Source organism: Kitasatospora sp. NPDC058478, from assembly GCF_042720345.1.
Classification (GTDB): domain Bacteria; phylum Actinomycetota; class Actinomycetes; order Streptomycetales; family Streptomycetaceae; genus Kitasatospora.
Window position 1 is genome coordinate 49,576 of sequence record NZ_JBHXML010000027.1, and the last position, 55,438, is coordinate 105,013.

A 55,438-nucleotide genomic window follows, 5' to 3' on the forward strand; every position below is an offset into this window, starting at 1 on the left:
CACCACCCCCCGGGCGGGGGCCGGCGGCTGCGCCCCCGCCCCCCCCCCCGGCCCCCCCCCCCGCCCGGTTCCCCCGCCCGGCCGCCGGGCCGACCCCAATTCCGTTCTCCGTACGCACGGACGGCCGGCCGCATTTCGGCGGGAATATGGCGGGGTCAAGTCGGAGTAGAGTGTGGCTCGGTTGGGAACAGGGCTTCCCCTCATCCTCACCCGCGAATCGCCGGACGGTCGTCCGGCCGCTGAGACCGGTCGGGTGCCTGGGCCGTGAAACATGTCAGGCAGATGTCAGAATTCCCGCGGGGATTTGTAGTAATCCGTCCGCTATGTCCGGCGTGAAATGCCGAATTCCTCCCGCTTTCGCCCGTCCTGCCCCTTGGCGCGGTGCCGGAATTCCCCGCAGCTGACCCTGTTGCAGAGGGCGTCGATCCGGATACATTCAGCCGCGGTCGACGTAATCACCCGCTCACAGGGCGCCGTCAGGCACCCCCGGCGGAGGACTGCGGCGTGCACGGCTGCGCCCAGGGGGGGTTCCCCGGGCCGGCCTTCAAACCAGACCCGGGCCCGCGACCTGCGGGCGCGTGAAGGGCCAGCACAGCACTAGGGGAGTTCGGAATGGCTCAGGGCACCGTCAAGTGGTTCAACGCGGAGAAGGGCTACGGCTTCATCGCGGTCGACGGTGGTGCGGACGTCTTCGTCCACTACAGCGCGATCCAGATGGACGGCTACCGCACCCTCGAGGAGGGCCAGCGGGTCGAGTTCGAGATCTCCCAGGGACAGAAGGGCCCGCAGGCGGACATGGTCCGCGCCGCGGTGTGACCCCCTTCCGACCCCAGGAGCTCGGCGCGGCCCACGGCTGGTGACCACTCGCTTCTCGACGGGCCCGTACGACACGCGTCGTGCGGGCCCGTCGGCGTTCCCCGGCGGGGAGTTGCGCGGGTCGGCGGGAGCGCCCCGGACGGCTCGCGGGATCGCGATTGGGCTTGCACTCGACCACCCGGAGTGCTAATCATTGGCGTTAGCACTCACAGCGTGAGAGTGACAGCGGACCGGGTCGGTGAGGCCCCCGGGAGCGGTAGGGGAAAGGACCCCCGCACACCAGGGCCGTCCGTCGCGGGCACCCCTTGGTCCGAGCAGTCGACCGTGTCCCGGAGGACCACTTCTGATGGCCAAGATCATCGCCTTTGATGAGGAAGCTCGCCGCGGCCTTGAGCGTGGCATGAACCAGCTCGCCGACGCAGTGAAGGTCACGCTCGGCCCCAAGGGTCGCAACGTCGTGCTGGAGAAGAAGTGGGGCGCCCCCACGATCACCAACGACGGTGTCTCCATCGCCAAGGAGATCGAGCTCGAGGACCCCTACGAGAAGATCGGCGCGGAGCTCGTCAAGGAGGTCGCCAAGAAGACCGACGACGTCGCGGGTGACGGCACCACCACCGCCACCGTGCTCGCCCAGGCCCTGGTTCGCGAGGGTCTGCGCAACGTCGCCGCCGGCGCCAACCCGATGGCCCTGAAGCGCGGCATCGAGAAGGCCGTCGCCGCCGTCTCCGACCAGCTGCTGGCCCAGGCCAAGGACGTGGAGACCAAGGAGCAGATCGCCTCCACCGCCTCCATCTCGGCCGCCGACACCCAGATCGGCGAGCTCATCGCCGAGGCCATGGACAAGGTCGGCAAGGAAGGCGTCATCACCGTCGAGGAGAGCAACACCTTCGGTCTGGAGCTTGAGCTCACCGAGGGCATGCGCTTCGACAAGGGCTACATCTCCGCCTACTTCGCGACCGACCTGGAGCGCATGGAGGCGACGTTCGAGGACCCGTACATCCTCATCGCCAACTCCAAGATCGGCTCGGTCAAGGACCTGCTGCCGCTGCTGGAGAAGGTCATGCAGAGCGGCAAGCCGCTCGTCATCATCGCCGAGGACGTCGAGGGCGAGGCCCTGTCGACCCTGGTCGTGAACAAGATCCGCGGCACCTTCAAGTCCGTCGCCGTCAAGGCCCCGGGCTTCGGCGACCGCCGCAAGGCCATGCTCGGCGACATCGCCATCCTCACCGGTGGCACCGTGATCTCCGAGGAGGTCGGCCTCAAGCTGGAGAACGCCGGCATCGACCTGCTGGGCACCGCCCGCAAGGTGGTCATCACCAAGGACGAGACCACCATCGTCGACGGTGGCGGTGACAGCGAGCAGGTCGCCGGCCGCGTGAACCAGATCCGCGCCGAGATCGAGAACAGCGACTCGGACTACGACCGCGAGAAGCTCCAGGAGCGCCTCGCCAAGCTGGCCGGCGGCGTGGCCGTCATCAAGGCCGGCGCGGCCACCGAGGTGGAGCTCAAGGAGCGCAAGCACCGCATCGAGGACGCCGTCCGCAACGCGAAGGCCGCCGTCGAGGAGGGCATCGTCGCCGGTGGTGGCGTCGCGCTGCTGCAGGCCTCGGTCGCCTTCGACAAGCTGGAGCTGGAGGGCGACGAGGCCACCGGTGCCAACATCGTCAAGGTCGCGCTGGAGGCCCCGATCAAGCAGATCGCGACCAACGCCGGCCTGGAGGGTGGCGTCGTGGTGGAGAAGGTGCGCAACCTCCCCGCCGGTCACGGCCTGAACGCGGCCACCAACACCTACGTCGACCTGATCGCCGAGGGCATCATCGACCCGGCCAAGGTGACCCGCTCGGCGCTGCAGAACGCCGCCTCCATCGCGGCGCTGTTCCTCACCACCGAGGCCGTCATCGCCGACAAGCCGGAGAAGGCCGCTGCGGCCGCCGGCGGCGGCATGCCGGGCGGTGACATGGACTTCTGATCCTGATCACACCGATCGGATCAGTTGGTTCCTGATCGTGTGGGCGGTCCCCTTCGGGGGGCCGCCCACACGGCGTTCTACCGGAGAATGGACAGATGGCTTCCGACGACATCGAGACCGCGCTGCACAACGCGCGGGCGCTGATCCTGGCCGACCTCACCGCGCGGGACGTGGCGGACGCCGCCGTCGTCTCCTTGGTGGAGCAGGCCGTGACGCACCGCCGCTGGTGGCTGGAGCAGTGGCCGGACGGCACCGAGTACGTGCTCGGACTGGTCGCCCAGGACGTCCAGGACGCGCTGCTGGAGGCGTACGGGCGCTGGCCGCTGTGCACCGCCTGCGCCGCCGACGGGGACCCGCACGCGCTCGGTGTGGAGCCGGAGCTGGGGCCGGAGCCGCACTGGGTGTGCGGCAAGCAGGGTGCGGTGGTCGCGCCGGTGGGGGAGCTCTCCTAGCCAGCTCCTGGCCCGCTCCCAGCCGGCTCGTGGTCCGCGTGGTGGACCGGTCGGCGGGAGTACTGGACCTATAGGTAGGTTGACGATATATGTAGTCGTATGACTGAACGCTCGATGCAGGAGCCGACGCTGCTGCTGCTCACCGCCCTGGCGGACGCCCCGAGACACGGCTACGCCCTCATCCAGGAGATCGCCGCGATCTCCGAGGGCCGGGTCAAGATGCGCACCGGCACCCTGTACGGCGCCCTCGACCGGCTGCTCCAGCAGGGGCTGATCGAGGTCGCCGCGGAGGAGGTCGTGGACGGGCGGGCGCGGCGCAGCTACGCGCTGACCAGCGTCGGCCGGGAGGCGCTGGCCTCCGAGGCGGAGCGGCTGCGGGCCGTCGCCACCGAGGCGGAGCGCCGTCTCGCGAACGTCCTGTCGGCGCTGCAGGGGAAGCCGGAGCCGGAGGGGAAGTCGATGATGAGGGGGTTCTTCGCATGACCACACCCATGACCACGCCGACGATGGGGGCGCCTTCGACCGCGCTGCGGGCGGCGCTGCAGTTCTACCCGCCGCGCTACCGCCTGGAGCGCGGCGAGGAGCTGGCCGCGGTGTTCGCCGACACCACGGCGGAGGCCGGCCGCTCGGCCGTCGCCCGCGAGGCGTTCGACCTGGCCGCGTACGGGCTGCGGGTGCGGCTCGGGCTGACCGGCTCCTCGCTGGCCGGGCGGGTGCTCGCGCTGGCCGCGCCGATGGTCGCCGGGGCGCTGGCCGGTGCGGCCCTGGTGCCGTGGGTGAGCGATGCGGAGCGGGCCGCCCATCGGCTGACCTGGGACGACTCGTACCTCACGTACGCCCTGACCATCGCGCCGCCGGTGATCGCGCTGCTGCTCGCGGTGGCCGTGGTGACGGGGCGCTGGACGGCGGTGCGGGTCATCTCGCTGGTCCAGGCCGTCTCCGCGCTGTTCGTGCTGGCGCAGGCCGTCGTGCTGCCGCCGGAGTTCGACCTCTGGGGGGTGGGGGACAGCAGCGTGGCCACCATGCCGTTCGTGCTGGGGGCGCTGCTGCTGGCCGCGGCGCCGACGGAGTTGCTGCCCAGGGCCTCCTGGCGTTCCGGCGGGCTGGCGCTGGCCTCGGTCCTCGGGGGCGGGCTGCTGGTGGCGCTCCAGCACTGGGGCGACTCGACCTTCCCGCTGGACATGCAGTGGTTCGCGGTGCTGCTGATCGGGCCGCTGCTGCTGACCTTCACCGCGCTGCGCGGCCGGGTGCTGCCGGCGGCCGTCGGGGTCGCGGTGCTGTCGCTGACGATGTTCGCGGGCCTGTTCAACATCTGGCGCGAGGGCCGCGGGTTCTGGCACGTGCTGCCGATGGCGGCGCCGGTGCTGCTGCTCCTGGTGGCGGCCGCGGTGGCGGTGCGCCGGATCGGGGCCGGCGACGGGCCCGGCGGGCGGTTCGGCGGATGGTTCGGCGGGGGCTCCGGGAAGGGGCGCAGCCTGGCGTGACCCGGGGGCTGGGGCGAAGTGCTCGCCGGGCCCGGCCGGATGTGGCAACCTACTGATATGTCTAGACCAATTTTCGAAGTCATCGCGCTGACGCCCCAGGACGCCCAGGCTGCCGAGTCGGGCGGCGCCGACCGGCTCGAACTGGTCACCGACATGGCCGCGGACGGGCTCACCCCGTCCGTCGAGGACTTCGCCCGGATCCGGGCCGCCGTCGACATCCCGCTGCGCGTCATGCTCCGGATCCAGGACGGCTTCGTGCCCGGCGGCCTGGACGAACTGGCCGCCCGGGCCGCCGCGTTGCGGGCCGAGGGCGCCGAGGAGTTCGTCTTCGGCTTCCTCCACGCCGACGGCGCCGTCGACCTGGCCGCCACCGCCGCCGTCGCCGAGGCGGTGGCCGGCTGCCGCTGGACCTTCCACCGGGCGATCGACCACAGCGCCGACCGGGCCGCCCTGCGGGCCGCCGTCGGCGCGCTGCCCGGGCTGGACACCTTCCTCACCTCGGGCGCGGCCGCCGGCGTCGACGCCGGGCACGAGGTGCTGCTGGCGGACCTGGCCCGCGCGGGCGAGCCCGGGTACGGGCAGCGGATCCTGATCGGCGGCGGCCTGCGGGCCGAACACCTGAAGGGCCTGCGGGCCGAGGGCTTCGACGGCTTCCACGTCGGCGGCGCGGTGCGGGCCGACGGCTGGCGGACGCCGGTGGACGCGGCCAAGGTCGCCGAGTGGCGGGCGCTGATCGACGCCTGAGCGCGCGCGGCGGGCGGGGGCCGGTCCCGGTGGGGCCGGCCCCCGCTGCCCGGTTCCTCAGTGCAGCTGCGCGGGCAGCGGCTCGCCGTGCAGCACCGTCAGGCCGGAGACGGCACGGGTGAGCGCCACGTACAGCCGCCGCAGGCCGGTCCGCTCGTCCGGCTCGCCCGCGACCACCGCGGCCGGCTCGTCCAGCACCACGTAGTCGTACTCCAGGCCCTTGGCCAGCGAGGCCGGGACGAGCGTCAGCCGGGCCTCGGCGCTGGTCTCGGCGCCGGGGGACAGGTACGGCAGGCCGGCCGCGGTCAGCGCCTCGGCGAGCGCCGGGATCCGGGCGTCGGCGGCGATCAGCCCGGTCGAGCCCTCGTGCTCCAGCGCCTCGCGGCAGGCCGCCAGGACGGCGGGCACGGCCTCCCCGTCCGGGCGGCGGCGGATCGTCAGCGAGCCGGGGGCGTCGCGCACGGAGGTCGCCGGGGCCAGGCCCGGGGCGATCGCCGGGAGCAGCCGGGAGGCGTACGCGATGACCTCCTCCGGCACCCGGAAGCCCTTGGTCAGCTCCTCGACGTGGGCGTCCGGCTTGCCCAGGTGGCGCAGCGCGTCCGGCCAGCTCGCCGTCGCCCACGGGGTGGTGCCCTGGGCGAGGTCGCCGAGGACGGTCGCCGAGCCGGTCGTGCAGCGGCGGCCGACCGCGCGGTACTGCATCGGGGAGAGGTCCTGCGCCTCGTCCAGCACCACGTGCCCGAGCGAGGGGGTGCGCTGCACCAGGTCCGTCGCCTCGTCGACCAGGACGGCGTCGGCCTGCGTCCAGCGGGCCGTCTTCACCGAGCGGCCCGGCTTGGGCCACAGCACCGCCTGCTGCTCCTCCGGGGTCAGCACGCCCTCCGCGCAGGCGGACAGGAACTCCGGGTCGGAGAGCAGCCGCAGCACCAGCTTCGCCGGGTCGACCGCCGGCCAGCACTCCTTGGCCACCGCCTTGACCGCGGGGTTGCGGGCCACCGCGTCCTGCACCCGGTCGTCGGGGGCCTCGCCGGACTGTTCCATCTTCAGCAGCACGGTGTGCGCGATCCGCTGCGGCAGGGCGTCCCTGGCGGCGCCGTAGCGCACCTCGCGGCCCTTCAACTCCTCGATGATCTCGGCGAGCTCGTGCACCTGGACGCGCCAGCGGCGGGAGCCGCGGACCACCACGCAGGGCTCGGTGGGCAGCGCGATGCCCGCGCGCACCGCCCGGCGCAGCACCTCGGCCATCCGGGCGTCGCCCTTCAGCCGGGCCGCCTGCGGGTCGTCCTCGCCGCGCACCTCGACGTGCCCGACCAGCTGCTGCACGGTCGCCTGGGCGACGTCCAGCTCGCCCAGGGCCGGGAGCACCTGCTCGATGTAGGAGAGGAAGGCGTTGTTCGGCCCGATCACCAGCGTGCCCGTCCGGGCGAGGCGCTCGCGGTGCGCGTACAGCAGGTACGCGACGCGGTGCAGGCCCACGGCCGTCTTCCCGGTGCCGGGGGCGCCCTGGACGCAGATGGTGCCCGTCACGTCGGAGCGGACGATCTCGTCCTGCTCGGGCTGGATGGTGGCGACGATGTCGCGCATCGGGCCGACGCGGGGCTTCTCGATCTCGGCGGCGAGCAGGGCGGAGGCGGTGTCCGCCTCCGCCGGGTCGCTCAGGTGCTCGTCCTCGTAGGCGGTGAGCTCGCCGGCGGTGTAGCCGAAGCGGCGGCGGCGTTCGACGTCCAGCGGCTCGGTGCGGGTGGCCCGGTAGAACGGCTGGGAGACCGGCGCGCGCCAGTCGATCACCATCGGGTCGCCGTCGGCGTCGTGGACGTGCCGGCGCCCGATGTAGAAGTTCTCGCCGCCTCCTCCTTCGCTCAGCTCCTCGCTGATCGCGTGCAGGTAGTCCAGGCGGCCGAAGAACAGCGGGGTGTGCGAGAGGTCGGCGAGGGCGGCGATCCGGGCCTCGATCTGGTTCTGGAGGACGGCGGCGGACACCCAGGTGCCGGTCACGTCGCGCAGGTCCAGCGACTGGACGTCCTCGCGCATCGCTCGCAGCGCGGACCGGGACGCGGCCAGGTGGTCGCGTTCGCGCTGGAGGGGGTCGGTGGTGGGGGTGGCGGGCACAGCGAACCTTCCCGGCTGCGCCGGAACCGGGCGCAGCGGATCGATGGAGCTCACGGTGGGTACGGCCGACCGGTTGCCGTGCGGTCGGCGCCTCCCCCGGCTGCCTGCGCGACTTCAGCAGGTACCACGGTTCGGGAGGGGGCAGACGGACGATCCTAGACCCGTGCGGCCCGGGGTTCCAGCCCCGCAGGTCCCGGGCCTGCAGGTCCCGGCCCCCGTACGACCCGGAGGACGCGCACCGCGGCGGCACCGCCCCGGGCACCGCCGCGCGCCTGCCGCACGCCCTACAGCACGTCGTCCGCGTCGATGATGCGGTACGCGTAGCCCTGCTCGGCCAGGAAGCGCTGCCGGTGGGCGGCGAAGTCCTGGTCCACGGTGTCCCGGGCGACCACCGAGTAGAAGTGCGCCGAGTGGCCGTCCGCCTTCGGGCGCAGGACGCGGCCCAGGCGCTGGGCCTCCTCCTGGCGGGAGCCGAACGTCCCGGAGACCTGGATGGCCACGGTGGCCTCGGGCAGGTCGATCGAGAAGTTCGCGACCTTGGAGACCACCAGGACGCCGATCTCCTTGTTGCGGAACGCCTCGAACAGCTTCTCGCGCTGGGCGTTGCTGGTCTCGCCCTTGATCACGGGCGCGTCCAGCACCTCGCCGAGCTCGTCCAGCTGGTCGATGTACTGGCCGATGACCAGCGTCTGGTCCTTCTCGTGCTTCTTCACCAGCGCCTCCACCACCCGCCGCTTGGTCGCCGTGGTGGCGCAGAAGCGGTAGCGCTCCTCGGGCTCGGCGGTGGCGTAGGACAGGCGCTCCGAGTCGGTCAGGGTGACCCGCACCTCGCAGCAGTCGGCGGGCGCGATGTAGCCCTGCGCCTCGATCTCCTTCCACGGCGCGTCGAAGCGCTTGGGCCCGATCAGGCTGAACACGTCGCCCTCGCGGCCGTCCTCGCGCACCAGCGTCGCGGTCAGGCCCAGGCGGCGGCGGGCCTGGAGGTCGGCGGTGAACTTGAACACCGGCGCGGGCAGCAGGTGCACCTCGTCGTAGACCACCAGGCCCCAGTTGCGGGCGTCGAACAGTTCCAGGTGCGCGTAGGCGCCCTTCCGCTTGGTGGTCATCACCTGGTAGGTGGCGATGGTGACCGGGCGGATCTCCTTGCGCGTCCCGCTGTACTCGCCGATCTCCTCCTCGGTGAGCGAGGTGCGCTTGACCAGCTCGTGCTTCCACTGGCGGGCCGAGACGGTGTTGGTGACCAGGATCAGCGTCGTCGACTTGGCGTGCGCCATCGCGGCCGCGCCGACCAGCGTCTTGCCGGCGCCGCAGGGCAGCACCACGACGCCCGAGCCGCCGTGCCAGAAGCCCTCGACGGCCTGTGCCTGGTACGGGCGCAGCCGCCAGCCGTCCTCGTCCAGCTCGATCGGGTGCGCCTCGCCGTCCACGTACCCGGCGAAGTCCTCGGCCGGCCAGCCGAGCTTGAGCAGCACCTGCTTGATCTGGCCGCGCTCGGAGGGGTGCACCACCACCGTGTCCGGGTCGACCCGGGCGCCGACCAGCGGGGCGATCTTCTTGGAGCGCAGCACCTCCTCCAGCACCGGCCGGTCGGTGGTGGCGAGCACCAGCCCGTGCGTCGGGTGCTTGAGCAGCTGGAGCCGCCCGTAGCGGCCCATGGTGTCCGCCACGTCCACCAGCAGTGCGTGCGGCACCGGGTAGCGCGAGTACGTCACCAGGGCGTCGACCACCTGCTCGGCGTCGTGCCCCGCCGCCCGCGCGTTCCACAGCCCGAGCGGCGTCACCCGGTACGTGTGCACGTGCTCGGGGGCGCGCTCCAACTCGGCGAACGGCGCGATGACGCGGCGGCACTCGGCGGCCTTGGGGTGATCGATCTCCAGGAGAAGAGTTTTGTCGCTCTGGACGATGAGCGGTCCGTCGTTCACGCGGGGAAGCCCTCCACTGGCTGACAGGCTGGATTGACGCAGACCCTCCAGTGTCGCGCATTGCGCGGCGAACGTGAGCGGGCCCCTTCCAAACGTGATCGGGCTTCTTCCATTCGTACGGGTGACCGCGCCCGCGACCGCGACCGCGCCGGTACCCGCGCCCCGGGCGACGGCTCCGGGTGACCACGGTGCGCATCGCTCGTTGAGCCGGTCATGAAGAAGTCGAAGCGCGTTCTCACCGCTCTCGCCCTGATGGGCACGGCCTTCGCGGCCACCGCCTCGTCCGTCGGCTCCGCGCACGCCCTCGCGGGGATCGGGGAGGGGCCCGGCGGGCTGCTCGCCGCGCCCGGATTCCTGATCGCCGACCAGGTCGGCGGCGGCTCGCTGCCGGTCGGGCAGGGGGAGATCGGCAGCCTGGCGGACAAGGCCGTCAAGGAGAAGATGAAGGAGTCGCAGGGGCACTGAGCCCGGCCCTGCCGCCGGGGTTACTCGTCGAGCTCCGCGACGCCGGTGATGCGGTGCAGGGCGAAGGTGCGGAGCTCGTCGGCGTGGTGGTCGAAGGCGGTGACGAAGCCGCCTTCGACCTTGACCGGGTCGATGATCCGCTGGCTGGCGATGCCCTCGGCGTTGAGGTAGCCGATCCACATCCGTTCGCCGAGCAGGACGGCGGTCTGCAGGGCCGCGAGGGTCTCGGCGGCGGCGGTGCGGGGCAGCTGGCGCGGGTCGGGGGTGGAGTCACGGCGGTTGACGGTGGCGGCGCGGTCGCCGGCCCGGATGGCCTTGATGGCGGCGGCGAGCAGGGTGTCGTCGGGGGTCGGCGGGCCGTCCGGGACGGGCGCGGGGGCGGTGCGGGGCGGGGTGCGGTGGCTGTCCTGGCGGGTGATCAGCACGTCGCCCTCGGCGGACTCGGCGGCCGGGGCGTAGCCCATCGTGCGCAGGGCGGCGAGCAGGACGTCCGGGGCGGCCTGGGCGGCGAGGACGGTGGGGGCGAGCAGCCGCAGCCGCAGGTCGGCGGAGCGGCGGTCGGCGAGGACCTCGTTCAGCAGCGACGGGTCGTCGCAGCGCAGGTAGGAGGAGGCGGCGCCGACCCGCAGGATGCCGTGCCGGCGGGCGACGTCGTCGATCAGGTAGCCGAGCGGCTGCGGGACGGGCGTCCGGGAGTGCTGCTCCAGGAAGGCCCGCAGGTCGGCGGCGGTGCGTCCGGCGTCGAGGGCGCGGCGCACGGACACCGGGGTGAAGCGGTAGACGGTGGCGCCGCCCTTGGACTCGATGTCGGCGCACAGCGCGAGGGCCTGGGCGAGCGGGGTGAGCAGCGGGCCGGGGGCGATCGCGGTGAGGTCCGGTTGCAGGATCACGTGGTCGAGCGGCTGCGGCAGCAGCGGGGCGAGCACCTCGGCCGGGTCGGATTCGGCGGTGAGCAGGGCGCGGGCGGGGGCGGCGAGGGCGCCGCGGCCGGTGACGCCGAGGAGTTCGGCCTCGGCGAGGGTCCAGGCGGTGAGGTCGTCGCGCAGCTCGTGGCCGTCCGGGCCGGTCGGGCCGCCGCGCAGCGGGCGCTGCCAGCGCAGGGTGGGCAGGAGTTCGGCGGCGGTGGCGGGGGTGCCGGGCGGGAGTTCGGCGAGCAGCGCGAGGGTGGCGCGGCGGACGGACGGGGCGAGGGTGCGGTCGAGCTCGGGCCCGAGGGCGGCGCGCGGCTTGCCCTTGCCGTCCGGAGTGCCGGTGAGGGCGGGGACGCGGGTGGCGGCGAGCCAGGCGGCGGCGAGGACGGACCAGCGTTCGGCGGTGTCCCGCTGGAGCCAGCCGTCGTAGGCCGGGGTCGGGGCCCAGCGCTCGTCGGCCTCGCCGTCGGGGGCCAGCAGCCCGGCGGCGTAGGCGAGTTCGAGCCAGAAGGCGGCCTGCTGCTCGGTGGTCTCCAGGGCCTGCGCGGTGCGCTTGAGGTCGCGGATGCCGAGGCCGCCGGCGCGCAGCGTGGGCGGCGGGGTGAGGCCCCAGGTGTCGAGGAGTTCCTCGACGGTCTTGACGGCGGTGTGGGCCTGGCCGGCCGCCGCGCCGTCCACAGCCTGTGGATCGCGCGGGGCGGAGGCCGGGGCGGGCTCGGGCTGGACCGGCTCGACGGCGCGGTGGGTGCGGCCGCCGCGCAGGTGCAGGGCCAGTTCGCGCGGTAGGACGACGCTGCCCGGCCCGCTGGGCAGCAGGAGCCCGCGGGCGAGCAGCCACTCGACGGGGCTCTGCGCGTCCTCGGCGGTGACCGGGCGGGTGGCGTCCGGGACGGTGCCGGTCGGCGGCCCCCAGACCAGCCGCTCCAGCAGCCGCAGCGCGGCCTCGGGGGCGGTGTCGAGCAGCGCCGCGCAGCGGGCGCGGTCGTTCAGCAGGGCGGCGAGCGCGTCGACGGCGGTGACCGGGTCCGGGGTGGCGGGCTGTCCGGCGGAGGCGAGCAGCTGCTGCAGCCGGGCCGGGGACATGCCGACGGTCGCGTCGGAGAGGGTCGGGCCGAGGCCGGTGCGGCCGGGGTTGGCGGCCGTCGGGGCGAGTGCCTCGCGGACGGCGAGGACCAGCCGCAGGCCGTTGTCCGGGCCCCAGAGCAGGGACCGGTCGCGCAGGGTGGCGATGGCCCGGGGGAGGGCGGCGGCGACGGCGGACCGGTCGGCGGGCGTCAGCGGGGTCGCGCCGGGGTGCGGCTTGACCTTGGCCGGGCCGGTCAGCAGGGTGCGGACGGTGGCCAGGCCGGTGCCGTCCGGGGCGGTGGCCAGGACCTCGGCGACCTGCAGGGTGAAGCGGTCCAGGCGCTCCAGGGCGCGCAGCGCCGAGGCGCGGGAGGAGAGCCGGGCGGACAGCTGGGTGAGGTCGCCGGGGACGGGGTTGAGCAGGTCGGGGCGGGAGCGGAGCAGGGCGGCGAGCGCGTCGTCGGGGCGGGCGCGCAACTCCTCGGCGAGGGTGCGGGGGCCGGCGGCGGACCTGCCCTGGCGTTGAGGGCCCTGCTGTGTGGTCATTCGACCTAGGTTAGTCGGGCGGGCGGACGGCGGGGTGTCCGTGCGGCGGCCCGTGGTGGACCGGCCCTCAGGACTCGCGTGGGCGGGGGCGGGGTGGGTAGCGTCACGGCCGAGGGTGGTTCGGTGGGCCGGGGTTCGGGCGCGAGGCGGGGTGTCGGTGATGACGGACGGCGAGTGGTGGCGCAGGAGCGGGCCGTGGAGCGGCCGTTCGGGGGGCGGGGCGGGGGCCTCCGGCGGGTCTGCCGGGGCCGGTGCTGCCGGTGACAGGGGCGGTTCGGGCGGTCCGGGTGCGTCGGGTGGGTCCGGGGCCTCCGGTCCGTCCGGCGCCTCCGACGGGGACAGCGTGTACGACACGGCGGCGCCGGGCGGCGGGATTCCGTCGGTGCCGCTGGATCCGCCCCGGACGCCGCGCGCCCCGGGGGCCGGGGCGCCGCCCGTACAGCTGGACAAGTCGCGTTTCGACGGGCCCGAGGACGATTCGGACTCCATCCCGCCGCCCCAGGTGTACAGCTCCGGCGCGAACGGCTGGGACCTGGTGCTGCTCAACTTCTCGGACTCGCCGCAGGCTCCGTCGAAGCCGATCCCCGAGCAGCGCGCCGGGGGCGGGGTGGGTGCGGCGGGCGCGCAGGCTGCCGATCCGGCGGGAGCTGCGGCGGGGGCGGCTGCGGCGGTTGCGGCGGCTTCGGGGAAGGGGAAGAAGCAGCGCAAGGCCAAGGGGAGGGCGGCCGCCGCGGGGAAGGCGAAGGCGCAGCCGGCCGCCCCCGCCGGCCAGGCCGGTGCCGATGCGGGCGCAAGTGCGGGTGCGGGCGCAAGTGCGGGTGCGGGCGTCGGGGCTCGGCGGCCGTCCCTGCTGGTGCTCCTCTCCTGCGGGCTGCTGATCGGCGGCGCCGCCATGAGCTTCTTCCCGGCGATGCTGGTGGGCTGGGCCCTCGGCTACCTGTCCCGCCAACTCTCCGATCTGATGCGCAAGTTCGTCATCCTCGGGATCCCGCTGATCACGATGAGCGCGGCCACCCTGCACGCCATGCAGGCCAAGCCGGGCGCCCAGGGCGGCGCGGGCGTGCAGGCCGGTGCGCAGTTCAGCCAGATCAGCTGGTCGGCGGCCCCGGGCGTGCTGCGCCTGTCGGCGGTGCTGTCGGCGGTGGTGCTGCTGCTGTTGAGCCTGCGCCGTCGCCCGCCGCAGCAGGGCTGAGGCCCGGGACGAGGGCGGCGAAGCCGGTGCAGAGCAGTCGGATGCTCTGGGTGAACTTCTCGTCCTGGCTGATCCGGGGGATCAACTCGCCCATGATCAGCGGGAACTGCGCGCACAGGTCGGCGTAGAGCTCGGCGCTGACGGGTGGTGGGGTCGGTGGCTGGTTCTGTTCCTGGAGGACGAAGCCGGTGACGTGGCTGAGCAGGATGTCGGCGGCGATGCCGCAGTGGACGGTGGGCAGGCCGGCGTCGAGGAGGGTGCGCAGCAGGCGTTCCATCAGGGAGAGGCCGCCGGAGCTGAGGACGCCGGGGCTCTCGGCGAGGAGCAGTGCGCCGCCGGGGTGTTGCCGGATGCTGCGGCGCAGGGTGGTGGCCTGGGCCTCGACCCGGTCCCGCCAGGTGGCGTCGGGGGGGAGGGCGGCGAGGGCTCCGGTGCCGGTGTCGTAGGCCTGTCGGCAGACGCGGTCGGCCATCAGGGTGAGCAACTCGTCCTTGCCGCGCACGTGGTAGTAGAGGCTGCCGGCGTGGGCGTCGAGGCGGTCGGCGACCTGGCGCATGGACAGGTTGTGGTAGCCGACCTCCGCGAAGACGGCCATGCCCGCATCGACGATGCGCTCCTTGGTGAGCTTCATCGCTCCACCGTACAACGTTTTCCAACACCGTTCGAAAGCTGTGCTAGCTTTGCCCTGCCCGGTTTTCGAACGGTGTTGGAATGCAATGGGGGAGGGGCAGTCATGGGGGCGATCCTGTTCAACGTGACCACGGCCGCGCTGATGGTCATGATGGTCAACTGCGGGCTCGGCGTGGTCGGCCGGGACACGCTGCGGGGGCGGCCGATCCCGTGGGCGGCAGTCGCCCTGACCACGCTCGCCGTCGGCGGCGTGCTGCTCCAGCTGCTCTGGTCCGGCGCCATGGACGCGCTCGACGCCGACCCCGCCAAGTCCGGCTGGTGGCGCGAGTTCACCTCGGTCTTCCTGCAGAACGGCGGCCTCGGCGGCGGCCTGTGGAACCTCGCCACCCTCGCCGCCGTCGCCGCGCTCGCCCAGTGGTACTGGGGCGGCCCGCTCACCCTCGCCTTCTTCCTCGCGGGCGTCCTGCTGCCCGGCCGGATCGACGACCTGCTCGGCTTCGGCGACGGCCCCAGCACCGACCCCCGCAACTTCGCCGGCAGCTCCGGCGCCACCTACTTCCTCGGCGCCACCCTGGCCCTCGCCTTCCTCGCCCGCACCCGCCTGCCCAAGGAACGCGCCCTGGCCGTCGGCGTCCCGGTGCTGGGCCTCGCCATGTGGCTCGCCCAGGACAACGGGCACGGCCTGGTGGCGGTCTACGGCTTCGCCCTCGGCGCGGCGGCCTGGGCGGTCCGCGGCCGGCTGGCGCGACGGTAGTCGGGGCCGCCGCGATCCGACCCGCAGGGCTGGGCGATCCGGCCCGGTGGGTCGGATCGCTTGGCCCTGCTTGGCCCGGCGGCGGATCGCCCAGCCCCTCAGTCCCTCAGTCCCTCAGCCCCTCAGTCCCTCAGTCCCTCAGTCCCTCGGTCCGGCGGCGCGGTGCGCCCCAGCCGCTCAGCGGGCGAAGCCCGCCAGCAGCTCCCGCGGGTCGAAGGTCACCCGGATCCGGGTGATCCGCCCGTTCTCCACGTGGCTCCAGTTCGCCGTCGGCGCCGGCGGTGCGACGCTCGTGTGCAGGTCGAACCAGGTGATCACGTCGTCCCCCTCGACCACCCGGGCGTGCACCTCGATCTTCTCCAGGACCTGCCCGAGCCCCTTCAGCCCGGCCAGGGCGTTCTCCACCCCCGACACCGTGGCCAGCGGCCCCACGAAGTCGACGTCCTCCGCCAGCAGCCCCCGCAGCGTCTCGAAGTCGCCCGCCTGCCAGGCCGCGAAGTAGGTCTCGGAAATCTCACGCGCAGTCTTCGTCGTCGTCATGCCTCCATCCTCCCGAGCACTCCGCCATCCGTCCAACAGATGGATCAGATCCCAGCTATCATCGTTGGTTATGGAGATGCACCAGCTGCGCTACTTCGCGGCCGTCGTCGACGAGGGCTCCTTCACCGCCGCCGCGACCCGCCTGCACGTGAGCCAGTCCGGCATCAGCACCCAGGTCGGCAAGCTGGAACGCGAGTTGGGCCAGCTGCTCCTCGACCGTTCCGGCCGCCGGGTCCGCCTCACCCCCGCCGGCGAGGCCGTCCTGCCGCTGGCCAAGGACGCCCTCGCCACGCTCGAAGCCATCCAGCACACCGCCGCCGAGTTCGCCGACGCCGTCCGCGGCCGTGTCCGGCTCGGGATGATCATGGGGTGCGCGATCCCGCCGTTCCTCGACGTCGTCGCCGACCTCGGCCGCACCCACCCCGGCATCGAACTGAGCCTGCACGAGGGCCACTCCGAGCTGCTCCAGGCGCAGGTCCTCTCCGGCGCCCTCGACCTGGCGCTGATCGGTTTCGCCAAGGAGGCCGCCCCCGGCCTGGACGTCACCGTCGTCGTCGACGAGCCGATCGCCGCCATCGTCCCCGCCGGCCACCGCCTGGACCGCCCCTCCCTCCGGCTCGCCGACCTCGCGTCCGAGAAGATCCTCTGCCTCTCCCCGGGCACCGGCATCCGCGCCGCCTACGAGCACTCCTGCCTGCAACTCGGCCTCGAACCGCGGGTGGACATCGACGCCAGCTCCCCGGCCACGCTGTTCCGGCTCGCCCAGCGCGGGGCCGGCGTCGCCGTCCTCAGCCCCTCCTCCGCCGCCGGCGAGGGCCTCCGGACCGTCCCCGTCGCCGATGCGCCGGTCCGGGCCCGCCTCGGCCTGGTCGCCCGACCCGGCCAGCACTCGCCGGCCGTGCGCCTGCTGCACGCCCGGCTCCGCGCGTCCCTGCGGGCGACGGGCTGAGGGCCTGACCGGCTGACCGGCTGACCGGCTAACCGGTTGAGCGCTCAGCCGCTCAGCCGCTCAGCCGCTCAGCCGCTCAGCCGCTCAGGCGTTCCAGCGCGGATCGCGCCCGGAGGCGGCCAGCGCGCGGTCCAGCGCCGGGGCGCCGTCCGGCACCGCCACCGGGGTGGCGAACCCGCCGTACTGGCGGTACAGCTCGGCGTTCTCCCCGACGACCTCCAGCACCAGCTGCGCGAGCTCCTCGTCGATCCCGATCCGACCGCCGGTCGCCCGGGCGACGTCCCAGCCGTGCAGGACGAGCTCCGCGATCAGCATCCGGGCGACGCCCTCCGCCGGTGCCGGGGAGCCGCCGAGGTCGACGTCCCCCTCCCAGGCGGCCGGGTCGGCCCAGGCCGCGACGGCGCGGTCCAGCTGGGCCGCGTAGGCGGCGGGCCAGCCGGGGTCGGCGGTGAAGTCGTGGTCGACCAGCGCCTTGGGCAGTTCGGTGCGGCGGGCCCGGTGCTCCAGGCCGTGCGAGGTGTAGAGCACCCAGTGGTTGACGAGCGCGCGGGTGTCGAAGTCCGTGCAGGGTGTCGGGCCGTCCAGCGGGTGGTCCGCCGGGACGCCGTCGGCGACGCGTGCGGCGGCCGCGGCGGCGCGGGCCAGCAGGGGGTGCAGGGGGTGCGGCGGGTGGGTGTCCGGGGTGGGGTGATCGTTCATGCCCCGATCCTGCGCCGGTCGGGGCTGCCGGGTCTTGAAGAAACGCGACGGTCGGCGCCCTGACCAGGAGCGTCGGGCCGGGGCTCGCGGCGGCCCGCCCCGACGACGGCGAACCCTTCAAAATAGGCAGGCAGACTGCTAATATTCAGCAGGCAGCCTGCTCATCTCCGCCGGGATCTCCCCAGCAGGCCCCGCCCCGTCGCAGAGGTCCCGGAGGAAGCGGAAGGAACCCGGCATGCCTCTCCCCGGCGACACCCGCACCCCGCGGCAGACGACCCCGGCGCCCGCCGGAAACCCCTTCGGCCCGCGCTTCGTGGTCCCGCTGTACCTGGGGGCCTCGCTCAACCCGGTCAACAGCTCGATCATCGCGACCGCGCTGGTGGCCATCGCGGCCGCCCTGCACCTCCCCGTCGGGGACACCGCGGTCCTGATCTCCTGCCTGTACCTCACCAGCGCGCTGGCCCAGCCCGCCGCCGGGCGGCTCGCCGAGGAGTTCGGGCCCCGGCGGATCTTCATCGCCGGCATCGTGCTCGTCTTCGCGGCCGGAATCGTCGGCACGCTGGCCCACTCGATGGCCGCCCTGATCGCGGCCCGGGTGCTGATCGGCGCGGGCACCTCGGCCGGCTACCCGGCCGCGATGCTGCTGATCCGCCGCCGCGCCGAACAGGCCGGCTACCAGGCCCCGCCGCGCGGGGTGCTCGGCGGCCTGGCGATCACCGGCGCCGCCACCGTCGCCGTCGGCCCCGCCCTCGGCGGGCTGCTGGTGGGCTGGTTCGGCTGGCAGACCGCCTTCTGGATCAACATTCCGGTCGCCGCCGTCGCCCTGGTCCTGGCGGTGGTCGGGATCGCGTCGGACCCCGACCCGGTGCGCCCCGGTTCACCCCGCGCCCTCGCCTCCCGCCTCGACCTGCCCGGCATGCTGGGCTTCGGTGGTTCGCTGACCGCCCTGATGGTCTTCCTCTCCGCCCTGCCGCGCCCGGACTGGCCCGCGCTCGCCGCCGCCCTCGTCCTCGCCGCCGTGCTGGTCGGCTGGGAACTGCGCGCCGCCCACCCGTTCCTCGACGTCCGGCTGCTCGCCTCCAACGGGGCCCTGACCCGCACCTACGTGCGCAACGGCCTGACGCTGATGGGGACGTACGTGATCCTCTACGGGCTCACCCAGTGGCTGGAAGCGGCCCGCGGGCTGTCCGCCTACCAGGCCGGCCTGGCGCTGATGCCGATGGGCGTCCTGAGCGCCGTGGCCGCCCGGGTGGTGGCACGACGGACGGGCGTGCGGTTGCCGTTGATCGTCTGCTCGGTGCTGCTGCTGTTCGGCGCCGTGGCCGTGCTGTTCGTGGGCGGCGGCACCCCGATGGCGGCGGTCGTCGCCGTCAGCGCGGTGTTCGGACTGACCTCCGGCGCCGGGACGGTCGCCAACCAGACCGTCCTCTACCAGGAGGCCCCCGCCGCCACGGTCGGCACCGCCTCCGGACTGCTGCGCACCTTCGGCTACCTCGGCTCCATCGCCTCGGCGGCGATCACCGGCACCGCCTTCCACGACCGGGTGGACGACGGCGGCCTGCACTCCATCGCCTGGGTGCTGGTCGCGATCTCCGCCCTCCTCCTCGTCCTGACCGTCTGCGACCGCCGACTCGCCGAGTCCTAGGACCGGACAGGACCTAGCCACCGCAGGCGAACCGGACAGGGGCTAGCTGTCCGCCAGGCGGTTCATGATCTCGGCGGCCCGGTCGAGCGTCTTGCGCTCGCCGGCCCGGAGGGTGGAGCCGATCACCTCGGCCAGCCACGCCTCCCGCGCCGCCGGGATCCGCTCGCACAGGTCGGCTCCGGCCGGGGTCGCGCTGAAGAGGGACTTGCGCCCGTCGTTCGGGTCCTTGGCGGCGCTGACCAGGCCGCCGGCCCGCAGCGCGGCCACGGTCTCCGCCATGGACTGGCGGCGCACGTGCTCGGCCTGGGCGAGTTCGGTCACGGTCGCCGGGCCCTGCTGCACGACGCGGTGCAGGGTGGTCAGGTGCGACCAGTTCCACGGCAGGTCGTCGATCGGGGCCTCGGTGCGCAGCCGTGCCCGCAGCCGCGTCATCGCGCGCATCAGCTCGACGGCGGTGTCCTCGGGCGGGGCCGGTTCGCTACTCACCGTGCCAGCTTATGGCAGGGTGCGGCCGCCCCGACCGGCGCCGGAACCCGGGCGTCGCGGGCCCGGAGAGTCCATACCGGACAAGGCCTAGCCTGGCGGGTATGGACTCTCCCGACCTCGGACGCGGCGTGCTCCACCCCGCCCGCGCGGCGGAGGCGATCAGGGTGGAGCGGCGCGCGCCCGCCCCCGCCGTGGCGCGCTTCGTCGAGTTCTACTGGCTGGTCCGCTGGGACCTGCGCGGCCGGCCCCCGTACGAGCAGAAGGTGCTCGCCCACCCGAACGTGCACCTGGTCTTCGAGGCCCCGAGGGCCCGCGTCTACGGGGTCGACCGGTCGCTCTTCGTCCGCCGCCTGGAGGGCGCCGGGCACGTGCTGGGAGTGAAGTTCCGGCCGGGCGCGTTCCGTTCGTTCGCCGGGCACCCGGTGGCCGGGCTCGCGGACCGGTCGGTGCCCGCGGCCGCCTACTTCGGCCCCGAGGCGGACCGGCTCAACGAGGACGTGCTCGGTGAACGGCCGCGGGACCAGGCCGCCCTCGCGGACGCCTTCCTGCTGCCCCGGCTGCCCGCGCCCGACCCGGTCGCGCAGGAGGTCGCCGCCATGGTGGAGCGGATCACCGGCACCCCCGACCTGTGCCGGGTCGACGACCTGGCGCGGGAGCTGGGCCTCACCGTCCGCCGGCTCCAGCGGCTGTTCGCCGAGTACGTCGGGGCCTCCCCGAAGTGGGTGCTGCGCCGCGCCCGCCTCCACGAGGCCGCCGAACGCGCCGACGCGGGCGGCGGGTTGGACCTGGCGGCGCTCGCGGCCGAACTCGGGTACGCGGATCAGGCCCATCTCACCCGCGACTTCACGGCCGCCGTCGGCACCTCCCCGGCCCGCTACGCCGACGCCGCGCGGTGGGTCACGCCTCCAGGAAGCGCTGCAGCTCGGCCAGCATGAAGTTGGCGCCGGTGTACCCGATCCCCTGGAACCACAGCTGGTCGTCCACCGGGAACGCCCGGTGCGCCTTGACCGCCCCCAGCGCCTGCCAGCCCGGGCTCTCCAGCGCGGCGTCGGTGCCGGCCAGGGCCGGGTCGCCGGAGGTGGCGTACAGCAGCAGGTCGCCGTCCGCCTTCGCGATCTGGTCCAGCGGGATCTCGACGTCGGACTGGTCGACGTTCTGTGCGTCCGGCCGCCCCACCTGGGCGTCCGACAGCACGATCCCGGGGAAGCTCTGCTTCCCGAACAGCCGGATCCCGCCGCCCTCCACGAACCGCACCAGGCTCACCTTCCGGCCGGACGCCTTCGCCGCCGACAGGGCCTGCACCACCTGGTTGGCGTGCCGCTGGTACGAGGAGACGAAGGCCGCCGCCGCGGCCTCCCGGCTCAACGCCTGGGCGTGCACCTGGAAGTCGGCCTTCCACGGCGCGCCGGTGGTCTGGGTGAGTACGGTCGGCGCGATCTCCCGCAGTTGGTCGTAGCGGTCGCCGTCGCGCGCCTGGTTGGAGAGGATCAGGTCCGGCCGCAGCGCCCGGATCGCGACCAGGTCCGGGGCGCCGGCCAGGCCGACCCGGTGGATCCCGGCGACCCGGGAGGCCGGCCAGTAGCCCGGGAACCGGATGTCGGCGGCCGGCAGCGCGGCGCCGACCGGGGTGATGCCGAGGGTCAGCGCCGAGTCCAGCACGTCCGTGTCGAGGACGACCACTCGCAGCGGCTCGCCCGGCACCAGCACCGGCCCGGTGGCCGTGTCCACCGTGACCGGCGGCACCGGGGTGGGCGAGGCGGCCGCGCCCAGGCCGTCGGCGGTCGGCGGCGCCGGCCGCCGGGTGGTGCAGGCCGCGAGCGCGGCACCGCCGAGACCGGCGAGGAACGAACGGCGGGCGATCCGGTGCATCGGCGGTCCTCAGGCGGTGAGGCTTCGGGGGCGCGCCGATTATGTCCGGTTTGGTGTGGAATTGCCGTCAGGCGTCCACGGCCGCCGCCCACGGGGCCCCCGGAACGACCAACGGCGTACCCGTCACCGGGTCCGGCACCACCACCGACTCCAGCCCGAACACCTCCCGCACCAGCTCCGCCGTCACCACCTCGGTCGGCGCGCCCTGCGCCACCACCCGGCCGTCCCGCATCGCCACCAGGTGGTCCGCGTACCGGGCCGCCTGGTTGAGGTCGTGCAGCACCGCCACCACCGTGCGGCCGCGCTCGACGTTCAGCCGGCGGACCAGGTCCAGCACCTCCACCTGGTGCGCGATGTCCAGGTAGGTGGTCGGTTCGTCCAGCAGCAGGATGTCCGTGCCCTGCGCCAGCGCCATCGCGATCCACGCCCGCTGCCGCTGGCCGCCGGACAGCTCGTCCATGCTGCGCTCGGCCAGCTCCGCCGTGGACGTCCGCTCCAGGGCCTCCGTCACCGCCGCCTCGTCCTCCGGCGACCACTGCTGCCACCAGCTCTGGTGCGGCTGGCGGCCCCGCGAGACCAGGTCCGCCACCGAGATGCCCTCCGGCGCCGTCGGCGACTGCGGCAGCAGCCCCAGCCGCTGGGCGATCCGCTTCGTCGGGATCCGCGCCAGCTCCTCGCCGTCCAGCAGCACCGCGCCCCGGACCGGCTTCAGCAGGCGCCCCAGGGCCCGCAGCAGCGTCGACTTGCCGCAGGCGTTCGGGCCGACGATCACCGTCACCCGCCCGTCCGGGATGCCGACGTCCAGGCCCTCGACGACCGTGCGCGCCTCGTAGGCCAGGGTGAGGCCCTGGGCCTCCAGTCGGTGAGCGGACATCAGGAACCTCCACGACGGATGGGGGTACCCCCGAACGGAGTTCGGGGGAGGATCAGCAGCCACATCAAGTACGGCGCGCCGACCATGCCGGTCACCACGCCCACCGGCAGTTCGGTCGGCGCCATCAGCCGCCGGGCGATCAGATCGGCCAGCACGACCACCAGCGCGCCCGTCAGCGCCGAGCAGAACAGCGGGACCTGCGCGGACCGGACCAGCCGCAGCGCGATCTGCGGCGCCATCAGCGCCACGAAGTCCACCGGCCCGGCGGCGCCCGCCGCGCACGAGGCCAGCACGATGCCCAGCAGCGCCATGCCGAGGCGGATCCGGTCCAGCCGCAGGCCCAGGCCGACGGCCGTCGCGTCGTCGAAGGAGATCGAGCGCTGCGCCCGCGCCGCCCACAAGGCGACGGGCACGGCGGCGAGCAGCACCCAGGCCAGCCAGCCGGCCTGGTTGTAGCCGGCGCCGTTCAGGCTGCCCGTCATCCAGACCTTCGCGGCCTGCGCCTGGAAGCCGTCGCCCTTGGTCAGGAACACGGAGGTCAGCGAGGACAGGGCCACGCTGATCCCGATCCCGATCAGCACGAAGCGCTGCGCGTGCAGGCCGCGCCGCCATGCCAGCGCGTACACCAGCAGCCCGGCCACCAGCCCGCCCGCGACCGCCGCGTACGGGGCCTGACCGGTCGAGCCGACCACGCCGTACGCCATCAGCCCGACGACGGTGGCGGTCGCGCCCCAGGTCACGCCCACCACGTCGGGGCTGGCCAGCGGATTGCGGGCGACGGTCTGGATCAGCGCCCCGGCCAGCCCCAGCGCCGTGCCGACCAGCAGGCCCACGACCACCCGGGGCAGCCGGAACTCGCCGACCACCAGCTCGTGCGGGCTCGGCTGCCCGAGCACCACCTTCACCACCTCGACCGGCGACACGGCCGACTCGCCCAGGCAGAGCGAGGCGACGACCGTCCCGGCCAGCGCGACCAGCAGGCCCAGCGCCACCACCGCCGACCGGCGGTGCAGCAGCACGGACGCCCGCCCGGCCCGCAGCACGGCGTACCCGCGCGGGGAGACGGCGCCGCGCCCGACGGTTCGCCCGCCCTGCGCGCTCATGACGCGACCACCTTCCGGCGGCGCACCAGCGCGACCAGGACCGGGACGCCGACGAGCGCCGTCATCACGCCCGCCGGGACCTCCGACGGCGGGAAGAGGACCCGCCCCAGGGTGTCGGCGAGCAGCAGCAGGGCCGGGCCGAGGACGGCGGAGAAGGCGAGCACCCAGCGGTGGTCCGCGCCGGCGACGGCCCGCGCCGTGTGCGGGACGGCGAGGCCGACGAAGGCGATCGGCCCGGCGGCCGCGACGGCCGAGCCGGTCAGCACCGTCGCGCCGAGCGCGCCGACCGCCCGGACCAGGCCGGTCTTGGCACCGAGGCCCTTGGCGGTGTCCTCGCCGAGCGCGAGCGCGTCCAGGCCGCGGGCCACCGCGACCACCAGCACCGTGCCGACGGCGAGGAACGGCAGCAGCTGCCAGGCCACGTCCGAGGTCCGCCCGGAGAGCGAGCCGACGTGCCAGAAGCGGAACTGGTCCATGGTGGCCGCGTCGGTCGTCAGCACCATGGTGTTGAGCGAGGCGATGAACGCGGACATCGCCGAGCCGGCCAGCGCCAGCTTGATCGGCGTGGCCCCGCCCCGGCCGCGCCCGGCCAGGCCGTACACGAGCACGGTGGCGATCACGGCGCCCGCGAAGCCGAACCAGACGTAGCCGGTGAGGGTGGAGACGCCGAAGCCGGAGATGGCGAGGACCACGCCGGCCGCCGCGCCCTGGGAGACGCCGAGGATGCCGGGGTCGGCGATCGGGTTGCGGGTGAGGCCCTGCATGACGGCCCCGGCGAGGCCGAGCGCCGCGCCGACGGCCAGCCCGACGACGGTGCGCGGCACCCGCAGCTCGCGGACGACGACGGCGTTGGCCGTGTCGCCGCCGTGCAGCAGGGCGTCGAGGGTGTCGCCGAAGGGGATGGTGCGGCTGCCGACCGCCAGGCTCAGCAGCACCGCGGCGGCCAGGACGGCCAGCGCGGCGGCGAGCCACAGTATTCGGCGGCGCGCTGTCCGTCGCGCGCCGGGTGGCGCGGTGGTGTCGGTCATGGGCCCTCTCCGCAGACAACTCAGGTAAACCTAAGTTCCCGTCGGAAGCCGGGGCAAATTGCCCCGGCTCCCCGAACCGCCCGTTGGATAGCCTGGCGGCATGCCCGAGACCCGCACCGCCCCGCTCACCGTCGGCTTCGACCTCGACATGACGCTGCTGGACACCCGGCCGGGGATCCACGCCACCTACCTGGCGCTCGCGGCCGAGACCGGCGCCCGCATCGACGCCGACCTGGTGGTCACCCGGCTCGGCCCGCCGCTGCTGGACGAGATCCGCAACTGGTTCCCGGAGGACGAGGTGGAGCGCGCCGCCACCCGCTACCGCGAGCTCTACCGCGACCTCGCCTTCGCCCCGACCGTCGCCCTCCCCGGCGCGCACGCCGCCGTCGAGGCGGTCCGCGACCACGGCGGCCGGGTCGCGGTGATCACCGGCAAGTACGAGCCGAACGCCCGCCTCCACCTGGAGCACGCCGGGCTGCACGCGGACGCGCTGGTCGGCGACCTCTGGGCGGAGACCAAGGGCGAGGCGCTGCGCGAGTACGGCGCGAGCGTCTACGTCGGCGACCACCTCGGCGACATCCGGGGCGCCCGGCACGCGGACGCCGTCGCGGTGTGCGTGGCCACCGGCCCGTACAGCGCGGACGAACTGCGCGCGGCCGGGGCGGACGTGGTGCTGGCGGACCTCACCGGGTTCCCGGCCTGGCTCGACGCCCACCTGGCCGGCTGAGCCGCGGCCCCGGGGCACGCCCTGGGGCCGGGTCCCGGGGCCGCGTTCTAGGACGCGGCCGCGGACTCCACCCGGCGGCGCTGGGCCCGCGCGTTCAGGAACAGCCCGGTCAGCGCGGCCAGGAAGCCCGCCGGCATCAGCATGCTCAGCCAGTACGCGGCCGTCGGCAGCGGCGTCAGGTGCAGGAACAGCGGGACGAAGGTGACCAGGGTGGCGAGCGCGCCCAGACCGAAGACGATCGTCCCGGCCTTGACGTACACGTCGCCGGGGTCGGCGCTCTGGCTGCTCACGTCTGCTCGCTCCTCGGGGCTGGTCGGGCGGTCGGTCCAGTCTGGCAGAGCGGCCGCCGGGCCCCGTCACCGGCGCGGTCCGGTCACGTTGCGCAGTTTCTCGGAAGCTGAACGTTTTGATCCCTGCTGGGCGGGGGTATGCAGGGGGTGCCGAGGGGTGCGACACGTGCGCCCCGTTTCCTCAGACCCGGGGGTGTGAGCCGATGGACCGTGCTGAGCCGCGCCCCGGCTGTGCCAGTACCGGGTCGCCCGTGATCGCGAGAACGCCGCGCCCGTACCGCCCCCAACGGGCCTTGGAACGCGGATCTTTCGCGGAACGCGGATGAGGCAGTGACGGACCGTTAGTCTGCTCCTGACAGCGTGCTGACCATGAGCGCCCGCGGGCGCCGAGCCGAGGTCGGCTGCCTTCCCCACCACCCAGTGATCCCCGGCCAGGGCCGGGATCCCTCACACCCATTCGAGGACTGTCGAGATGCCCACCGGCCAGGTCAAGTGGTTCAACGAGACGAAGGGCTTCGGCTTCCTGTCACGCGACGACGGCGGCGACGTCTTCGTCCACACCAAGGCGCTGCCCGCCGGTGTCACCGTGCTGAAGCCGGGCCAGCGGGTCGAGTTCGGCGTGGTCGCCGGCCACCGCGGCGACCAGGCGATGGCCGTGCAACTGCTGGACGCACTGCCGTCGGTGGCCGCCGCCCAGCGCAAGAGCGCCGACGACATGGCGCCGATCGTCCAGGACCTGATCACCACGCTGGACGCGGTGCTGCCGGGCCTCCAGCACGGCCGCTACCCGGCCAAGGCGACCGGCCAGAAGCTGGCCGGCCTGCTGCGCGCGGTGGCCGACCAGTTCGACGTCTGACCGAGGGGGATCAGAACGCCAGCGCACCCGGGTCGAGCGGGGGCACCAGCCCCTCCGCGGCGGCCCGGGTGAGCAGCGCGCGGACGGCCGCGTAGCCCTCCTCGCCGAGGTCCGCGGTGAACTCGTTCACGTACAGGGCGATGTGCTGGTCGGCGACGGCCGGGTCCATCTCCTGGGCGTGCGCCAGCACGTACTCCCGGCTGGCGCCCGGGTCCGCCCAGGCCTGCCGGACGGAGGCGCGGACGGCGTCGGTGAGCGCGCGCAGCCGTTCGGCGCCGAGCGAGCGCCGGGCGACGATCGCGCCGAGCGGGATCGGCAGGCCGGTCTCCTGCTCCCAGGCCTCGCCCATGTCGGCCAGGCTGTGCAGGCCGTACTGCCGGTACGTGAACCGGGCCTCGTGGATCACCAGGCCGGCGTCCACCCGGCCGTCCCGGACGGCGGGCATGATCTCGTGGAACGGCAGGACGACGATCTCGCCGAAGCCGCCCGGCACCGCCTTCGCGGCCCAGAGCCGGAACAGCAGGTAGGCGGTGGAGCGTTCGGACGGCACCGCCACCGTCTTCCCGGTGAGGTCCGCGGGGGCGTCCGTGCCCGGCCGGGTGAGCACCAGCGGGCCGCAGCCGCGCCCGAGCGCGCCGCCGCAGGGCAGCAGGGTGTACTCGTCCAGGACCCAGGGCAGCGCGCCGTAGCTGATCTTCAGGACGTCCAGTTCGCCGCGCTCGGCCAGGCCGTTGGTGACGTCGATGTCCGCGAAGGTCACCTCGGGGGCGTCCGCCCCGGGCACCAGGCCGTGCGCCCAGGCGTGGAAGACGAAGGTGTCGTTCGGGCAGGGCGAGTACGCGATGCTCAGCCGTTCAGCCACGGCCGGCCTCCTCGATCAGTTCGTGGACGGGCAGTGCGGCGAAGGCCCGCTCCAGGGCGGCCAGCGCCTCGCCGATCCGCCAGGCGGCCCGGTCGCGCGGGCCGACCGGGTTGGAGACGGTCCGCAGTTCGAGCACCGGCACGCCGTACCGGGCGGCGGCCTCGGCCACGCCGAAGCCCTCCATCGCCTCGGCCAGGGCGCCCGGGTGGCGGGCGGCCAGTGCGGCGGCCCGCTCGGCGCTGCCGGTGACGGTGGAGACGGTCAGCACCGGGCCGGTGGCGGCGCCCAGGGCCCGGGCGGCCAGCGCGACGGCGGCCGGGGGAGGGTTGTGCCGGACGGTGCCGAAGCCCAGTTCGGTGACGTCGGCGAAGCCCTCGGGGGTCTCGGCGCCGAGGTCGGCGGTGACGATCGCGTCGGCCAGCACGGTGGTGCCGACCGGGGCGTGCGGGGCGAACCCGCCGGCGATCCCGGCCGAGACGACCAGGCCGTAGCGGCCCCCCGAGGCCGTCTGCGCGCCCAGCGCGGCGGAGGCGGCGGCCGCGGCGGCCGCCGGGCCGACCCCGCCCGCCAGGACGTCCACCGGGGCGCCCGCGGCCCGGTGCAGCGCACCGCCGGGCAGCGGCAGCACGGTGGCCGGGCCGGGCAGGCCGCGCAGGACGGCCTCGGCCTCGGCGGGCACCGCGACGACGACGAGCAGCCGGGCCCGGTCGGGGCCCGACTGCTCGCTGCGCTCGTCCGCGACGGCGTGTGCGGTCATCGCGGGAACGTCAGCTGTCCTGGGTGTTCAGCTGGAAGTACCAGACGGCGACCGGGTTGTCCGAGTTCTTGTCGCCCTCGACCACGGTGACCAGGGTCTTGCCGGAGGCGTTCAGCACCTGGCTCGCCGGCTGGGAGCCGGAGAAGGTCGGGCCCTTGGCGTAGGAGAACAGGCTGAAGCGCCCGCCCTGGCCCTGCGAGCCGCCGTTGGTGAAGGCCCACCAGCCCGTGTCGGCCACGTTCGGGGAGACACCGACGCCGACCCGGTCGCTCACCACGACGTCGGAGGTCGGGAGGGTGCCCTCCGCGAGGGCCTGGGTGGCCTTCTGCTGGCACTCCTGCTGCAGGTCCTCCGTGATCGGGCTGCCGCCGTTGAAGCACAGCGGGTCCGCGACGATCGAGGAGTTGCCGACCGTCAGGGTCGCGCGGTGGGAGCTGTGCTCGGTCTGGCCGCTCGCGATGGCGACGGACGTGCCGACCGTGGCAGCACCGACCACGACGACGGCGCCGAGGGCGGCGATGGCACGGGTATTGAGGCTCATGCGTCAGAATCTACCGGGCTTCGCCGATCACGCTACGCGGGGGTCGGCCACCGCGTGTTGCCCATGCCGGTTCAGGCCACCCTGGGCGCCGCCGGGTGCCGCCGCAGGCCCACCCGGAACAGCGTGCGGACCGTCCACAGCAGCATCAGGCCCACCACCCCGGCGGCCACCGACAGACCCAGCACGCCGTTCAGCGGCAGCAGGATGCCGACCGCGCCGCCGGCCACCCAGGACAGCTGGAGCAGCGTCTCCGAGCGCGCGAACGCCGAGGTCCGCACCGCCTCCGGGACGTCCCGCTGGATCAGCGCGTCCAGCGACAGCTTGCCCAGCGAGGCCGCCACCCCGGCCACGCCGGCGACCAGGACCACCGTCACCACGCCGTACCAGAGCGCGGCCGCGGCCGTCGCGCCGGTCGCCAGCAGCAGCATCGCGGTGACCGTCGCCTCCGGGCCCCGGGTGCGCAGCCAGGAGCCCAGCACCGAACCCAGCGCGTTGCCCGTCCCCGCCGCCAGCGCCACCAGGCCCAGCGCCAGCGTCGGCCGCAGGCCCCCGATCGGCTCGTCGCGCAGCAGGAACGCCAGGAACATCACCAGGAAGCCGACCAGCCAGCGCAGCGCCGACATCGCCCGCAGCGCCAGGATCACCGAGGGGCCGACGGTGCGCAGCGAGGCCTTCGGGGCCCTGGCGTCCTCCGGCGCCCGCTCGCCGTGCACCCCGTCGTGGACCTCGCCGTGGACCTCGGCGTGCAGGACGGCGCGCTGCTCGCCCTTGGCGGAGTCCACCGCGTGCGGCAGGTGGAAGGCCATCAGGGTGCCGATCACGAAGACCAGGAACGCGCCGCGCAGCGGCCAGCCCGGCCCGATCAGGTGCAGCAGACCGCCCACCCCGGCCGCCACCCCGGTGGCCAGCAGCCCGGCCAGGGTGACCCGGGAGTTCGCCTTCACCAGCGACAGCCGGCTCGGCAGCAGCCGCGGCACCACCACGCTGCGCACCACCCCGTACGCCTTGGACGCCACCAGCACGCCCAGCGCCTCCGGGTACAGCGCCAGACCGCCGCCGGTGATCACCCCGGCCATCGTCCAGGCCAGCACCGCCCGGGCCAGCATCGACATCGCCACCGCCGCCCGGCGGCCGTGCGGCAGCCGGTCCAGCAGCGGGCCGATCACCGGGGCCAGCAGGGCGAACGGGGCCATCGTGATCAGCAGGTACAGCGACACCCGGCCGCGGGCCTCGCCGGTGGGCACGGAGAAGAAGATGGTCGAGGCCAGCGCGACGGTGATCAGCATGTCGCCGAAGGAGTTCAGCGCGTGCAGTTCGATCAGTTTCGCCAGGCCGGATTCGCCCGCGCCCTCCGCGGAGGTGGCCTTGCGGATCCGGCGGCCGGTGCCGTGCACCACCCGGCCGGTGCGGGCGCCGGCGGCGGAGGCGGTCCGGACCAGGACGTTGCGGCTCGGCTCGGGGTCCTCTTCGCCAGGGTCCCCGTCCAGGGCGGTGAGCTGCCGGGCGTGGACGGCCGGATCCGCGCCGGTGCCGGTCGCGGTGGCGATCGCGGCGCCGGTCTTGACGAGGCTCACGGGGGCGGTGGGCGACTCGAAATCGCCCCCCGGCTGCGGTTCGCCCGCAGTGGGGGCCGGAGACTGCTGTCGCGGCACGGCGTCCGCCTGGTCGGGGCTGCCGGCCTGCGAGGCGTGCAGTGCGTGCTGCGACGGGTCCTCGTCCGCCACATGCCCATCCTGCCCCAGAATCGCCGCAGTGACGCGGGAATCCACCCCCCTCGGCGCGGCCCCGGAACGGCCGCCACCGCCCCGGACTGTGCTGGGGCGCCGACCGGCGGGTAGCCTGCCCAGGGGCCGCGCGCCGAGCGCCGGGGCGCCGGCAGGCCCGGACGAGCGGCGCGGCCGGTATCCGCGGCGGCCTCTGGTCGCGCAGAATGGACAAGGGACTATCGAGCCGCGACGGAACAGGCAACACGCCGTGGGCGACAGAAGAACTGGGAGAGAATCGACGCCGTGAGTGCTGCGATGCGAAGCCGTACCCCCGATCGGCTCTGTGCCGAGGCCGTCGAACTCGCCCGGAAGGCGGCCGAGGAGGCCGTCGGCCCGGAGACCGTCGGACCACATCTCGGCGCCCAGGCGGACGCCGACCGCGTCGTCACCCACACCTTCGAGTGCCTGGACGCCGCCTACCGTGGCTGGCACTGGGCGGTCACCGTCGCCCGTGCCCCGCGCGCGAAGAACGTCACCCTCGACGAGGTCGTCCTGCTGCCCGGCGCCGACGCCGTCCTCGCCCCCCAGTGGGTGCCGTGGAGCGAGCGGCTGCGCCCCGGCGACATGGGCCCGGGCGACCTGCTGCCCACAGACGCCGACGACGCACGCCTGGAACCCGGCTGGAGCGGCGAGGACGAGCCCGCCCCGAACTCCGCGGTCGCCCTCGCGGCCGAGGAGGACGTGGTCGTCACCGACCCGGGCATCCAGCCCGCCCCGGCCCGGGCCCAGATCAACGCCGTTGCCGAGGAGCTCGGCATGGGCCGCAGCCGGGTGCTCTCCCGGCTCGGCCTGCACCTGGCCGCCGACCGCTGGGAGAAGGCGCACGGCTCGCAGACGCCGATGGCGCAGGCCGCGCCCGCCGCGTGCGGCAGCTGCGGCTTCCTGATCCCGATCGGCGGCTCGCTCGGACAGGCCTTCGGCGTGTGCGGCAACGAGTTCGGGCCGGCGGACGGGCAGATCGTCTCCTTCGCGTACGGCTGCGGCGGGCACTCCGAGGCGGCCGTCATCCCGGCCCCGCCGGCGCCGTCCGAGCTGATCCTGGACGAGCTGGTGGTCGAGCCGATGCAGCTGCACCCGGACCGCACCTCCGGCTCGGTCGAGCCGGACGCCCCGGCGGAGGAGCTCGGGCACTCCTGACCGGACCTGTCGTCGCTCGCGGCCCGCCCCACCGAACCGGTGGGGCGGGCCGCGGCGTTCGTGCGGGTGGGGGCCCTGCGGGGGCTCGGCGGCGGGGGCGCGGTCCGGAGCAGCGGCCGGGGCGGGGGAGAATGCCCCCCGTACGAAGTACAGGGCGGCGGAAGGCGGCAGGTCCAGTGGAACCTCGGATCATCGGCAGCAGCACGGACGAGCACCTCGCGGACCCCTTCGGGAGCGCCGCGCTGCGCCGGCGGGTGCTGGACGCCTGGGCCGCCTCGCCGGCCCGGTTCCGGGAGGACGCCAACGCCGAGGAGGAACTCGCGCTCGGCGGTTACCGCGACCGCCTGGTCGTCGAGTTGGCGCAGAACGCGGCCGACGCGGCGGTCCGGGCAGGGCACGGGCCCGGCCGGCTGCGGCTCACCCTCGCCGACGGCGTGCTCGCCGCCGCCAACACCGGGGCCCCGCTGGACGCGGCCGCCGTCGAGTCGCTGTCCACCCTGCGCGCCTCCTCCAAGCGCGGTGAGACGCCCGCCGTCGGCCGGTTCGGCGTCGGCTTCGCCGCCGTGCTCGCCGTCACCGACGAGCCCGCCGTGCTCGGCGCCGCCGGCGGGGTGCGCTGGTCGCTCGGCGAAGCCCGCTCGCTGGCCCAGGCGCAGCCCGCGCTGGCCGAGGAACTGCGCCGCCGGGACGGCCACGTGCCGCTGCTGCGGCTGCCGTTCGCCGCCGAGGGCCCGGCCCCCGAGGGCTACGACACGGTGGTCGTGCTGCCGCTGCGGGACGCCGCCGCCGAGGACCTGACCCGCCGTCTGCTCGCCGGCATCGACGACGCGCTGCTGCTCACCCTGCCCGGCCTCGCCGAGGTCGTGGTGGAGACCCCGGAGGGCACCCGGACGCTCACCCGCGCCGCCGCCGAGCCCCGCCCGGACGGCGTCACCGAGGTCACCGTGACCGACGACGCGGACGGCCGGCCGCGGCGGACCCGCTGGCAGACCGCCGGCGCCACCGGCACCCTGGCCGCCGAGCTGCTCGCCGACCGCCCCACCGAGGAGCGCGCCCGCCCGTACTGGACGGTCACCTGGGCCGTCCCGGTCGCCGCCGACGGCACCCCGCAGGCGCCCGGCATCGCGCCGGTGCTGCACGCGCCCACGCCCAGCGACGAGCCGATCGGCCTGCCCGCGCTGCTCATCGCCTCCTACCCGCTGGACTCCACCCGCCGGCACGTCGCCCCCGGCGCGCTCGCCGACTTCCTCACCGAGCGCGCCGCCGACAGCTACGCCGACCTGCTGCGCGCCCGCGGCGCCGACCTCGGCTCGCTCGGCCTCGTCCCCGGGCCGCTCGGCCAGGGCGCGCTCGACAACGCGCTCCGCGCGGCCGTCCTCTCCCGGCTGCCCGGCACGCCGTTCCTGCCGCACCCGGCGCCGGTCGAGGCGGGCACGCCCGCGCTGCGCCCCCGGGACGCCACCCTGCTGGAGGGGGCGGACGGTTCGGTGGTCGAGGCGCTGGCGCCGATCTTTCCCGGGCTGCTGCCGGCCGGGCTGGAGCGCCGCACCGAGCTGCGGGTGCTGAACGTGCGCCGGGTGCCGCTGGCCGATGTGGTCGACCAGCTCGGCGGCCTGGACCGAGAGCCCGCCTGGTGGCGCAACCTGTACGCGGCGCTCGGCGCCGCAGACCCGGAGGCGCTCGGCGCGCTGCCCGTCCCGCTCGCCGACGGCCGGACCATCACCGGGCCCCGGCGCGTCCTGCTGCCCTCCGAGGACGCCGACTGGGCGGCCTTCCCCGGCTACCCCGAGTCGCTGGCCGACGCGCTCGCCGCCCTCGACCTGCGGCTCGCCCACCCCGAGGCGGCCCACCCGCTGCTCGCCAAGCTCGGCGCCGGCACCGCCACCCCGGCCGGGGTGCTCGACACCCCCGAGGTGCGGGCCGCCGTCGCCCGCTCCTACCAGGTGGCCGAGGACGACGTCGAGGCCGCGCTCGAACTGGCGGACGCCGTCCTGGCGCTGGTCAAGGTCGCCGGCCCGGCCGCCGGCGAGCACCGCTGGCTGGCCCGGCTGGCCCTGCTCGACGACGAGGGCGAGCCCGCCCGCGCCGGTGAACTCGTCCTGCCCGGCAGCCCGTTCGCGGCCCTCGCCCGCGAGGAGGACGCCGGCTGGGTGGACGACGAGCTGCTGGAGCGCTGGGGCCCGGAGGTGCTCACCACCGTCGGCGTGCTCGCCGACTTCGTCCTCGTCCGCGCCGAGGACGTGGTGCTCGACCCGGACGACCTGGAGCGGCTCGACCCCACCGCGCCCGCCGACCGCGCGGCCGGCGGCCACCCCACCGGGCTGCTCGACGAGGCGCCCGACGGCCTCGCCGACTGGGCCGAGGACGCCCTCGAAGCCCTCCAGGCCGACGACGTCGCGGGCGTCCCGCCGGTGGCCGCCGAACTGCTGGCCGTCCGCGACCTCGACCTGGTCGACGACGACGCCTGGCCCGAGGCGCTCGCCGCGCTCGCCCGCCCGCCGTACCGGGACGCCGTCGTCAACCCCGTCCGCACCCTGCTGCCGGACGGCTCCTACACCGACCTGCCGCCGTACACCGCCTGGTGGCTGCGCGACCACCCGGTGCTGGACGGCCGCGAGCCCGCCGGACTGCGCGCCGCCGGGGCCGACCCGCTGCTGCGCGGCCTCTACGACGAGGCCCGGACGACCCTGGACGAGCAGTTCCTGCACGCGCTCGGGGTGCGCACCACGCTGGCCGCGCTGCTCGCCGAACCGCACGGCCCGGACGAGGTGCTGGACCGGCTCACCGATCCGGCCTCCGACCTCGGCCACCGCCAACTGCACGGCCTGCACAGCGCGTTGGCCCGGGTCGAGATCGAGCGGATCGAACCGGTCGACGTGGTGCGGGCGCTGCCGCCGCTCGACCCGGACACCGGCCGCCGGCCGGCCCACACGGTGGTCGTCGACTCCTCCAGGGCGGTCGTCGCCGACGCGCCCGACCTCGTCCAGCTCCTGCACCCGTACCCGCTGGTGCCGGTCGCCCCGGCGCTCGCCGCCGACCTCGCCGAGCGGCTGCACGTCTCGCTCGCCAGTGAGGTGGCGGGCGGGCGGGTGCTCTCCGAGGGCGTGCTGCACCGGGTCCCCGCCGTGGTGCGGGAGCTGCTGCCCGGCTGCCCGGTCGCCTACGAGGAGCACGAGGAGCTGCTGGTGGTCGGCCCGGACGGCGACGACGCCGCCGTGGACTGGCGTTGGGACGTCGAGGCGGACGCCCCGGAGGCGCCCTACGACCCGGATGCGGCCGAGGCCGCCGACGAGGACGACGAGTTCGAGCTCCCGCCGGTGCCCGGGCTGCTGCACGCGGCCACCCCGGAGGGCCTGGCGGCCGGGCTCGCCTGGTCGGTCGGGCAGTGGCACCGGCGGTTCGAGGTGCTGGCCGTGCTCACCGATCCGGACCGGGCGTACGAGCTGTCCGCGGCGCGGGACTTCGAGGGCTGAGCGCTCAGCGGGCCCGCCCACGGCGCTTGAACCGCAGGTAGACGACGGTGGTGGTGGCCAGCCAGACGGCCGCCACCAGGGCCTTCACGGCCGTCGGCACCCACGGCAGCGCCGGGGCGGTCACCTCGCCGGCGTTCGTCAGCCAGCGGCCGCCCACCAGGGCCAGGACCGTCAGTCCGGCGGCCAGCAGGCCGGCCAGGAAGGCGGTGAACGCCTCCACCTGTCCGGTCTCGTGCTCGGTTTCCCCACCCGTGTGGGCCATGTCGGCACCCCCTTCCGCGATCGATCATCCAGGCTGCGGGCCGGGGGTGCCAGGGCCTCACTCCATCCCGCGGCGCTTCATGAAGCGCCAGGCGATCTCCAGGGCCAGGCCGCAGACCACCGCGATGCCGACGCCGACCAGGGGGTCGCGGGTGCCCACCAGCGAGAGCTGGAAGAACTCCGCCAGCCAGGGCACCAGCAGGACCAGGGCGAAGGCGCCGCCCATGGTGCCGATCAGCAGCAGGCGCCACCAGTTGTAGGGGCGGGCGACGATGGCGAGCACCCAGATGGCGATCAGGAAGAGCGTCAGGGTGGCCACGCTGGTGTCGGCCTTGAGGTCGGTCGCGTGGTCGGAGCGGGCCAGCGCGTAGGCGACGAAGGTGCCGGTGCCGGCGATGACGCCGCCGGGCACGGCGAGCCGCAGGACGCGCTTCACGAAGCCGGTGCGGGCCCGCTCGTTGTTGGGGGCGAGGGCGAGGAAGAAGGCCGGGATGCCGATGGTGAGGGTGGAGAGCACGGTGGAGTGCCGGGGCAGGAACGGGTACGGCGAGTGGGTGAAGATCACCAGCAGGGCCAGCAGGACCGAGTAGACCGTCTTCACCAGGAACAGGCCCGCGACCCGCTCGATGTTGCCGATCACCCGGCGGCCCTCGGCGACCACCGAGGGCAGGGTGGCGAAGGAGTCGTTGAGCAGCACGATCTGGGCGACCGCCTTGGTGGCGTCGCTGCCGGTGCCCATCGCCACGCCGATGTCGGCGTCCTTGAGCGCGAGCACGTCGTTGACGCCGTCTCCGGTCATCGCCACGGTGTGTCCGCGGGACTGCAGGGCGGCGACCAGCTGGCGCTTCTGCTGCGGGGTGACCCGGCCGAAGACGGTGGTCCGTTCGGCGGTGTCGGCGAGGGCGTCCGGTTCGGCGGGCAGCGTCCGGGCGTCCAGCGGGTGGTCGGCGCCGGGCAGGCCGAGATGGCTGGCGACCGCGCCGACCGAGACCGCGGCGTCGCCGGAGATGACCTTGGCCTGCACCTGCTGGCCCTCGAAGTAGCGCAGGGTGGCGGCGGCGTCGTGGCGCAGCCGCTGCTGGAGCACCACCAGGGCGAGCGGGGCGAGCCCGGCGGCCGGGTCGGGGGAGTCCAGCGGGGTGGGGGTGCGGCCGAGCAGCAGCACCCGCAGGCCCTTGGCGCCCAGCTCGTCGACCTCGGTGAGCGCCGGGTGCCCGGCGGGCAGCAGCACGTCGGGGGCGCCGAGCAGCCAGCTGGCCTCGCCGCCCTGCGGCTCCAGCAGCTGCACGCCGCTCCACTTGCGGGCGGAGGAGAACGGCATCGCCTCGATCACCCGCCAGCCGTCGGCGGCCGGGGCGCCGCCGGCCCCCGGGGTGCCGCCGTCGCCGCGCCCGTAGGCGTCGATGACCGCCTGCATGGAGGGGTTGGGGCGGGCGTCGGCGCCGGCCATCACGCCGAGCGCGTGCTTGATGGTGTCCGGGTCGGGGGCGCCGGGCTCGCCGTCGGACAGGACCCGCAGGTCGACGACGTCCATGCCGCCCTCGGTGAGGGTGCCGGTCTTGTCCAGGCAGACGGTGTCGACCCGGGCCAGGCCCTCGATCGCCGGGAGCTCCTGGACCAGGCACTGCTTGCGGCCCAGCCGGATCACGCCGATCGCGAAGGCGACCGAGGTCAGCAGGACCAGCCCCTCGGGGACCATCGGTACGATCCCGGCCACCATCCGGCGCACGGCCTCGCGCCAGTCGCGGCCCTCGACGGCCAGCTGGCTGATGATCAGGCCGATGGCGGTGGGGATCAGCAGGTAGGTGATGAAGCGCAGGATGCTGTTGATGCCGCTGCGCAGCTCCGACTTCACCAGGGTGAACCGGCTGGCCTCCTCGGCGAGCTGCGCAGCGTACGCCTCGCGGCCGACCCTGGTGGCGGTGAACGCGCCCGCGCCGGCCACCACGAAGCTGCCGGACATGACCTGGTCGCCGGGCTGCTTGAGGACGGGGTCGGGCTCGCCGGTGAGCAGCGACTCGTCGATCTCCAGGCCGTCCGCCTCGGTGACCTCGCCGTCGACGATCACCTTGTCGCCGATGCCGAGCAGCACCGTGTCGTCGAGCACGATCTCGGCGACGGCGATCTGCTCGACGGTGCCGTCCCGGCGGACCTCGGGGCGGGCCTCGCCGATCAGGGCCAGGCTGTCCAGGGTCTTCTTGGCGCGCAGCTCCTGGATGATGCCGATCGCCGTGTTGGCGACGATGACCAGGCCGAACAGGCCGTCCTGGAGCGGGCCGACGATCAGGATGATCCCGAACATCACGCCGATGATCGCGTTGAAGCGGGTGAAGACGTTGGCCCGGACGATCTCCTTGGCGGAGCGGCTGGACCGTACGGGGACGTCGTTGACCTGTCCGCGCGCGACGCGTTCGGCCACCTCGGTGGAGGTCAGCCCGCCGCGTCGGCCGGGCAGCAGCCCGAGGGGGTGCGCACCGTCGGGGCGGTCGGCGTCGCCGGGCGGCTCTTCCGCGGGGTGGGCAGGCTGCGTCATGGCACCGACTCTACGGGTGCCTTATGTCCGGTGCGTGCTACTAAAGGACTATTCAGTCCGACTGGGTGGCCGGGTCCTGGCCGTCGTCTCCGGCCGCCCGGTTCGCGGCCTCGGCGGCGCGGTCGCGGGCGATGGCGTCCCGTCGGGCGCGGCAGTACCAGAGGCCGATCAGGCCGAGCAGGCCGCCGGAGAGACAGATCCACGGCCAGGTGCCGTGGCCGTGGTCGGAGAGGGTGCCCTGGAAGGGGAGCAGCGCCAGGAAGGCGACGAACCACAGCACCGTGCCGCCGCCGACGATGGCGACGTCGTTGGCCTCCAGCGGAGGGGGCGAGGGGTGCAGCGGCGTCTTGGGCATGGGGCCTAGCGTACGGTGCGGCGGCAGACCCGCAGGGGCCCTCTGGTTTCTACGCGCGAAGATAGCGCGTGTGCGATCGGGAAACCATACTGAAAGTTCCCCGCCCGGCCACCGTCGCCCCGGGCGTCCCCCCTCCTCAGCTCCCCCACAGAGGACGCACGCATGCCTGTGGTCCAGCCGACCACCGAGTCGCCCGAACCCGCCTCCAGCGCCCCCGAGCCCCCCGCCGGCGCCCTGGACCGCTACTTCCGGATCAGCGAGCGCGGCTCCACCCTGCCGCGCGAGATCCGCGGCGGCGTCGCCACCTTCTTCACCATGGCGTACATCCTGGTGCTCAACCCGATCATCCTGGGCAGCGCCACGGACATGACCGGGGCCCACCTGGACAGCGCCCAGCTGGTCACCGCCACCGCCCTCACCGCAGGTCTCACCACCCTGCTGATGGGCGTGATCGGCAACGTCCCGATCGGCCTGGCCGCCGGCCTCGGCGTCAACACCATCGTGGCGCTCCAGCTCGCCCCCAAGATGACCTGGCCGGACGCCATGGGCATGGTCGTGCTGGCCGGCTTCGCGATCATGCTGCTGGTCGCCACCGGCCTGCGCGAGCGGGTCATGAACGCCGTGCCGCTCGGGCTGCGCAAGGCCATCGCGATCGGTATCGGCCTGTTCATCGCCCTCGTCGGCCTGGTCGACTCCGGCTTCGTCAGCCGCATGCCGGACGCCGCGCACACCACCGTCCCGCTGCAGCTCGGCGGCAGCGGGCACCTGCTCGGCTGGCCGGTGCTGATCTTCGTGTTCGGCCTGCTGCTCACCCTCGTCCTGCTGATCCGCAAGGTGCCCGGCGCCATCCTGATCAGCATCGTGGTCAGCACCGCGCTCGCCGTGGTGATCGACAAGCTCGTCGACGTCCCGGCGCTCAAGTGGGGCCTGACCGTCCCGGCCTGGCCGGGCAACCCGGTCGCCGCCCCGGACTTCGGCCTGGTCGGCAAGGTCAGCCTGTTCGGCGGCTTCGAGAAGGTCGGCGTGCTGACCGGCGTGCTGTTCGTCTTCACCGTGCTGATGTCCTGCTTCTTCGACGCGATGGGCACCATCCTCGGCGTCGCCGACGAGGCCCACCTGCTCGACGAGAACGGCGACCTGCCCGGCATCAACAAGATCCTGATGGTCGACGGCATCGCCACCGCGGCCGGCGGCGCCACCTCCGCCTCCGCGAACACCTGCTTCGTCGAGTCCACCGCCGGTGTCGGCGAGGGCGCCCGGACCGGCTTCGCCTCGATCGTCACCGGCCTGCTCTTCGTGGTCGCGCTCTTCCTCACGCCGCTCGCCACCATGGTCCCGGCCCAGGCCGCGACCCCGGCCCTGGTCACCGTCGGCTTCCTGATCCTGGCGGGCTCGATCAAGGAGATCGACTGGTCGGACCACACCATCGCGATCCCGGCCTTCCTGACGATCGTGATGATGCCGTTCACCTACAGCATCACCAACGGCATCGGCTTCGGTTTCATCGCCTTCTGCGTCCTGCGCCTGGCCGCCGGGCGCGGGCGCAGCGTGCCCGTCCCGCTGTACCTGGTGGCGGGCGTCTTCGCCTTCTACTACCTGATGCCGGCCCTCGGCCTGCTCTGACGCCGTACCGCTCCACCGGCGGCCCCGTCCTCTCCCTTCCGGGGAAAGGGCGGGGCCGCCGTCGTTGCCCGGTGCCCGCGGAGCCCGTTGCCTGCGGGGCCGGTCGAACGCCGCCCGGGAAAATGTCAAAAAGGGGCCTGTGTAGCGAAGTTGACGGAGGGAATACTGCCTGGACGGACACGGGGAGGGGGCTCGACCGATGGTGCAACAGGATCCGCCCGGGGGAGACGAGGCGAAGCTGCTGCCGGAGCTGTTCTGGACGGCGGACAAGGCCTCGCTGGACGGCCAGCGCGAGACGCTGCGCTGGTACCGCGGACTGATCGCCATGCTGGTGATCGCCGCCGTGATCGGCTCGTTCCCCGGGCCGAAGGACCGTGGCTCCTTCGACAGCGTGCCGCTGTACTCGGTGGGCGCCTTCCTGATCGCCGGCTACTTCTGGTCCCGGCTGCGCCGCAGCAACCCGCAGGGGCGCTGGTACGAGGCCAGGGCGGCGGCCGAGTCGGTCAAGACGCTGGCCTGGAAGTACACCGTCCGGGCCCGGCCGTTCGACGGCGAGGCGGAGTCCGCGGACGTGGACCGCGGCTACCTGCTCCAGGTCGAGGACGTGCTGCGGGCCTTCGAGGACCCGGAGATCGTGCCGCCCGGCACCGTCCCCGAGATCACCCCGGAGATGCGGCGGATGCGGGCCGGCAGCCTGACCGCCCGCCGCATGCTCTACCTGCGCACCCGGGTCGAGGGCCAGCGCACCTGGTACCGCGCCCGGGCCGAGGCGTGCGAGACGCAGGCGGTGTCCTGGGGGCTCGGCATCGCGGCGCTGATCATCATCGGCGCGGCGGCGGCCGTCGCCCAGGCCACCGGCGCCCTCCAGGTGCACGTCTTCGGCGCCAGCTCGGCCGCGGCCGCCGCCGTCATCGCCTGGACCCAGCTCAAGCAGCTGCGCCCGCTGGCCGCCGCCTACCAGCTGGCCGCGCGCGAACTGGAGAACGTCGGCAACCAGCTCTCCGACCTCGACCTCAAGACGCCGGACGCCGAGGCGCGCTGGGCCCGGATGGCCGCCGAGGCGGAGGACGCGGTGTCCCGCGAGCACACCACCTGGCGGGCCCGCCGGGCGTTTCCGAGGTAGCGGCCGGGGCCGTCGACGCCGGGGAGCGGCCGGGGCCGTCAATGTCGGGGAGCGGCCGGGCCTGCCGATGTCGGCGGGCGGTCGCTGCCGTCAACTCCGGGGAGGGGCTGGGGAGATCCGGCGAAGCGGACGCCACGCCGGGCGCACAGGTGTGCGGAGTGCGTGAGGGTCGGGCGGGAAGGCGTAGAACGTAATCATTACGTGTCCATGCCCTGGTTTCATCGCCTGCGCGCGACCCCAGTCCCTGTCCGGAGGCCCTCTTGCGCATTCTCCTGATCGCCAGCGCGTTCAACAGCCTGACCCAGCGCGTCCACACCGAGCTGCGCGGGCGCGGCCACCGGGTCGCCGTCCAACTCGCCCTCGGCGACGAGGCGATGAGGACGGCGGTGGACCTTACCGACCCCGAACTGATCATCTGTCCGATGCTCACCAAGGCCGTCCCGCAGGACATCTGGTCCACCCGGACCGTCCTGATCGTGCACCCCGGGCCCCAGGGCGACCGCGGCCCCTCCTCGCTCGACTGGGCGATCACCGAGGGGGCGGACCGCTGGGGCGTGACCGTCCTCCAGGCCGTCGAGGAGATGGACGCCGGCGACATCTGGGCGTCCGTCGAGTTCCCCGTCACCGACTGCGGCAAGAGCGAGCTGTACCGGGGCGAGGTCGCCGACGCCGCCGTCGAGGCCGTCCTGCTCGCCGTCCAGCGCTTCGAGGGCGGGCTGTTCACCCCCGAACCGCTCGACTACGACCGCCCTGACGTCCACGGCAGGCTGCGGCCCCTCCTGCGGCAGGACGCGCGCCGGATCGACTGGGCCGCCGACGAAACCGCCACCGTGCTGCGCAAGCTCCGCGCCGCCGACTCCCAACCCGGCGTGCTCGACGAGCTGTTCGGACGCGAGTACTTCCTGCACGGCGGCCACCCCGAGGACGAGCTGCGCGGCCCGGTGCCCGGCGCCGTGCTCGCCACCCGCGACGGCGCGATCTGCCGCGCCACCGTGGACGGCGCGGTCTGGATCCCCCAGCTGCGCCCGCGCCGCACCCCGGGCGGGCCCGCCACCTTCAAGCAGCCGGCCGCGACGGTGCTCGCCGGCCTGCTGCACCGGGTCCGCGAAGTCCCGGTGACGCCGACCTCGGCGGCCCGCCGGGAGACCTGGTCGGAGCTGCGCTACCGCGAGGAGGGCGACGTCGGCTACCTCGAATTCGCCTACGCGGGCGGGGCGATGAGCACCGGGCAGTGCCGCCGGCTGCTCGCCGCCTACCGCGAGGCCGCCGACCGGCCCACCTCGGTGCTGGTGCTCGGGGCGCCCCGGGACTTCTACTCCAACGGGATCCACCTCAACGTCATCGAGGGCGCGACCTTCCCGGCGTTGGAGTCCTGGGAGAACATCAACGCGATGGACGACCTGGTCCACGCGGTCCTCACCACGACCGACAAGCTCACCGTCGCCGCCCTGGCCGGGAACGCGGCGGCCGGCGGCCTGATGGCGGCCCTCGCCGCCGACGAGGTGTGGTGCCGGGAGTCGGCGGTGCTCAACCCGCACTACCGGCTGATGGGCCTCTACGGCTCCGAGTACTGGACGTACACCCTGCCGCGCCGGGTCGGCGACGAGCAGGCCGCGCGGCTGACCACCGGGGCGCTGCCGGTCGGCGCCGAACACGCCCGCCGGATCGGCCTGGTGGACCGCACCTGCGGCGGGGACGCGGCCGCCTTCCGGCGCTGGGTGGTCCGGGAGGCCGCCGCGCTCGGCGCCTCGCCCGAACTCACCGGGCGGCTGGTCGACAAGAAGCGCCGCCGGTCCGTCGACGAGGAGGCGAAGCCGCTGGCCGAGTACCGGGCGGAGGAACTGCGGCGGATGCACGCCAACTTCTACCGGGCGGGCGAGCCGTACCACGTGCTGCGGCGGGACTTCGTGCACAAGGTCTGCCCGGTGGCCACGCCCGCGCACCTGACCGGGCTGCTGGGGCGGCCGGAGTGAGCGGGCGGCGTCGGCCGGAGTGAGCCGAGGGCGTCCGGCCGGGGTGGGGGACCCGGTCGGACGCCCTCGGGGCTTGGGGGGACTGGGAGACGGGGGGCTTCGGGGGCTTCAGGGGCTTCGCGGCTTTGGGGCCTTGGGGCCCGCCCGGCTCAGCGCCTGGTGCCGGCCTCGTCCCGCTGCCGCCGCTGGCGCGGGACCAGTGGGACCAGCGGGGCTGCCGGGCCGAGCAGGAGCGGCTGCGTGGTGCTGCGGCTCGGCGAGACCGCGAAGGCCAGCGAGCCGAAGAAGACGTAGCAGCCGAGCCCGACCCCGAGCGGGAAGATGAACTGCAGCGCCATCACGCCGCCCTGGGTGGAGTGCGAGTAGTCGAGCCGCACCGAGAGCGCCGCCATGCCGGTGTAGTGCATCGCGCACACCGCCACGCCCATGACCGGCGCGGCCGCCAGGACGGCGAGCGTGCCGCGGATGTTCAGGGTGGCCCAGAGCGCGGCGGTGGCAGCGAACACGGCGATGGCGACGGACAGCCAGACCGTGAGCCGGTCGTAGTCGAGGTGGCCGGGCAGGACCATCGCGGCCATCCCGAGGTAGTGCATCGCCGCGACCCCGAGGCCGGTGGTCAGCCCGCCGGCCAGCAGGGACAGGACGGGGCGGCGGCTGTACCCGACGGTGAACAGGCCGATGCCGACGACGGCGATGGCGACCAGAAGGCTGAGCACGGTCAGCCCGGGCCGGTAGCTGATCTCGACCCCGGTGACGGAGAAGCCGAGCATCGCGATGAAGTGCATGGACCAGATCCCGGCGCCGAGCGAGGTCGAGGCGAAGAGCAGCCAGACCACCCTGGTCCGGCCCTGCGAGACGAGTGCCCAGCGGGCGCTGCGCAGGGCGACGAAGGCGCCGAGGCAGGCGACGAAGTACGAGACCGCCGGTGTCACCCAGCCGTGGTCGGCATGATGGATCTCACCCAAGAGAGCTCCCAGGACGGATGCGGGGGAGGAAGGGCGCCAGGCCTCGGGCGGACACGGATGGTCGGGAAGGAACGCGGCAACGGGCGCGGGAACGGCGCCGCCGAAGGGGAGACCTGGCGTGTGGTGCCCCTGACAACGGGGGACAGTAGCCACTACCGGACGGTCGCACAAGGTTCGCGCTTTTCGTGAAGTCCCTGGTCAGGATGGACCTTTACGCGGCCTGCATGATCTTGGCACCAACTCCTGACACCGCCTGCGCACGGCCGCCGGGCGGTTCGTCCGTTACTCCGGGTTCGTCACCCAGGGCTCGTCACTCCGCGTTCGTCACTCCAGCGGGGCTAGCCCGAACGGGTGGCCGGCCGGGTCGATCAGCACCTTGAGCGTCCGGCCGTGCTGGTACGTCGGCTCGGTCGCGCCGAGTGCGAGCGCCTTCGCGATGGCCTCGTCCAGGTCGTCCACGTAGAAGTCCAGGTGGAAGTGCTTGCCGCCGTCCGGCTCCGTCCACGGCTCCGGCCGGTAGCCCGAGACCCGGCCGAAGCCCAGCGGGCTGCCGCCCTCCGGGTTGTCCAGGATCGCGAACTGCTCGTCCAGGTGGCGGCTCTCCCAGCCCAGCAGCTCGCCGTAGAACCCGGCCAGCGCGATCGGGTCGGCGCAGTCGATGGTGACCATGGCGAGGCGGGCGAAGCCGGTGTCGCCCGGCGCGGCGGCGAGGCCGGCAGTGAGCCCGGAGGCGGGGTCGGCGGCGAGGTCGGACATGTCTGGTCGGCCCTTCCAGTCGAGATCATTCGAGACCCAGCACCAGCATCGCACCGGGTCGATCTTCCGGCGCGCGGTGAACGGACGGGGCCGGCGGGGTGGAATGGGAACGCATTTTCCTTAGCGAGAGTAATGACGTAAGCTAAAGAACATGCCCGAGATGTCCGAGCAGGACCTCGCAGCGATCAATCAGCTGCGATCGTCCACGATGCGCCTCTCCCGTCGACTCAAACACCAGCGGGTCGAGGAGTCGCTGAGCCCCACCGAGATGGGGGTGCTCGGCACCCTCGCCAGATGCGGAAAGGCGACACCGGGTGAGCTCGCCCGGAAGGAGCACGTGCAGCCGCCCTCCATGACCAGGATCGTCGCGATGCTGGAGGAGAAGGGGCTGGTGCGGCGCGAGCCGCACCCCGAGGACCGCCGCCAGGTGGTCGTCAGCAGCACCGAGCAGGCCGAGGCGATCCTCGCCGAGAGCCGCCGGCGCCGCAACGTCTGGCTCGCCGAGCTCGCCGAGGGGCTCGACGAGGAGGAGTGGGCCGTCCTCCGGGAGGCCGCGCCCGTGCTCTACAAGCTCGCACACCTCTAGGCACGCCGACCCCGGCCCGCCGGCCGGGAGAAGAAGGAGTACCGCATCACCGCAGGACCGACCACAGAAACCAGGAGCGCGACGGCCGCAGTTCGGGCCGTCGCGCCGCGAGGGGAGACCACCGTGACACCGCCGGCCGCAGCCAGCGCCGCCGCCATCCGCACCGACGACCAGACCACCGACCCCGCCGCGGCAGGCGCCGCGGCCGCCGACCTCCAGGCGCCCGCCCCCACGGGGCTGCCCGGCAGCGGCGACGACGACCCCGACGAACGCACCGCGGCGGACGACCCCGCCGCTCCCGGACGCACCCACGCGTCCACGTCTCCCACAGGTGCCCGCTTCACGAGGCCCGGGGGGATGTTCTCCTCCCTGCGCGTTCGCAACTACCGCTACTACTTCGCCGGCCAGGTGGTGTCCAACACCGGCACCTGGATGCAGCGGATCGCCCAGGACTGGCTGGTCCTCAGTCTCACCGGCAGCCCCCTCGCGGTCGGCATCACCACCGCCATGCAGTTCCTGCCGATGCTGCTGCTCGGCCTGTTCGGCGGCGTGCTCGCCGACCGGATGCCCAAGCGCCGGCTGCTGATCTACACCCAGGGCGCCATGGGCCTGCTGGCCGCCGGTCTGGCCGTCCTGACCATCGGCGGCGTCGTGACGCCGTACTACGTGTACGCCTTCGCGCTGCTGCTCGGCCTGGTCACCGTGGTCGACAACCCGACCCGGCAGGCCTTCGTGTCCGAGATGGTCGGGCCCAAGGACCTCGCCAACGCGGTCAGCCTGAACGCCGCCAACTTCCAGACCGCCCGGCTGGTCGGCCCCGCCGTCGCGGGCCTGCTGATCGCCGTGGTCGGCAGCGGCTGGGCGTTCGCCGTCAACGCGCTGTCCTTCGCCGCCGTGATCGGCGGGCTGCTCGCCATGCGGGAGAGCGAACTGCGCCCGACCGAGCCGATCGCCCGCGAGAAGGGCCAGCTGCGGGAGGGCCTGCGCTACGTCAAGGAGCGGCCCGAGCTGCTCTGGCCGATGGTCCTGGCCGGGTTCATCGGCACCTTCGGCTTCAACTTCCCGACGCTGCTCTCCGGCTTCGCCTACGACACCTTCAAGGTCGGCGCCGGGCAGTACGGCCTGCTGAACACCGCGATGGCGGTCGGCTCGCTGGCCGGCGCGCTGCTCGCGGCCCGCCGGGGCGTGCCCAGGCTGCGCCGGCTGGTGGTGGCGGCGCTGGCCTTCGGCTCGCTGGAGGTGGTGGCCGCGTTCGCACCCGACTACTGGACCTTCGCGGTGCTGCTGACGCTGATCGGGGTGTTCGGACTCAGCTTCAACACCTCCGTCAACTCCATGCTGCAGCTGGCCACCGACCCCGCGATGCGCGGTCGCGTGATGGGCCTGCTGGTGCTGGTCTTCACCGGCGGCACGCCGATCGGCGCCCCGATCGTCGGCTGGGTGACCGCCTCGTACGGGCCCCGGCTCGGCCTGCTGGCCTGCGGACTGGTGTCCGCGCTGGCGGCCGGTGTGGTGGGCCTGGTGCTGGCCCGCAGCGCGGACCTGCGGGTGCGGTTCGACCTGCACCCCGGCCGTGGCGGCCGGGTGGTGGCCTTCGTGCCGCGGACCGCCACTGCCACCAAGTCGGAGCTGGCGCCCGCCTGCTGACGAGGTGTCATGCCCCGGGGTGGTGGTCCGCCCCGGGGCTTCGGTGCAGGGTCGGGGGTCCTTCGGCGCAGGGCCGAAGGGTCAGGGCCGGATCGCGAGGACCTGGCCGGGCCAGATGCCGTTCGGCTGCTCGACCTCGAAGGACTCGGTCTCGGTGAACCCGAGCGCCTGGTACTGGCCGACCAGCCTGCGGTCGGCGCCCGCGTAGCAGTCCACCCGCAGCAGGCCGAGGTCGCGCCGGCGGGTCTCCTCGACCGCGTCGGCGATCAGCGCGGTGCCGATCCCCGAGCCCTTGCGGCTGCGGTCGGTGACCAGGATGCGGACGAACAGCTCGGGCTCGTCCACTGCGGGGATGTACTTGCCCCGCTGTTCGGACAGCACGCAGCAGCCGATGGTGCGGCCCTCGTCGTCCTCGGCGAGGCGGATCAGGAACGGTTCGGTGGCGTACTCGGCGACCTGCTCGACCCGGGCCGGGATGGTGCTGAAGGGCTGGTCGCCCCACTGGCCGGTGCGGCCCTGGCCGGCCAGCCAGCCCACGGCGCCGTCGAGCAGGGCGAGGATGTCGGGAATGTCGTCCGGTCCCCCGGTGCGGATCTTCATAGGAAACGTTCTAGCCCAAACCGCCTTGCGCGGGAAGATGTCTCCATGAGGCTCTTCGTGGCGGTGCTGCCGCCGGTCAACGTGCTGCAGGGGCTGTCGGACGCGGTGGCGCCGGTGCGCGGGCTGCCCGGGGCGGACCGGCTGCGCTGGACCACCGTCGAGGGCTGGCACCTGACCCTGGCCTTCCTCGGCGAGGTGCCGGCCGAGGAACTGCCGGAGCTGGAGGCGGGCCTGGCCGCCGTCGCCGAGGTGCACCCGGTGCACCGGCTGCGGCTGTCCGGCGCCGGCCGGTTCGGCGACCGGGTGCTCTGGGTCGGGGTGGAGGGGCAGACCTGGGCGCTGCGCCGGCTCGCCGAGGCCGTGTCCGAGGCCACCGCCGCGGTGACCGGGGAGGTCGACGCCTTCGCCTTCCACCCGCACCTCACGCTCGCCCGGGCCGGCTCCTCGCGCGGCCACCGGCGGGCCGTCCAGCGGCTCGCGGCGGCGGAGCTGGACACCCTGGCGGCCGCGCTGGCCGACTACCGGGGGCCCGAGTGGGAGGCCGCCGAGCTGCACCTGATGCAGAGCGACCTGGACGGCGGCTTCGCCCACTACTCGTCGCTGCGTGCCTGGCCGCTCGCCGACTGGAGCTGAGCCGGGGCGCGGTCGGGCCCGGGGTGGCGGTTCGGGCCTGGGGCGGCGGTTCGGGCCCGGGGTGGCCGTTGGGCCCGGGGCTCCGGTCCGTCGGCGGGTGGGCCGGAGGTACGCTCGTTGACCGTGGATCCCAAGACTCGTATGCGTATCGTGACCGGCACCCTGGTGCTGCTGCTGGTCGTCGTGCTGATCAGCTCGATGGTCGGCGGGTAGGCCCGGCCGGCGGGCCCGCCTACCCGGCCCGGCTGGTCGGCCCCGCCGCAACGGCTGAGGGCCACCGCCCGGAGGCGGTGGCCCTCAGCCGTGCACGGGATCGCTCAGAGCTGCTCGACCACGTAGTCGATGCAGTGGGTGAGCGCCTCGACGTCCGCCGGGCCGATCGCCGGGAACATCGCGACGCGCAGCTGGTTGCGGCCCAGCTTGCGGTACGGCTCGGTGTCCACGATGCCGTTGGCACGCAGTGCCTTGGCGACGGCGGCGGCGTCCACCGACTCGTCGAAGTCGATGGTGCCGACCACCTGGGAGCGCTCGGCCGGGTTCGCCACGAACGGGCTGGCGTAGGAGGACTTCTCGGCCCACGCGTACAGCCGGGACGAGGAATCAGCCGTACGGGCGACGGCCCAGTCGAGCCCGCCGTTGCCGTTCAGCCATTCCAGCTGGTCGGCCAGCAGGAACAGGGTGGAGATCGCCGGGGTGTTGTACGTCTGGTCCTTCGACGAGTTGTCGATGGCCGTCGGCAGGTCGAAGAACGGCGGGATGTACCGGCCGGAGCCGGCGATCTCGGCGGCGCGCTCCAGGGCGGCCGGGGAGAACGCGGCCAGCCACAGGCCGCCCTCGGAGGCGAAGGACTTCTGCGGGGCGAAGTAGTAGACGTCGGTCTCGGTGATGTCCACCGGCAGGCCGCCGGCGCCCGAGGTGGCGTCCACCAGGACCAGCGAGCCCTCGTCCGCGCCCACCGGGCGCTTGATCGGCATCGCGACGCCGGTCGAGGTCTCGTTGTGGGTGAGCCCGTAGACGTCGACGCCGGCCTCGGCGACCGGCAGCGGGTGGGTGCCCGGGGCGGTCTTGATGACGCTCGGCTCGGCGAGCCACGGCGCGGCCTTGACCGAGGAGGCGAACTTGGAGGAGAACTCGCCGAAGTCCAGGTGCTGGGACTTCTCCCGCACCAGGCCGAACGCGGCGATGTCCCAGAAGGCGGTGGAGCCGCCGTTGCCGAGGACGACCTGGTAGCCCTCGGGGAGCGAGAAGAGGCTGCTCACGCCCTCGCGTACGCGCTTGACCAGGTTCTTGACCGGGGCCTGGCGATGCGAGGTGCCGAGCAGGGAGGTCTGGGTGGCGGCGAGGGCACTCAGGGCCTCGGGGCGCACCTTGGACGGTCCGCAGCCGAAACGGCCGTCTGCGGGCTTGATGTCAGCGGGGATCTGGATCTGAGCCACGCGCGCAGCCTACCGGCCGGGGCGCCGCCCGGGGTACGGTCGTCCGCACGCTGAGACTGTGATCTTCACGGCTCCCAGCTGCGGAAACAGCGGGCCCGAACTGCGGAAACAGCGGGCCCGACGGAGGTCGGACCCGCTGCTCGGGGGTGGTGCGGACGCGGAGCGCCCGGGGCGCCCGGGGGCGTTCGGCGGGCGCTCGGTGGGCTCAGTGGCCGATGGCGTCCCAGCCCTCGATCTCCTCGGGGCGGCGCGGGCCGGGGCCGATGTAGCGCGCGGCGGGGCGCACGAGCCGGCCGGTGCGCTTCTGCTCCAGGATGTGCGCCGACCAGCCCGCGGTGCGCGCACAGGTGAACATCGAGGTGAACATGTGCGCCGGCACCTCGGCGAAGTCCAGCATGATCGCGGCCCAGAACTCGACGTTGGTGGCCAGCACGCGGTCGGGGCGGCGGTTGTGCAGCTCCTCCAGCGCGGCCTTCTCCAGCGCCTCGGCGACCTCGAAGCGCGGCGCGCCGAGCTCCTTGGCGGTGCGGCGCAGCACGCGGGCGCGCGGGTCCTCGGCGCGGTAGACGCGGTGGCCGAAGCCCATCAGGCGCTCGCCGCGGTCCAGCGCGTTCTTGACCCAGGTGGTGGCGTCGCCGGTGCGCTCGATCTCCTCGATCATGCCGAGCACGCGGGAGGGCGCACCGCCGTGCAGCGGGCCGGACATCGCGCCGACCGCGCCGGAGAGCGCGGCCGCCACGTCGGCGCCGGTGGAGGCGATGACGCGGGCGGTGAAGGTGGAGGCGTTCATGCCGTGCTCGGCGGCGGAGGTCCAGTAGGCGTCGATGGCCTTGACGTGCTTCGGGTCCGGCTCGCCGCGCCAGCGGATCATGAACCGCTCGACGACCGTCTCGGCCTTGTCGATCTCGCTCTGCGGGACCATCGGCAGGCCCTGGCCGCGGGCCGACTGGGCCACGTAGGACAGCGCCATCACGGCGGCGCGGGCGAGGTCGTCGCGGGCCTGCTCGGCGGAGATGTCGAGCAGCGGCTTGAGGCCCCAGACCGGGGCGAGCATGGCGAGCGCGGACTGCACGTCGACCCGGATGTCACCGGAGTGCACCGGGATCGGGAACGGCTCGGCGGCCGGCAGGCCGGGGTTGAACTTGCCGTCCACCAGCAGGCCCCAGACGTGGCCGAAGGAGACGTGGCCCACCAGGTCGTCGATGTCGACACCGCGGTACCGCAGCGCGCCGCCTTCACGGTCGGGTTCGGCGATCTCGCTCTCGAACGCGACGACTCCCTCAAGCCCGGGTACGAAGTCGGACATACGACGGCTCCTTCAGTTCTGCGATCGGCGCTGCGCCGTGGTGGGGCGGCGCGCCAGTGACCGAATGGTGGTTGGCACTCGGTGCCAGAGTGACAGGCACCGGGTGCATTGCGCCATACACCACCATGGTGATGTTGCGCTTGGGCCCGCTTGACTTTTCCGCCGAGGGTCGGTCGTGCCCGGGAATCTCCGGAACCAAACGCCTGGTTCGGGACAATTCACCTTACGGGGGGCGGTCGAGCGGTGGCGGGACACCTTATCTCCCACCGGGGTTTGTCCGGAGGTAGCGGTGCCGGTTGCTTGTCGTACGGGATGATGTTGACGTGCAGACCCCGGAACGCGCCCAGTCGACGCCCCTGAGCCCCGCCACCCGGATCCTGGCCGACGATGCCCGGCCCGGACCGGACCTCACCGTGATGCGCAAGCACTACACCCACGAGGGCCTGGTCGAGGAACAGCTCGCGCCCGAGCCGATCGCCCAGTTCACCCGCTGGTTCCACGAGGCGGACGACGCCGGGGTGGTCGAGCCCAACGCGATGGTGCTCTCCACCGCCGACGCCCAGGGGCGGCCCAGCTCGCGCACCGTCCTGCTCAAGGGCTACGACGCGCGCGGCTTCGTCTTCTTCACCAACTACGGCTCCCGCAAGGGCTCCGAGCTCGCCGCCAACCCGCACGCCGCGCTGCTGTTCCCGTGGATCGCGCTGGCCCGCCAGGTGATCGTCCAGGGGAGGGTGGAGAAGGTCGGCCGGGACGAGACCGCCGCCTACTTCCGCACCCGGCCGCACGGCTCGCAGCTCGGCGCCTGGGCCAGCGAGCAGTCCAGCCCGGTCGGCGGGCGCGACGTCCTCGAACAGCGCTACGCCGAACTGGAGCGCCGCTACCCGGAGGGCGAGGGCGTGCCCGTGCCGCCGTTCTGGGGCGGGTACCGGGTGATCCCGGAGAGCGTGGAGTTCTGGCAGGGGCGGGAGAACCGGCTGCACGACCGGCTGCGCTACTTCGCCGATCCGGCCGGAGCGGGCGGCTGGCGGGTGGAGCGGCTCTGCCCGTAGCGGGCGGGTCTGCGAGGCGTTCGAATACCGGCGGGTCCGTCGGCGGGTCCGCCGTTGGGCTGGTCGGGTTCGTCGGGTCCGCCGTCGGGCTCGCCGTCGTGCGGAGGCGGGAGAGTGTTGGGCGCTGTCGAATCGCGCCAACTGGCCTTCGCCCACCGGTGGTTCGGGTGGGGCGCGAGCGTCGGGGGAGGGGGCTCCGGCCGCGCCGGGGGAGCGGGTCGGGCCGGGGCGGCGGCCGTACTTTGGCGCAGGGGCGCCGCCGGGGTGGGTTCGACGGCGCGAAGCCGTGCCCCTGTGCGCCGGTCAGGTGTCTTCACGCGACCGCCGAGTGGGTGAACTTTTGGCGAGACTTCGCTGCGTGAAGGGGGTAGTGGGCTGTTAGGGGCGCGCAAGAGCACGGCGCAGCCCACGTGCTGGCAGTACCCTGGTCGACTAGGCCGACGTATATACCCGGCCCTGCTTCTCTCTAACCCCCATCGTGGAAGAGAATCGAACATGACACCCGCACTGGACACCATGCCCCGCACTGAACTGACGGAGCCTCAGGGCGAAATCCGGCCTTCGCTGGCCGACCTCGCCCAGCTCGGCGCCGAGGAACTCTCTGCCAGGATCCGACGAGCCCTGCCCGACACCGGTGCGGGTGCGGTGCCGGTCGCGGCCTTCAACTCCTCCATCTGATCGGCCGACTGACCGTCGGCTCCGGCTGAATCCGATCGACCATGACGCCAACTCCGCTGCCTTTCACCCAATTCGTCGTGAAAGTGCACAGCCGGTGTGATCTTGCCTGCGATCACTGCTACGTGTACGAGCACGCCGACACCAGTTGGCGTCGACGCCCCAAGGTCATCGGTGACGAAGTCCTGAACAAGATCGCCGAGCGGATCGGCGACCACGCGGCCGCACACCGGCTGCCCGCCGTCCGGGTCGTCCTGCACGGGGGAGAACCCCTGCTCGCCGGCCCGGACCGGTTACGCCACGCGGCCAAGGCGCTCCGGGCGGCCCTGCCGCCCGGCTGCGCACTCGACCTGCGCATCCACACCAACGGCGTCCAACTGGACGACGCCTACTGCGAACTCTTCGCCGAAGTCGGCATGAGGGTCGGCATCTCGCTCGACGGAGACCGCGCCGCCAACGACCGCCACCGCCGCTTCGCCGACGGCCGCAGCAGCCACCCGCACGTCCTGCGGGCGGTCGAGCGGCTGCGCCGGCCCGCGTACCGGCACCTCTACGCCGGGCTGCTCTGCACCGTCGACATCGAGAACGACCCGGACGCCGTCTACCGGGCCCTGGCCGAACTCGACCCCCCCGCCGTCGACTTCCTGCTGCCGCACGCCACTTGGGAGGACCGGCCGAAACCGGCCGCCGACGGTGCTCAAACGCCGTACGCGGACTGGCTGTTGGCCGTGTACCGGAGATGGGACGCCGACGGCCGCCCGTTCGCCGTCCGCACCTTCGAATCCGTCCACCGAACGTTGCACGGGCTCTCCAGCCTCACCGAATCGCTCGGCCTGGAACCCTCCGACCTCGTCGTCCTGGAGACGGACGGCAGCTTCGAACAGGCCGACAGCCTCAAGACCGCCTACGACGGCGCGCCGGAGACGGGGTACGACGTCTTCGCGCACAGCCTCGACCAGGTCGCGCTGCACCCCGGCATGACCGCCCGCCAGTCGGGGCTGGCCGGGCTGAGCGCCGCCTGCCGGGCCTGCCCGGTCGTCCGCAGCTGCGGCGGCGGCCTGTACGCCCACCGGTACCGGGCCGACACGGGCTTCGACAATCCCTCCGTCTACTGCGGTGACCTCATGAAGCTCATCAACGAACTCGCCGGCGACGCCGCCGGGTCCGCTGCCGGTTCCGTTGCCGGTTCCGTTGCCGCGGCGGGTCCTTCCGTGCCCGTCCAGGCCGGGGAGCCGGTGGTGCCGGCCGCCCTCACCGAGCGGCAGCTCGACCAGCTCGCCCGCGGGTACGGGGACCAGGACACCGTACGGGCCCTGTCCCGCGCCCAACTCGCCCTCACCCGGGCCATGCTGGCCGCCGCCTGGGACGCCTCCGGGCAGCCCGGATCGGCGGCCTGGGCGCTGCTGTCCGAACTCGACGCGAGCGCACCCGCCGCCGTCGACACCGTCCTCACCCACCCGTACGCCCGCGCCTGGGCCGCCCGCCGGCTCGCCGGGGACCTCACCGTCGGGCTCGGCCCGCTGGCCGCCCTGGCCGCCGCCGCCGCCGTCCGCGCCGGTCGGGGGGACGCGGTCGCGGTGCCGGTGCGCGGCGGGTGGCTGCACCTGCCGACCCTCGGTCGGACCGCCGCCCCGGACGGCGAGGCGGTCGTCACCGGCCTGGCCGACGGGTTCAGCGTGCGGGCGTCCGACGGATCGGTGTCCGCCGCCCTGGACCAGCCGCTGCGGCGGGTCCGGCTGGCCGGAGGGTGGACGGTCACCCTGGAGGACGTCGACCCGCTGCGCGACAGCCACGACCACGCCGTGGCCGGCCGGCTCTCCGACGGCGAACTGCTCGACTGGACGGGCGCGTTGCGCGAAGCCTGGGAACTGCTCGGGCACGACCTGCCCGCGTACGCGGAAGGCCTCCGGGCCGGCCTCACCACCATCACCCCGCTACGGCCGGGCCCCACCGGGCGGGACGTCAGCTCGGCCGCCCGGCAGGCCCACGGCGCGGTCGGCATCGCCCGGCCCGCGACCGCGCCGACGCTCGCACTGCTGCTCGCGCACGAGTTCCAGCACGTCAAACTCGGCGCCGTACTGGACCTGTTCGACCTCCACGACCCGGCCGACGACCAGCTGTACCTCGCGCCCTGGCGGCCCGATCCGCGCCCGCTCGAAGGCCTGCTGCAGGGCACCTACGCGCACCTCGCCGTCACCGAGTACTGGGGCACCCGCGCGCTCGCCTACGACGGGCTGCCGGGCGAGGCCGCCGACCGGGCGCGCACCCAGTTCGCGCTCTGGCGCCGGTACACCGCCGAAGCCGTCGACCGGCTGGCCGGATCCGGCGCACTCACGGCGCTCGGCTTGCGCTTCGCCGACGGCATGCGTGAGAGCGTCGCACCGTGGCTCGCCGTACCGCTGCCCGTCGCCGCCGAACGGGCCGCCGAACGGGCCCGTCACGAGCGTGGTCACGAGCGCGGCCGCGCCCGCCACGCCGAGGTCTGACCCAGAGGAGCGGCCATGCGCACCGTCACTGCTCTCACCGGCACTGCTCTCGCCGGCACCGCCCTCACCGGCACCGCCCTCACCGCTGGGGGTTTGGCCGCCGGGTTCGCCCAACTCGGCGTCCGCCCGGGCATGGTGGTGCACGTCGAGGCCTCCCTGCGCGCCCTCGGCCCGGTGGACGGCGGCGCCGCCACCGTCGCCGACGCGCTGCTCCACGTCCTCGGCCCCGGCGGCACCCTGGTCGCCTACACCGCCACCCCCGAGAACTCCGCCACCTCGCGCATCCACCAGACCGCCACCGCCGGCCTCACCCCGGCCGAGACCGCCGCCTACCGGGCCCGGATGCCGCGGTTCGACCCGGCGACCACCCCCTGCTCGCCGACCATGGGCGCCCTCTCCGAGGAGATCCGCACCCGCCCCGGCGCCCTGCGCAGCCGCCACCCCCAGACCTCCTGGACGGCCCTCGGCCGGCACGCCCGCGAGATCACCGCCCACCACCCCCTCACCTCCCACCTCGGCCCCGAGTCCCCGCTCGGACGCCTCTACGACCTCGACGCCCGGGTGCTGATGCTCGGCGTCCCGATGGCCCGCTTCACCGCCTTCCACCTCGCCGACCAGCGCATGCCCGACGTCCCCCTGCGCGAATACCGCTGCGTCGGCCCCGACGGCTGGCTCACCTTCCGGGCCCCCGAGCTCGACGACCTCCACTTCGCCGACCTCGGCACCCGCGTCCTCGCCGCCGCCACCGGCATCACCACCACCCACCTCGG

Annotated in this window: 50 protein-coding genes (1 of these 50 cut by a window edge); 26 read left to right on the forward strand and 24 right to left on the reverse strand. The window is 74.1% G+C overall.

Annotated elements, in window-relative coordinates; translation table 11 throughout:
- The first annotated feature begins 612 nt into the window (after window positions 1–612).
- The 6 genes from ACFWPT_RS17090 (at window position 613) to ACFWPT_RS17115 (ending at window position 5,465) form a co-directional block, all read left to right on the forward strand.
- A complete protein-coding gene (locus ACFWPT_RS17090) occupies window positions 613–816 on the forward strand; it encodes a cold-shock protein (protein ID WP_030289665.1) in 204 nt (67 codons plus the stop codon).
- A gap of 346 nt (window positions 817–1,162) precedes the next feature.
- Window positions 1,163–2,785 carry a chaperonin GroEL gene (groL, locus tag ACFWPT_RS17095; RefSeq protein ID WP_063348228.1) on the forward strand — a complete coding sequence of 541 codons (1,623 nt, stop codon included), beginning with the start codon at window positions 1,163–1,165 and terminating at the stop codon, window positions 2,783–2,785.
- Window positions 2,786–2,880: 95 nt separating this feature from the next.
- Window positions 2,881–3,237, forward strand: coding sequence for a hypothetical protein (locus ACFWPT_RS17100; RefSeq protein WP_063348227.1), 357 nt, complete (start codon window positions 2,881–2,883; stop codon window positions 3,235–3,237).
- 99 nt (window positions 3,238–3,336) lie between these two features.
- Entirely contained in the window at window positions 3,337–3,720 is a 384-nt protein-coding gene (locus ACFWPT_RS17105; RefSeq protein WP_079135692.1) for a PadR family transcriptional regulator, read from the forward strand.
- A complete protein-coding gene (locus tag ACFWPT_RS17110) occupies window positions 3,717–4,721 on the forward strand; it encodes a hypothetical protein (protein ID WP_380482441.1) in 1,005 nt (334 codons plus the stop codon). Before ACFWPT_RS17105 ends, ACFWPT_RS17110 begins: the two co-directional genes overlap by 4 nt.
- Before the next feature lie 57 nt (window positions 4,722–4,778).
- Window positions 4,779–5,465, forward strand: coding sequence for a copper homeostasis protein CutC (locus ACFWPT_RS17115; RefSeq protein ID WP_380482443.1), 687 nt, complete (start codon window positions 4,779–4,781; stop codon window positions 5,463–5,465).
- Window positions 5,466–5,522: 57 nt separating this feature from the next.
- Here ACFWPT_RS17115 and ACFWPT_RS17120 read toward each other — a convergent pair whose 3' ends face one another.
- Both ACFWPT_RS17120 and ACFWPT_RS17125 read right to left on the reverse strand, forming a co-directional pair.
- Complete coding sequence (locus ACFWPT_RS17120; RefSeq protein ID WP_380482446.1) at window positions 5,523–7,574, reverse strand: HelD family protein; 2,052 nt, start codon at window positions 7,572–7,574, stop codon at window positions 5,523–5,525.
- 284 nt (window positions 7,575–7,858) lie between these two features.
- On the reverse strand, window positions 7,859–9,496 hold the full coding sequence (locus ACFWPT_RS17125) for a DNA repair helicase XPB (protein WP_380374810.1): 1,638 nt from the start codon (window positions 9,494–9,496) through the stop codon (window positions 7,859–7,861).
- A gap of 213 nt (window positions 9,497–9,709) precedes the next feature.
- Here ACFWPT_RS17125 and ACFWPT_RS17130 point away from each other — a divergent pair, with 213 nt between their 5' ends.
- Window positions 9,710–9,961, forward strand: coding sequence for a hypothetical protein (locus tag ACFWPT_RS17130; RefSeq protein ID WP_063348222.1), 252 nt, complete (start codon window positions 9,710–9,712; stop codon window positions 9,959–9,961).
- Between the two features lie 20 nt (window positions 9,962–9,981).
- Here the strand turns inward: ACFWPT_RS17130 and ACFWPT_RS17135 are convergent, their stop codons facing one another.
- Complete coding sequence (locus ACFWPT_RS17135; protein WP_380482449.1) at window positions 9,982–12,483, reverse strand: helicase-associated domain-containing protein; 2,502 nt, start codon at window positions 12,481–12,483, stop codon at window positions 9,982–9,984.
- Between the two features lie 343 nt (window positions 12,484–12,826).
- Between ACFWPT_RS17135 and ACFWPT_RS17140 the strand changes: the two genes are divergently transcribed.
- Window positions 12,827–13,675 carry a hypothetical protein gene (locus ACFWPT_RS17140; RefSeq protein ID WP_380482452.1) on the forward strand — a complete coding sequence of 283 codons (849 nt, stop codon included), beginning with the start codon at window positions 12,827–12,829 and terminating at the stop codon, window positions 13,673–13,675.
- Here the strand turns inward: ACFWPT_RS17140 and ACFWPT_RS17145 are convergent.
- Window positions 13,572–14,306, reverse strand: coding sequence for a TetR/AcrR family transcriptional regulator (locus tag ACFWPT_RS17145; protein WP_380482455.1), 735 nt, complete (start codon window positions 14,304–14,306; stop codon window positions 13,572–13,574). The genes ACFWPT_RS17140 and ACFWPT_RS17145 overlap by 104 nt on opposite strands.
- A 102-nt stretch (window positions 14,307–14,408) precedes the next feature.
- Here ACFWPT_RS17145 and ACFWPT_RS17150 point away from each other — a divergent pair, with 102 nt between their 5' ends.
- Window positions 14,409–15,059 carry a hypothetical protein gene (locus ACFWPT_RS17150; RefSeq protein WP_380482458.1) on the forward strand — a complete coding sequence of 217 codons (651 nt, stop codon included), beginning with the start codon at window positions 14,409–14,411 and terminating at the stop codon, window positions 15,057–15,059.
- A 177-nt stretch (window positions 15,060–15,236) separates the two neighbouring features.
- On the opposite strand, the gene ACFWPT_RS17155 is transcribed toward ACFWPT_RS17150, so the two are convergent.
- Window positions 15,237–15,599: a nuclear transport factor 2 family protein gene (locus tag ACFWPT_RS17155; RefSeq protein WP_380341650.1), complete on the reverse strand. Its 363-nt coding sequence runs from the start codon at window positions 15,597–15,599 to the stop codon at window positions 15,237–15,239.
- Window positions 15,600–15,669: 70 nt separating this feature from the next.
- Between ACFWPT_RS17155 and ACFWPT_RS17160 the strand changes: the two genes are divergently transcribed.
- The gene (locus ACFWPT_RS17160; RefSeq protein WP_380482461.1) at window positions 15,670–16,548 is read left to right on the forward strand and encodes a LysR family transcriptional regulator; all 879 of its coding nucleotides are present in this window, start codon (window positions 15,670–15,672) and stop codon (window positions 16,546–16,548) included.
- An 84-nt stretch (window positions 16,549–16,632) separates the two neighbouring features.
- Here ACFWPT_RS17160 and ACFWPT_RS17165 read toward each other — a convergent pair whose 3' ends face one another.
- Complete coding sequence (locus ACFWPT_RS17165) at window positions 16,633–17,247, reverse strand: TIGR03086 family metal-binding protein (protein WP_380374817.1); 615 nt, start codon at window positions 17,245–17,247, stop codon at window positions 16,633–16,635.
- 235 nt (window positions 17,248–17,482) lie between these two features.
- Here ACFWPT_RS17165 and ACFWPT_RS17170 point away from each other — a divergent pair, with 235 nt between their 5' ends.
- Window positions 17,483–18,892: an MFS transporter gene (locus ACFWPT_RS17170; RefSeq protein WP_380482463.1), complete on the forward strand. Its 1,410-nt coding sequence runs from the start codon at window positions 17,483–17,485 to the stop codon at window positions 18,890–18,892.
- 42 nt (window positions 18,893–18,934) lie between these two features.
- Here the strand turns inward: ACFWPT_RS17170 and ACFWPT_RS17175 are convergent, their stop codons facing one another.
- Window positions 18,935–19,378: a MarR family winged helix-turn-helix transcriptional regulator gene (locus tag ACFWPT_RS17175; protein WP_371517520.1), complete on the reverse strand. Its 444-nt coding sequence runs from the start codon at window positions 19,376–19,378 to the stop codon at window positions 18,935–18,937.
- A 101-nt stretch (window positions 19,379–19,479) separates the two neighbouring features.
- On the opposite strand from ACFWPT_RS17175, the gene ACFWPT_RS17180 reads away from it, so the two are divergent.
- Window positions 19,480–20,313, forward strand: a complete 834-nt coding sequence (locus tag ACFWPT_RS17180) for a DUF6597 domain-containing transcriptional factor (protein WP_380482466.1) — start codon at window positions 19,480–19,482, stop codon at window positions 20,311–20,313.
- Here ACFWPT_RS17180 and ACFWPT_RS17185 read toward each other — a convergent pair.
- The 4 genes from ACFWPT_RS17185 to ACFWPT_RS17200 all read right to left on the reverse strand — a co-directional run bounded on the left by ACFWPT_RS17185 (window position 20,276) and on the right by ACFWPT_RS17200 (window position 24,252).
- A complete protein-coding gene (locus tag ACFWPT_RS17185; RefSeq protein ID WP_380482469.1) occupies window positions 20,276–21,247 on the reverse strand; it encodes an ABC transporter substrate-binding protein in 972 nt (323 codons plus the stop codon). The genes ACFWPT_RS17180 and ACFWPT_RS17185 overlap by 38 nt on opposite strands.
- 67 nt (window positions 21,248–21,314) lie before the next feature.
- Window positions 21,315–22,121 (reverse strand): ABC transporter ATP-binding protein, encoded by an 807-nt coding sequence (locus ACFWPT_RS17190; protein ID WP_380482472.1) that lies wholly within the window; start codon window positions 22,119–22,121, stop codon window positions 21,315–21,317.
- Window positions 22,121–23,224, reverse strand: a complete 1,104-nt coding sequence (locus ACFWPT_RS17195) for a FecCD family ABC transporter permease (protein WP_380482474.1) — start codon at window positions 23,222–23,224, stop codon at window positions 22,121–22,123. Before ACFWPT_RS17195 ends, ACFWPT_RS17190 begins: the two co-directional genes overlap by 1 nt.
- Window positions 23,221–24,252, reverse strand: a complete 1,032-nt coding sequence (locus ACFWPT_RS17200; RefSeq protein WP_380482477.1) for a FecCD family ABC transporter permease — start codon at window positions 24,250–24,252, stop codon at window positions 23,221–23,223. Before ACFWPT_RS17200 ends, ACFWPT_RS17195 begins: the two co-directional genes overlap by 4 nt.
- Before the next feature lie 100 nt (window positions 24,253–24,352).
- Here ACFWPT_RS17200 and ACFWPT_RS17205 point away from each other — a divergent pair, with 100 nt between their 5' ends.
- Window positions 24,353–24,979: an HAD family hydrolase gene (locus tag ACFWPT_RS17205; RefSeq protein WP_363377331.1), complete on the forward strand. Its 627-nt coding sequence runs from the start codon at window positions 24,353–24,355 to the stop codon at window positions 24,977–24,979.
- A 47-nt stretch (window positions 24,980–25,026) separates the two neighbouring features.
- On the opposite strand, the gene ACFWPT_RS17210 is transcribed toward ACFWPT_RS17205, so the two are convergent.
- Window positions 25,027–25,269, reverse strand: a complete 243-nt coding sequence (locus tag ACFWPT_RS17210; RefSeq protein ID WP_063348208.1) for a hypothetical protein — start codon at window positions 25,267–25,269, stop codon at window positions 25,027–25,029.
- Window positions 25,270–25,741: 472 nt separating this feature from the next.
- Here ACFWPT_RS17210 and ACFWPT_RS17215 point away from each other — a divergent pair, with 472 nt between their 5' ends.
- Complete coding sequence (locus ACFWPT_RS17215) at window positions 25,742–26,125, forward strand: cold-shock protein (protein WP_063348207.1); 384 nt, start codon at window positions 25,742–25,744, stop codon at window positions 26,123–26,125.
- 10 nt (window positions 26,126–26,135) lie between these two features.
- On the opposite strand, the gene ACFWPT_RS17220 is transcribed toward ACFWPT_RS17215, so the two are convergent.
- From ACFWPT_RS17220 to ACFWPT_RS17235, 4 genes are all read right to left on the reverse strand, one after another.
- Entirely contained in the window at window positions 26,136–26,987 is an 852-nt protein-coding gene (locus ACFWPT_RS17220; RefSeq protein ID WP_380482480.1) for a 1,4-dihydroxy-6-naphthoate synthase, read from the reverse strand.
- The gene (locus ACFWPT_RS17225) at window positions 26,980–27,744 is read right to left on the reverse strand and encodes a futalosine hydrolase (RefSeq protein ID WP_380374827.1); all 765 of its coding nucleotides are present in this window, start codon (window positions 27,742–27,744) and stop codon (window positions 26,980–26,982) included. Before ACFWPT_RS17225 ends, ACFWPT_RS17220 begins: the two co-directional genes overlap by 8 nt.
- 10 nt (window positions 27,745–27,754) lie before the next feature.
- Window positions 27,755–28,285, reverse strand: coding sequence for a hypothetical protein (locus ACFWPT_RS17230; RefSeq protein WP_350877487.1), 531 nt, complete (start codon window positions 28,283–28,285; stop codon window positions 27,755–27,757).
- Between the two features lie 71 nt (window positions 28,286–28,356).
- On the reverse strand, window positions 28,357–29,724 hold the full coding sequence (locus ACFWPT_RS17235; RefSeq protein WP_380482509.1) for an MFS transporter: 1,368 nt from the start codon (window positions 29,722–29,724) through the stop codon (window positions 28,357–28,359).
- Between the two features lie 582 nt (window positions 29,725–30,306).
- On the opposite strand from ACFWPT_RS17235, the gene ACFWPT_RS17240 reads away from it, so the two are divergent.
- Together ACFWPT_RS17240 and ACFWPT_RS17245 are read left to right on the forward strand one after the other, a co-directional pair.
- Complete coding sequence (locus ACFWPT_RS17240) at window positions 30,307–31,188, forward strand: DUF3027 domain-containing protein (protein ID WP_380374829.1); 882 nt, start codon at window positions 30,307–30,309, stop codon at window positions 31,186–31,188.
- 176 nt (window positions 31,189–31,364) lie between these two features.
- A complete protein-coding gene (locus ACFWPT_RS17245) occupies window positions 31,365–34,661 on the forward strand; it encodes a sacsin N-terminal ATP-binding-like domain-containing protein (protein WP_380482484.1) in 3,297 nt (1,098 codons plus the stop codon).
- Between the two features lie 4 nt (window positions 34,662–34,665).
- Here ACFWPT_RS17245 and ACFWPT_RS17250 read toward each other — a convergent pair whose 3' ends face one another.
- From ACFWPT_RS17250 to ACFWPT_RS17260, 3 genes are read right to left on the reverse strand one after another with little or no spacing between them, the layout of a single operon-like run.
- Window positions 34,666–34,923 (reverse strand): hypothetical protein, encoded by a 258-nt coding sequence (locus tag ACFWPT_RS17250; RefSeq protein ID WP_380374833.1) that lies wholly within the window; start codon window positions 34,921–34,923, stop codon window positions 34,666–34,668.
- A 57-nt stretch (window positions 34,924–34,980) separates the two neighbouring features.
- A complete protein-coding gene (locus tag ACFWPT_RS17255) occupies window positions 34,981–37,455 on the reverse strand; it encodes an HAD-IC family P-type ATPase (protein WP_380482487.1) in 2,475 nt (824 codons plus the stop codon).
- Between the two features lie 52 nt (window positions 37,456–37,507).
- Window positions 37,508–37,810 carry a DUF2530 domain-containing protein gene (locus tag ACFWPT_RS17260; protein WP_063348201.1) on the reverse strand — a complete coding sequence of 101 codons (303 nt, stop codon included), beginning with the start codon at window positions 37,808–37,810 and terminating at the stop codon, window positions 37,508–37,510.
- Between the two features lie 162 nt (window positions 37,811–37,972).
- Here ACFWPT_RS17260 and ACFWPT_RS17265 point away from each other — a divergent pair, with 162 nt between their 5' ends.
- The 3 genes from ACFWPT_RS17265 (at window position 37,973) to ACFWPT_RS17275 (ending at window position 42,529) form a co-directional block, all read left to right on the forward strand.
- On the forward strand, window positions 37,973–39,433 hold the full coding sequence (locus ACFWPT_RS17265) for an NCS2 family permease (RefSeq protein WP_380482490.1): 1,461 nt from the start codon (window positions 37,973–37,975) through the stop codon (window positions 39,431–39,433).
- Between the two features lie 199 nt (window positions 39,434–39,632).
- Window positions 39,633–40,556, forward strand: a complete 924-nt coding sequence (locus ACFWPT_RS17270) for a DUF4231 domain-containing protein (protein WP_350877520.1) — start codon at window positions 39,633–39,635, stop codon at window positions 40,554–40,556.
- Between the two features lie 260 nt (window positions 40,557–40,816).
- Complete coding sequence (locus tag ACFWPT_RS17275) at window positions 40,817–42,529, forward strand: hydrogenase maturation protein (RefSeq protein ID WP_380482494.1); 1,713 nt, start codon at window positions 40,817–40,819, stop codon at window positions 42,527–42,529.
- Window positions 42,530–42,678: 149 nt separating this feature from the next.
- Here the strand turns inward: ACFWPT_RS17275 and ACFWPT_RS17280 are convergent, their stop codons facing one another.
- Both ACFWPT_RS17280 and ACFWPT_RS17285 read right to left on the reverse strand, forming a co-directional pair.
- The gene (locus ACFWPT_RS17280; RefSeq protein WP_063348196.1) at window positions 42,679–43,494 is read right to left on the reverse strand and encodes an MHYT domain-containing protein; all 816 of its coding nucleotides are present in this window, start codon (window positions 43,492–43,494) and stop codon (window positions 42,679–42,681) included.
- A gap of 324 nt (window positions 43,495–43,818) precedes the next feature.
- On the reverse strand, window positions 43,819–44,250 hold the full coding sequence (locus ACFWPT_RS17285) for a VOC family protein (protein ID WP_380374838.1): 432 nt from the start codon (window positions 44,248–44,250) through the stop codon (window positions 43,819–43,821).
- A gap of 151 nt (window positions 44,251–44,401) precedes the next feature.
- On the opposite strand from ACFWPT_RS17285, the gene ACFWPT_RS17290 reads away from it, so the two are divergent.
- Together ACFWPT_RS17290 and ACFWPT_RS17295 are read left to right on the forward strand one after the other, a co-directional pair.
- Window positions 44,402–44,836 carry a MarR family winged helix-turn-helix transcriptional regulator gene (locus ACFWPT_RS17290; RefSeq protein ID WP_063348195.1) on the forward strand — a complete coding sequence of 145 codons (435 nt, stop codon included), beginning with the start codon at window positions 44,402–44,404 and terminating at the stop codon, window positions 44,834–44,836.
- Window positions 44,837–44,959: 123 nt separating this feature from the next.
- Window positions 44,960–46,483, forward strand: coding sequence for an MFS transporter (locus ACFWPT_RS17295; protein ID WP_380482497.1), 1,524 nt, complete (start codon window positions 44,960–44,962; stop codon window positions 46,481–46,483).
- Between the two features lie 81 nt (window positions 46,484–46,564).
- Here ACFWPT_RS17295 and ACFWPT_RS17300 read toward each other — a convergent pair whose 3' ends face one another.
- Window positions 46,565–47,083 (reverse strand): GNAT family N-acetyltransferase, encoded by a 519-nt coding sequence (locus ACFWPT_RS17300; RefSeq protein WP_380482499.1) that lies wholly within the window; start codon window positions 47,081–47,083, stop codon window positions 46,565–46,567.
- A 45-nt stretch (window positions 47,084–47,128) separates the two neighbouring features.
- Here ACFWPT_RS17300 and thpR point away from each other — a divergent pair, with 45 nt between their 5' ends.
- Window positions 47,129–47,716: an RNA 2',3'-cyclic phosphodiesterase gene (thpR, locus tag ACFWPT_RS17305; protein ID WP_363378227.1), complete on the forward strand. Its 588-nt coding sequence runs from the start codon at window positions 47,129–47,131 to the stop codon at window positions 47,714–47,716.
- Window positions 47,717–48,033: 317 nt separating this feature from the next.
- Here thpR and serC read toward each other — a convergent pair whose 3' ends face one another.
- Both serC and ACFWPT_RS17315 read right to left on the reverse strand, forming a co-directional pair.
- Window positions 48,034–49,152, reverse strand: a complete 1,119-nt coding sequence (serC, locus tag ACFWPT_RS17310; protein WP_380482501.1) for a phosphoserine transaminase — start codon at window positions 49,150–49,152, stop codon at window positions 48,034–48,036.
- 205 nt (window positions 49,153–49,357) lie between these two features.
- Window positions 49,358–50,458, reverse strand: coding sequence for a citrate synthase 2 (locus ACFWPT_RS17315; RefSeq protein WP_350877533.1), 1,101 nt, complete (start codon window positions 50,456–50,458; stop codon window positions 49,358–49,360).
- Between the two features lie 416 nt (window positions 50,459–50,874).
- Here ACFWPT_RS17315 and pdxH point away from each other — a divergent pair, with 416 nt between their 5' ends.
- From pdxH to ACFWPT_RS17335, 4 genes are all read left to right on the forward strand, one after another.
- A complete protein-coding gene (gene pdxH / locus ACFWPT_RS17320; RefSeq protein ID WP_063351198.1) occupies window positions 50,875–51,507 on the forward strand; it encodes a pyridoxamine 5'-phosphate oxidase in 633 nt (210 codons plus the stop codon).
- A gap of 495 nt (window positions 51,508–52,002) precedes the next feature.
- Window positions 52,003–52,185, forward strand: coding sequence for an FxSxx-COOH cyclophane-containing RiPP peptide (gene fxsA / locus ACFWPT_RS17325; protein ID WP_063348191.1), 183 nt, complete (start codon window positions 52,003–52,005; stop codon window positions 52,183–52,185).
- 41 nt (window positions 52,186–52,226) lie between these two features.
- Entirely contained in the window at window positions 52,227–54,668 is a 2,442-nt protein-coding gene (locus ACFWPT_RS17330) for an FxsB family cyclophane-forming radical SAM/SPASM peptide maturase (RefSeq protein WP_380482504.1), read from the forward strand.
- Window positions 54,669–54,683: 15 nt separating this feature from the next.
- Window positions 54,684–55,438, forward strand: the 5' portion of a protein-coding gene (locus ACFWPT_RS17335; protein ID WP_380482507.1) for an aminoglycoside N(3)-acetyltransferase. Its footprint extends 70 nt past the window's final position; 755 of the gene's 825 nt are visible here — the first part of the coding sequence; its start codon is at window positions 54,684–54,686; its stop codon lies beyond the right edge, outside the window.

Excerpts from the sequence above, each read along its gene's own strand:
- ACFWPT_RS17090 (WP_030289665.1), top strand. The coding sequence starts at position 613 with ATGGCTCAGGGCACCGTCAAGTGGTTCAACGCGGAGAAGGGCTACGGC.
- groL (WP_063348228.1), top strand. The coding sequence starts at position 1,163 with ATGGCCAAGATCATCGCCTTTGATGAGGAAGCTCGCCGCGGCCTTGAG.
- ACFWPT_RS17100 (WP_063348227.1), top strand. The coding sequence starts at position 2,881 with ATGGCTTCCGACGACATCGAGACCGCGCTGCACAACGCGCGGGCGCTG.
- ACFWPT_RS17105 (WP_079135692.1), top strand. The coding sequence starts at position 3,337 with ATGACTGAACGCTCGATGCAGGAGCCGACGCTGCTGCTGCTCACCGCC.
- ACFWPT_RS17110 (WP_380482441.1), top strand. The coding sequence starts at position 3,717 with ATGACCACACCCATGACCACGCCGACGATGGGGGCGCCTTCGACCGCG.
- ACFWPT_RS17115 (WP_380482443.1), top strand. The coding sequence starts at position 4,779 with ATGTCTAGACCAATTTTCGAAGTCATCGCGCTGACGCCCCAGGACGCC.
- ACFWPT_RS17130 (WP_063348222.1), top strand. The coding sequence starts at position 9,710 with ATGAAGAAGTCGAAGCGCGTTCTCACCGCTCTCGCCCTGATGGGCACG.
- ACFWPT_RS17135 (WP_380482449.1), bottom strand. The coding sequence starts at position 12,483 with ATGACCACACAGCAGGGCCCTCAACGCCAGGGCAGGTCCGCCGCCGGC.
- ACFWPT_RS17145 (WP_380482455.1), bottom strand. The coding sequence starts at position 14,306 with ATGAAGCTCACCAAGGAGCGCATCGTCGATGCGGGCATGGCCGTCTTC.
- ACFWPT_RS17150 (WP_380482458.1), top strand. The coding sequence starts at position 14,409 with ATGGGGGCGATCCTGTTCAACGTGACCACGGCCGCGCTGATGGTCATG.
- ACFWPT_RS17155 (WP_380341650.1), bottom strand. The coding sequence starts at position 15,599 with ATGACGACGACGAAGACTGCGCGTGAGATTTCCGAGACCTACTTCGCG.
- ACFWPT_RS17160 (WP_380482461.1), top strand. The coding sequence starts at position 15,670 with ATGGAGATGCACCAGCTGCGCTACTTCGCGGCCGTCGTCGACGAGGGC.
- ACFWPT_RS17165 (WP_380374817.1), bottom strand. The coding sequence starts at position 17,247 with ATGAACGATCACCCCACCCCGGACACCCACCCGCCGCACCCCCTGCAC.
- ACFWPT_RS17170 (WP_380482463.1), top strand. The coding sequence starts at position 17,483 with ATGCCTCTCCCCGGCGACACCCGCACCCCGCGGCAGACGACCCCGGCG.
- ACFWPT_RS17180 (WP_380482466.1), top strand. The coding sequence starts at position 19,480 with ATGGACTCTCCCGACCTCGGACGCGGCGTGCTCCACCCCGCCCGCGCG.
- ACFWPT_RS17185 (WP_380482469.1), bottom strand. The coding sequence starts at position 21,247 with ATGCACCGGATCGCCCGCCGTTCGTTCCTCGCCGGTCTCGGCGGTGCC.
- ACFWPT_RS17190 (WP_380482472.1), bottom strand. The coding sequence starts at position 22,121 with ATGTCCGCTCACCGACTGGAGGCCCAGGGCCTCACCCTGGCCTACGAG.
- ACFWPT_RS17195 (WP_380482474.1), bottom strand. The coding sequence starts at position 23,224 with ATGAGCGCGCAGGGCGGGCGAACCGTCGGGCGCGGCGCCGTCTCCCCG.
- ACFWPT_RS17200 (WP_380482477.1), bottom strand. The coding sequence starts at position 24,252 with ATGACCGACACCACCGCGCCACCCGGCGCGCGACGGACAGCGCGCCGC.
- ACFWPT_RS17205 (WP_363377331.1), top strand. The coding sequence starts at position 24,353 with ATGCCCGAGACCCGCACCGCCCCGCTCACCGTCGGCTTCGACCTCGAC.
- ACFWPT_RS17215 (WP_063348207.1), top strand. The coding sequence starts at position 25,742 with ATGCCCACCGGCCAGGTCAAGTGGTTCAACGAGACGAAGGGCTTCGGC.
- ACFWPT_RS17225 (WP_380374827.1), bottom strand. The coding sequence starts at position 27,744 with ATGACCGCACACGCCGTCGCGGACGAGCGCAGCGAGCAGTCGGGCCCC.
- ACFWPT_RS17230 (WP_350877487.1), bottom strand. The coding sequence starts at position 28,285 with ATGAGCCTCAATACCCGTGCCATCGCCGCCCTCGGCGCCGTCGTCGTG.
- ACFWPT_RS17240 (WP_380374829.1), top strand. The coding sequence starts at position 30,307 with ATGCGAAGCCGTACCCCCGATCGGCTCTGTGCCGAGGCCGTCGAACTC.
- ACFWPT_RS17250 (WP_380374833.1), bottom strand. The coding sequence starts at position 34,923 with ATGGCCCACACGGGTGGGGAAACCGAGCACGAGACCGGACAGGTGGAG.
- ACFWPT_RS17255 (WP_380482487.1), bottom strand. The coding sequence starts at position 37,455 with ATGACGCAGCCTGCCCACCCCGCGGAAGAGCCGCCCGGCGACGCCGAC.
- ACFWPT_RS17260 (WP_063348201.1), bottom strand. The coding sequence starts at position 37,810 with ATGCCCAAGACGCCGCTGCACCCCTCGCCCCCTCCGCTGGAGGCCAAC.
- ACFWPT_RS17265 (WP_380482490.1), top strand. The coding sequence starts at position 37,973 with ATGCCTGTGGTCCAGCCGACCACCGAGTCGCCCGAACCCGCCTCCAGC.
- ACFWPT_RS17270 (WP_350877520.1), top strand. The coding sequence starts at position 39,633 with ATGGTGCAACAGGATCCGCCCGGGGGAGACGAGGCGAAGCTGCTGCCG.
- ACFWPT_RS17285 (WP_380374838.1), bottom strand. The coding sequence starts at position 44,250 with ATGTCCGACCTCGCCGCCGACCCCGCCTCCGGGCTCACTGCCGGCCTC.
- ACFWPT_RS17290 (WP_063348195.1), top strand. The coding sequence starts at position 44,402 with ATGCCCGAGATGTCCGAGCAGGACCTCGCAGCGATCAATCAGCTGCGA.
- ACFWPT_RS17300 (WP_380482499.1), bottom strand. The coding sequence starts at position 47,083 with ATGAAGATCCGCACCGGGGGACCGGACGACATTCCCGACATCCTCGCC.
- thpR (WP_363378227.1), top strand. The coding sequence starts at position 47,129 with ATGAGGCTCTTCGTGGCGGTGCTGCCGCCGGTCAACGTGCTGCAGGGG.
- ACFWPT_RS17315 (WP_350877533.1), bottom strand. The coding sequence starts at position 50,458 with ATGTCCGACTTCGTACCCGGGCTTGAGGGAGTCGTCGCGTTCGAGAGC.
- pdxH (WP_063351198.1), top strand. The coding sequence starts at position 50,875 with ATGCGCAAGCACTACACCCACGAGGGCCTGGTCGAGGAACAGCTCGCG.
- fxsA (WP_063348191.1), top strand. The coding sequence starts at position 52,003 with ATGACACCCGCACTGGACACCATGCCCCGCACTGAACTGACGGAGCCT.
- ACFWPT_RS17330 (WP_380482504.1), top strand. The coding sequence starts at position 52,227 with ATGACGCCAACTCCGCTGCCTTTCACCCAATTCGTCGTGAAAGTGCAC.